Source organism: Lysinibacillus sp. NPDC086135 (genome assembly GCF_044746345.1).
Lineage (GTDB): Bacteria > Bacillota > Bacilli > Bacillales_A > Planococcaceae > Lysinibacillus.
In genome coordinates this window covers 168,019-216,091 of sequence record NZ_JBIVCA010000006.1, presented here as the reverse complement: position 1 = coordinate 216,091, position 48,073 = coordinate 168,019, and the positions used below count along the sequence as shown (strand labels likewise).

General features: G+C 36.9%; 46 protein-coding genes and 2 pseudogenes (1 of these 48 cut by a window edge). 28 read left to right on the top strand and 20 right to left on the bottom strand.

Annotated elements, in window-relative coordinates; genetic code table 11:
• Positions 1 to 408 precede the first annotated feature (408 nt).
• Complete coding sequence (locus tag ACIPKN_RS10840; RefSeq protein ID WP_400935907.1) at positions 409 to 492, top strand: putative holin-like toxin; 84 nt, start codon at positions 409 to 411, stop codon at positions 490 to 492.
• A 222-nt stretch (positions 493 to 714) separates the two neighbouring features.
• Here the strand turns inward: ACIPKN_RS10840 and ACIPKN_RS10835 are convergent, their stop codons facing one another.
• Positions 715 to 1,308, bottom strand: coding sequence for a nitroreductase family protein (locus tag ACIPKN_RS10835; protein ID WP_400935904.1), 594 nt, complete (start codon positions 1,306 to 1,308; stop codon positions 715 to 717).
• Positions 1,309 to 1,638: 330 nt separating this feature from the next.
• On the bottom strand, positions 1,639 to 2,883 hold the full coding sequence (locus ACIPKN_RS10830) for a ferredoxin reductase family protein (RefSeq protein WP_400935883.1): 1,245 nt from the start codon (positions 2,881 to 2,883) through the stop codon (positions 1,639 to 1,641).
• A 210-nt stretch (positions 2,884 to 3,093) separates the two neighbouring features.
• Here ACIPKN_RS10830 and ACIPKN_RS10825 point away from each other — a divergent pair, with 210 nt between their 5' ends.
• Positions 3,094 to 3,582 carry a metal-dependent hydrolase gene (locus tag ACIPKN_RS10825; RefSeq protein ID WP_142508243.1) on the top strand — a complete coding sequence of 163 codons (489 nt, stop codon included), beginning with the start codon at positions 3,094 to 3,096 and terminating at the stop codon, positions 3,580 to 3,582.
• 57 nt (positions 3,583 to 3,639) lie between these two features.
• Here the strand turns inward: ACIPKN_RS10825 and ACIPKN_RS10820 are convergent, their stop codons facing one another.
• Complete coding sequence (locus tag ACIPKN_RS10820) at positions 3,640 to 4,461, bottom strand: squalene/phytoene synthase family protein (protein WP_400935881.1); 822 nt, start codon at positions 4,459 to 4,461, stop codon at positions 3,640 to 3,642.
• Between the two features lie 758 nt (positions 4,462 to 5,219).
• Here ACIPKN_RS10820 and coaW point away from each other — a divergent pair.
• The 4 genes and pseudogenes from coaW to ACIPKN_RS10800 all read left to right on the top strand — a co-directional run.
• Positions 5,220 to 6,056, top strand: a complete 837-nt coding sequence (coaW, locus tag ACIPKN_RS10815; protein ID WP_400935879.1) for a type II pantothenate kinase — start codon at positions 5,220 to 5,222, stop codon at positions 6,054 to 6,056.
• 457 nt (positions 6,057 to 6,513) lie between these two features.
• The gene (locus tag ACIPKN_RS10810; RefSeq protein ID WP_400935877.1) at positions 6,514 to 6,750 is read left to right on the top strand and encodes a hypothetical protein; all 237 of its coding nucleotides are present in this window, start codon (positions 6,514 to 6,516) and stop codon (positions 6,748 to 6,750) included.
• 22 nt (positions 6,751 to 6,772) lie between these two features.
• Positions 6,773 to 6,916: a hypothetical protein gene (locus ACIPKN_RS10805; protein WP_185903432.1), complete on the top strand. Its 144-nt coding sequence runs from the start codon at positions 6,773 to 6,775 to the stop codon at positions 6,914 to 6,916.
• A gap of 88 nt (positions 6,917 to 7,004) precedes the next feature.
• Positions 7,005 to 7,424: pseudogene (locus ACIPKN_RS10800) on the top strand (DJ-1/PfpI family protein); the annotation flags it as partial.
• 37 nt (positions 7,425 to 7,461) lie between these two features.
• Here ACIPKN_RS10800 and ACIPKN_RS10795 read toward each other — a convergent pair.
• Positions 7,462 to 7,773 carry a DUF3889 domain-containing protein gene (locus ACIPKN_RS10795; RefSeq protein ID WP_400935902.1) on the bottom strand — a complete coding sequence of 104 codons (312 nt, stop codon included), beginning with the start codon at positions 7,771 to 7,773 and terminating at the stop codon, positions 7,462 to 7,464.
• Positions 7,774 to 8,167: 394 nt separating this feature from the next.
• Between ACIPKN_RS10795 and ACIPKN_RS10790 the strand changes: the two genes are divergently transcribed.
• Entirely contained in the window at positions 8,168 to 8,566 is a 399-nt protein-coding gene (locus ACIPKN_RS10790) for a MarR family winged helix-turn-helix transcriptional regulator (RefSeq protein ID WP_400935875.1), read from the top strand.
• The gene (locus tag ACIPKN_RS10785; RefSeq protein ID WP_400935900.1) at positions 8,566 to 9,762 is read left to right on the top strand and encodes an MFS transporter; all 1,197 of its coding nucleotides are present in this window, start codon (positions 8,566 to 8,568) and stop codon (positions 9,760 to 9,762) included. Before ACIPKN_RS10790 ends, ACIPKN_RS10785 begins: the two co-directional genes overlap by 1 nt.
• 214 nt (positions 9,763 to 9,976) lie before the next feature.
• Here the strand turns inward: ACIPKN_RS10785 and ACIPKN_RS10780 are convergent, their stop codons facing one another.
• From ACIPKN_RS10780 to ACIPKN_RS10755, 6 genes are all read right to left on the bottom strand, one after another.
• Entirely contained in the window at positions 9,977 to 10,333 is a 357-nt protein-coding gene (locus tag ACIPKN_RS10780) for a hypothetical protein (RefSeq protein WP_400935873.1), read from the bottom strand.
• A gap of 125 nt (positions 10,334 to 10,458) precedes the next feature.
• Positions 10,459 to 11,592 (bottom strand): hypothetical protein, encoded by a 1,134-nt coding sequence (locus ACIPKN_RS10775; protein ID WP_400935871.1) that lies wholly within the window; start codon positions 11,590 to 11,592, stop codon positions 10,459 to 10,461.
• 136 nt (positions 11,593 to 11,728) lie between these two features.
• Entirely contained in the window at positions 11,729 to 12,043 is a 315-nt protein-coding gene (locus tag ACIPKN_RS10770; RefSeq protein WP_400935869.1) for a hypothetical protein, read from the bottom strand.
• Positions 12,018 to 12,293, bottom strand: a complete 276-nt coding sequence (locus ACIPKN_RS10765) for a hypothetical protein (RefSeq protein ID WP_400935867.1) — start codon at positions 12,291 to 12,293, stop codon at positions 12,018 to 12,020. Before ACIPKN_RS10765 ends, ACIPKN_RS10770 begins: the two co-directional genes overlap by 26 nt.
• Positions 12,294 to 12,579: 286 nt before the next feature.
• A complete protein-coding gene (locus ACIPKN_RS10760; protein ID WP_400935865.1) occupies positions 12,580 to 13,254 on the bottom strand; it encodes a C40 family peptidase in 675 nt (224 codons plus the stop codon).
• 361 nt (positions 13,255 to 13,615) lie between these two features.
• Positions 13,616 to 14,008, bottom strand: coding sequence for a ribonuclease HI family protein (locus tag ACIPKN_RS10755; RefSeq protein ID WP_400935863.1), 393 nt, complete (start codon positions 14,006 to 14,008; stop codon positions 13,616 to 13,618).
• 416 nt (positions 14,009 to 14,424) lie between these two features.
• On the opposite strand from ACIPKN_RS10755, the gene ACIPKN_RS10750 reads away from it, so the two are divergent.
• Positions 14,425 to 14,616, top strand: a complete 192-nt coding sequence (locus tag ACIPKN_RS10750) for a zinc-finger domain-containing protein (RefSeq protein WP_132358910.1) — start codon at positions 14,425 to 14,427, stop codon at positions 14,614 to 14,616.
• 296 nt (positions 14,617 to 14,912) lie between these two features.
• Here ACIPKN_RS10750 and ACIPKN_RS10745 read toward each other — a convergent pair whose 3' ends face one another.
• Together ACIPKN_RS10745 and pepF are read right to left on the bottom strand one after the other, a co-directional pair.
• Complete coding sequence (locus ACIPKN_RS10745; RefSeq protein WP_132358907.1) at positions 14,913 to 15,896, bottom strand: SEC-C domain-containing protein; 984 nt, start codon at positions 15,894 to 15,896, stop codon at positions 14,913 to 14,915.
• Between the two features lie 223 nt (positions 15,897 to 16,119).
• Positions 16,120 to 17,934, bottom strand: coding sequence for an oligoendopeptidase F (gene pepF / locus ACIPKN_RS10740; RefSeq protein ID WP_400935860.1), 1,815 nt, complete (start codon positions 17,932 to 17,934; stop codon positions 16,120 to 16,122).
• A gap of 566 nt (positions 17,935 to 18,500) precedes the next feature.
• Here pepF and ACIPKN_RS10735 point away from each other — a divergent pair.
• The 3 genes from ACIPKN_RS10735 (at position 18,501) to ACIPKN_RS10725 (ending at position 20,234) form a co-directional block, all read left to right on the top strand.
• Positions 18,501 to 18,725 (top strand): hypothetical protein, encoded by a 225-nt coding sequence (locus ACIPKN_RS10735; protein WP_400935858.1) that lies wholly within the window; start codon positions 18,501 to 18,503, stop codon positions 18,723 to 18,725.
• A 500-nt stretch (positions 18,726 to 19,225) separates the two neighbouring features.
• On the top strand, positions 19,226 to 19,666 hold the full coding sequence (locus tag ACIPKN_RS10730; RefSeq protein WP_142508232.1) for a Dps family protein: 441 nt from the start codon (positions 19,226 to 19,228) through the stop codon (positions 19,664 to 19,666).
• A 220-nt stretch (positions 19,667 to 19,886) separates the two neighbouring features.
• On the top strand, positions 19,887 to 20,234 hold the full coding sequence (locus tag ACIPKN_RS10725; protein ID WP_400935855.1) for a general stress protein: 348 nt from the start codon (positions 19,887 to 19,889) through the stop codon (positions 20,232 to 20,234).
• Positions 20,235 to 20,350: 116 nt separating this feature from the next.
• Here the strand turns inward: ACIPKN_RS10725 and ACIPKN_RS10720 are convergent, their stop codons facing one another.
• Positions 20,351 to 21,250, bottom strand: a complete 900-nt coding sequence (locus tag ACIPKN_RS10720; RefSeq protein WP_400935853.1) for a DMT family transporter — start codon at positions 21,248 to 21,250, stop codon at positions 20,351 to 20,353.
• A gap of 134 nt (positions 21,251 to 21,384) precedes the next feature.
• On the opposite strand from ACIPKN_RS10720, the gene ACIPKN_RS10715 reads away from it, so the two are divergent.
• The 3 genes from ACIPKN_RS10715 (at position 21,385) to ACIPKN_RS10705 (ending at position 23,491) form a co-directional block, all read left to right on the top strand.
• Positions 21,385 to 22,260 (top strand): LysR family transcriptional regulator, encoded by an 876-nt coding sequence (locus ACIPKN_RS10715; RefSeq protein WP_400935851.1) that lies wholly within the window; start codon positions 21,385 to 21,387, stop codon positions 22,258 to 22,260.
• A 97-nt stretch (positions 22,261 to 22,357) separates the two neighbouring features.
• The gene (locus ACIPKN_RS10710; RefSeq protein ID WP_400935849.1) at positions 22,358 to 23,032 is read left to right on the top strand and encodes a phosphopantothenoylcysteine decarboxylase domain-containing protein; all 675 of its coding nucleotides are present in this window, start codon (positions 22,358 to 22,360) and stop codon (positions 23,030 to 23,032) included.
• A 303-nt stretch (positions 23,033 to 23,335) separates the two neighbouring features.
• Complete coding sequence (locus ACIPKN_RS10705; protein ID WP_400935847.1) at positions 23,336 to 23,491, top strand: YezD family protein; 156 nt, start codon at positions 23,336 to 23,338, stop codon at positions 23,489 to 23,491.
• Between the two features lie 86 nt (positions 23,492 to 23,577).
• Here the strand turns inward: ACIPKN_RS10705 and ACIPKN_RS10700 are convergent, their stop codons facing one another.
• Together ACIPKN_RS10700 and ACIPKN_RS10695 are read right to left on the bottom strand one after the other, a co-directional pair.
• Positions 23,578 to 24,120: a carbon monoxide dehydrogenase gene (locus tag ACIPKN_RS10700; RefSeq protein ID WP_400935845.1), complete on the bottom strand. Its 543-nt coding sequence runs from the start codon at positions 24,118 to 24,120 to the stop codon at positions 23,578 to 23,580.
• A 135-nt stretch (positions 24,121 to 24,255) separates the two neighbouring features.
• On the bottom strand, positions 24,256 to 24,744 hold the full coding sequence (locus ACIPKN_RS10695) for a flavin reductase family protein (protein ID WP_400935843.1): 489 nt from the start codon (positions 24,742 to 24,744) through the stop codon (positions 24,256 to 24,258).
• Between the two features lie 177 nt (positions 24,745 to 24,921).
• On the opposite strand from ACIPKN_RS10695, the gene ACIPKN_RS10690 reads away from it, so the two are divergent.
• Positions 24,922 to 25,707 (top strand): VOC family protein, encoded by a 786-nt coding sequence (locus ACIPKN_RS10690; RefSeq protein WP_400935841.1) that lies wholly within the window; start codon positions 24,922 to 24,924, stop codon positions 25,705 to 25,707.
• A gap of 79 nt (positions 25,708 to 25,786) precedes the next feature.
• On the opposite strand, the gene ACIPKN_RS10685 is transcribed toward ACIPKN_RS10690, so the two are convergent.
• Positions 25,787 to 25,987, bottom strand: a complete 201-nt coding sequence (locus tag ACIPKN_RS10685) for a cold-shock protein (protein ID WP_132358884.1) — start codon at positions 25,985 to 25,987, stop codon at positions 25,787 to 25,789.
• Between the two features lie 457 nt (positions 25,988 to 26,444).
• Here ACIPKN_RS10685 and ACIPKN_RS10680 point away from each other — a divergent pair, with 457 nt between their 5' ends.
• The 6 genes and pseudogenes from ACIPKN_RS10680 to ACIPKN_RS10655 form a co-directional block, all read left to right on the top strand.
• Complete coding sequence (locus ACIPKN_RS10680) at positions 26,445 to 28,124, top strand: formate--tetrahydrofolate ligase (protein ID WP_142508223.1); 1,680 nt, start codon at positions 26,445 to 26,447, stop codon at positions 28,122 to 28,124.
• A 1,075-nt stretch (positions 28,125 to 29,199) separates the two neighbouring features.
• On the top strand, positions 29,200 to 29,814 hold the full coding sequence (locus ACIPKN_RS10675) for an HD domain-containing protein (RefSeq protein WP_400935838.1): 615 nt from the start codon (positions 29,200 to 29,202) through the stop codon (positions 29,812 to 29,814).
• A 512-nt stretch (positions 29,815 to 30,326) separates the two neighbouring features.
• Positions 30,327 to 30,926, top strand: a complete 600-nt coding sequence (locus ACIPKN_RS10670; RefSeq protein ID WP_400935898.1) for a nitroreductase family protein — start codon at positions 30,327 to 30,329, stop codon at positions 30,924 to 30,926.
• Positions 30,927 to 31,381: 455 nt separating this feature from the next.
• Positions 31,382 to 32,167 (top strand): glucose 1-dehydrogenase, encoded by a 786-nt coding sequence (gene gdh, locus ACIPKN_RS10665; protein WP_400935836.1) that lies wholly within the window; start codon positions 31,382 to 31,384, stop codon positions 32,165 to 32,167.
• Positions 32,168 to 32,454: 287 nt separating this feature from the next.
• Positions 32,455 to 33,900, top strand: a complete 1,446-nt coding sequence (locus ACIPKN_RS10660) for a GMC oxidoreductase (protein ID WP_400935834.1) — start codon at positions 32,455 to 32,457, stop codon at positions 33,898 to 33,900.
• A gap of 33 nt (positions 33,901 to 33,933) precedes the next feature.
• Positions 33,934 to 34,062 (top strand): annotated as a pseudogene (locus ACIPKN_RS10655) (glucose-1-dehydrogenase); the annotation flags it as partial.
• Positions 34,063 to 34,164: 102 nt separating this feature from the next.
• On the opposite strand, the gene ACIPKN_RS10650 reads toward ACIPKN_RS10655, so the two are convergent.
• The gene (locus tag ACIPKN_RS10650; protein WP_400935832.1) at positions 34,165 to 34,500 is read right to left on the bottom strand and encodes a 2Fe-2S iron-sulfur cluster-binding protein; all 336 of its coding nucleotides are present in this window, start codon (positions 34,498 to 34,500) and stop codon (positions 34,165 to 34,167) included.
• A 674-nt stretch (positions 34,501 to 35,174) separates the two neighbouring features.
• Between ACIPKN_RS10650 and ACIPKN_RS10645 the strand changes: the two genes are divergently transcribed.
• From ACIPKN_RS10645 to ACIPKN_RS10625, 5 genes are all read left to right on the top strand, one after another.
• A complete protein-coding gene (locus ACIPKN_RS10645; protein WP_142510824.1) occupies positions 35,175 to 36,596 on the top strand; it encodes an anion permease in 1,422 nt (473 codons plus the stop codon).
• 548 nt (positions 36,597 to 37,144) lie between these two features.
• Positions 37,145 to 39,031: an ABC-F family ATP-binding cassette domain-containing protein gene (locus ACIPKN_RS10640; RefSeq protein WP_400935829.1), complete on the top strand. Its 1,887-nt coding sequence runs from the start codon at positions 37,145 to 37,147 to the stop codon at positions 39,029 to 39,031.
• A 12-nt stretch (positions 39,032 to 39,043) separates the two neighbouring features.
• Positions 39,044 to 40,168: a conserved virulence factor C family protein gene (locus ACIPKN_RS10635; RefSeq protein WP_400935827.1), complete on the top strand. Its 1,125-nt coding sequence runs from the start codon at positions 39,044 to 39,046 to the stop codon at positions 40,166 to 40,168.
• 511 nt (positions 40,169 to 40,679) lie between these two features.
• On the top strand, positions 40,680 to 44,360 hold the full coding sequence (locus tag ACIPKN_RS10630; protein WP_400935825.1) for a S8 family serine peptidase: 3,681 nt from the start codon (positions 40,680 to 40,682) through the stop codon (positions 44,358 to 44,360).
• Positions 44,361 to 44,610: 250 nt separating this feature from the next.
• Complete coding sequence (locus tag ACIPKN_RS10625) at positions 44,611 to 44,988, top strand: periplasmic substrate-binding domain-containing protein (RefSeq protein WP_400935823.1); 378 nt, start codon at positions 44,611 to 44,613, stop codon at positions 44,986 to 44,988.
• Positions 44,989 to 45,313: 325 nt separating this feature from the next.
• Here ACIPKN_RS10625 and ACIPKN_RS10620 read toward each other — a convergent pair whose 3' ends face one another.
• Positions 45,314 to 45,766 carry a MarR family winged helix-turn-helix transcriptional regulator gene (locus tag ACIPKN_RS10620; protein ID WP_142510828.1) on the bottom strand — a complete coding sequence of 151 codons (453 nt, stop codon included), beginning with the start codon at positions 45,764 to 45,766 and terminating at the stop codon, positions 45,314 to 45,316.
• 321 nt (positions 45,767 to 46,087) lie between these two features.
• Here ACIPKN_RS10620 and ACIPKN_RS10615 point away from each other — a divergent pair, with 321 nt between their 5' ends.
• On the top strand, positions 46,088 to 46,519 hold the full coding sequence (locus ACIPKN_RS10615) for a GNAT family N-acetyltransferase (protein ID WP_400935821.1): 432 nt from the start codon (positions 46,088 to 46,090) through the stop codon (positions 46,517 to 46,519).
• Positions 46,520 to 46,586: 67 nt separating this feature from the next.
• Here the strand turns inward: ACIPKN_RS10615 and ACIPKN_RS10610 are convergent, their stop codons facing one another.
• Positions 46,587 to 47,351, bottom strand: a complete 765-nt coding sequence (locus ACIPKN_RS10610; RefSeq protein ID WP_400935819.1) for an aminoglycoside 6-adenylyltransferase — start codon at positions 47,349 to 47,351, stop codon at positions 46,587 to 46,589.
• 239 nt (positions 47,352 to 47,590) lie between these two features.
• A protein-coding gene (locus ACIPKN_RS10605) for a carbohydrate kinase family protein (protein ID WP_400935817.1) crosses the window boundary here: on the bottom strand, positions 47,591 to 48,073 show its end. The gene runs 492 nt beyond the window's last position; the window shows 483 of its 975 coding nt (coding positions 493-975); its start codon lies off the right edge, out of view — the gene reads right to left on this strand; its stop codon occupies positions 47,591 to 47,593.

Genomic DNA, 48,073 nt, shown 5'->3' with positions numbered 1-48,073 from the left:
TCCTCGGTATAAGTAATCGCCTTATCACTAATAGCTTGGACATTAGGATTACAGTTTAGTTGTTCTTGCTCTTTTTTAGTAAATACTCTTTTCGTCATTTCATTCCGCTCCGACATCTTTTTTCTCATTATAAACAAAAGTACCCTATAGGATAGACTTTTTTCAAAGTGTCTATCTTATAGGGTACAGTTTATTTGAGGATAGCTTTTTCTTATTACCTCTTTTCAAGAATGGGATACGATAATAAAAAAATCATCCTCCAAGGTTATTAAAAGAGGATGGCTTTTAAGGGAATCGGCAGTAGAGTTTTTTAAATTACGTATTAGATATTTAAAAGTATATAATAAAAAATGCAGTTGATTTTATAGGGTTTATTACTTGTTATATACACTTTACTTAAGATAACCAATGACAGTATTTGAAGCATTCAGTTTGATTGTGCAGTGTAGCCTTTTGCTAATTGCTGTACTGACACTGGTTCTCTCAAAATAAAAAGAAATAGCCACCCTGCCGGCTAAGTAAGGTGGCTATTGCTATAACTTTAACTTGGTCAGCCGCTATGGTTGCGGCATGATTGTTGCATTGACTGGATGTTGACGCATCCAGTCTTTTTTATTCTATATTTAGTGTATCATATTTATTCGAAAAAGAACATTTTTCTTCATTCAGCGAGCACATCAAACCAAGCGTAATTGATACAGTCTTTCTCTTGGATTAAATGAATTTTGCGATGTCATTTAGCGCTAAACGAGATGAGCCGTAAGCTGGCGCTGCTGCTTTTCCGATAGCGATTAAGACAATTGGCACTAGATTATCTGTTAATGTAAAGCGCTTCGCAAAAGCCTCTTTATTGAAGCCACCCATTGTAACCGTATCATAGCCCATATCTTTTGCTAAAAGCATGATTTGCATAGAAATTAAGCCTGCATCAAATGTAGCTATATTTTTTAGAACTTCTGTAGGAAGGTTTGAATAAATCTTTAATGAATTTTCAATCATCATGTTTTTTGTTGCTTCATCCATATAGCCAAGCTCGAAGTTTTTTGTATAGATTTCTTCAACATTATTGTACATTGCAGTATCGCCTAATACCGCAATGATGGCAGACGCAGTTTCTACTTGCTCCTGGTTATTTGCAATTAAACGTAGTTCCTTTTTTACTTCCTCATCTTGGATCACTAAAAAGCGCCAAGGTTGTAAATTACTTGATGATGGAGCGGTTGTTGCCTTCACAAGTAATTCCTCTAAATCTGATTGAGGAATTTTATAATTAGCTTCATATTTACGAACAGATTTACGATCATGCATTACTTTATTTAAATAACTTATTGTAGTCAAGGTAAAAAATCTCCTTTATTTTTGATGAGATTTTACTATACGATATACTTTTTGAAATTCCAAGTAAATTGCTCGAATTTGATTAACTTCTTTCAGCGGGTGTCCAAACAGCTGCGCTACGCTTTCGGTACAAAAGTCATCCCCTGAAATAGAGGAACTCAGTCTAAGAACACCACGTCCTGTGGTAATTTATCAAAAACATGTGCCGCTGACGCTTCGCTTTCGCGCAAAAAAACATGCGTTGGCCTAAAGCCTCCGCGGATTTCGGACGCGATGATGCCGGGGCATAATTGATAATTATTACTTAAATTTAAATGTCTCGAAGTCAACGTTTATATCTTTATTGCGGGATTTCAATTGCTTGGCAAAATGTTTTAGCATTTTTTCAGGGCCACACATAAAAATACTTGTATGCGGTGGCACTGAAAAATTTTCAAATGAAAGCCTGTCCATTTGGGTAGTATCAATAAAGTTCACTTTGAATTGTTGATTAGTTATTGCATACTCCTGTAAAAAATCTTTATAGATAGCATTGTTTTGACCATGATAAGTGTAAAATAACTCAATATCACGATCCAAGGGTTGTGATTGCAAATAAGATAAAAATGGAGTAATACCTATACCGCCAGCTATCCAAACTTGTTGTTGTGTTCCATTTTCAAAGTTTAAATGACCATAAGGACCATCAAGTGTGATTGGTGTATTCAGTTGAACAGAATCATATACTACTTTTGTGAAATCACCAACCGCCTTTATAGTGACAAATAATTTTTTTCCATCGCCACCTGAAATTGAAAAGGGATGAGGCGCCTTTTCTATGCCATCTTGCAAAATTTTGATAAAAATAAATTGTCCATGACGAAATGGGATGCTTCTTTCAAGAGTTAACTCTAGTTCAATAACATTGGAGCCCATTTTCTTGATTCCCGTAATGTTGCCTTCATATTTAAAAAACATATCCTGATACATTGTCAACATATATAATGCTGACATAAATCCAATAGTTGTAGTTATCGCTGTAAAAATTCCTAAAGGTGTAGGCTGCAATAAATCGTATCTGCTTGAAAAATAGGCATGATAAATTCCAAATGTATAAGGGATAAGCATTAACCGATGAAAGATTCGCCAGTGCTCATATTTTAGAAATTTAGCAAAAAGCGCAATGACAATTAACGCTATGAAACCATATTGCCCAAGTGATCCTAGTTCTTTCGCAAATTCGCTGAGTGAAGTTCTTTGTACTTTATCCCAGTGGGGGACTAAACCTTGTAATTGACCATGAATAACTACTAATACTAGTGAAAGAATGGCTAAAGATTTATGATAAAAATAAACATTTTCTAGACCATGGAACCAACGCTCAAAAATTTTCATTCTTGTTGCTAACAAAAAAACAAGAAAGAAGCCTGTAATGGCCATGCCTCCAATGATGTGGCTGAGCCTGTTAACTGACTGGATAGGTTCTATAGGTGTAGCGAAAGACCACAGTAAAGCACTACTACTCATTATTAGTATGATAAACAAAATTCCTTTGATAGATTTCATAAATAACCTCCAATATTCATTTTTATCTCTAAATATCCTATATATACAATTAGAACCTGAAATGTTTCTGATATTTTTAATTTGATATGAAAGTTAATTGTGCCAATAAAAAAAGGGATTATACGTTCGGAATATATGTTCCCTTTTGCGCTGGAGTGTGTTAAATTAAGAAGGGTAAAAATATAGAGATATAAGGAGCAGAAGTAAATAATGCAAGGGAATACACATATTATCGGGGGCATCACTGCAAGCCTTGCTTTTGCACAAATTTCTAATGATAATCCACTTGTTTTAGTAGGAGCGGGCGTTATCGGTGCATTACTTCCAGATATTTGCCATGGAGGCAGCAAAATCGGGAGGAAGTTTCCCGTCATTTCAAAGATTGTCAATACTTTGTTTGGACATCGTTCATTTACACATAGTTTGCTTTTTTTATTTCTAGTAGGGATGTTACTACATACATTTATACCTTACGAATCCATTTCACTAGGTATTTTATTAGGGATGGCAAGTCATGTTTTCCTTGATATGGGAACTAAGAAGGGTGTTAAGCTGTTCTTCCCAGTATCCATTTCAGTACGTCTACCTATTACTATAAAAACGGGTAGTAAAGCTGAAAAGGTAGTATTTATGTTGTTAACGATGCTTTCAGTATTTTTTAGTTATGAAATGATTGTTAATCTAGTTCAGTCCGTATAACTAAAAAAGCCCCAGTACGAGAGTTTCTCATACTGAGGCTTTTTTATGGTGAAAGTTTTAGTCAACCTGTACCTCTTCGACTGTTTGTTCTACTTCTGCTCGTGACATTTTTTCACGACCTTCTTGCATTGCCTTCAATGTTTTATGGGCTAATGCAAGTGGTAGACGACAGAATAATAATACAGTACGTTTATTAATATCTTTCATATAAAGATCCGCTTTCGCGAGATTTTCCTCCGCATATGCAAATAATTCTTCACGAGTCCAGCCATCAGGAACGAAACTTACTCCGCGCTCGTCCATATCCTCATGCTGATTGCGTAAAATATTGACTGCTTGGAGACCACGGCCATAGCCAATTGCTAAATCGCGATCTGTTTGAATGTCAGCACCCCACGCCCAAAGCTCGGACAGCATTGTCCCAACAAGCCCTGCAACGTAGTATGTATAATCATCTAAATCCTCTCGCGTATGCACCTGCCAGTTTGCTTTTGCCCATTTTGCCATCCCAAACGCCATTTCACTTGTTGAAGCTTGGACAATTTTACGTGAGCCTTCAGGACAAAACGTTAGCCAATCTGCTAAACGAAGAGATACTTCAGGTAGCTGATCTACATATGGCGCTAATAATGCTTCATAGGCTTCAGCATTAAATGATTCCTTTAATAACTCACTTGTTGCATTAAGTAAATCGAATTTTACGTCATTAGAAAGGTTTTCATGATCCTCAATTTCATCTATAGCACGCATTGCTAAATACGCGGCTGCCACAGACAATTTTAAATCATTTTTTAAAAAAGTAATCGGTATATAAAAAGTGCGACTAGTTTCCTTTAAAACTTGCATCGCTTCTTTATAAAGTTTTTTTTGATCTTTCACTTGTATTCCTCCGTTCAAATGGTAACACATCTATAGTATATCGTATCGTAAAAGTGATGAAAGATAAAACAGATTGTTCAATTTATAATCAACTATTTTCAAATGGTATAGATTAAGACAAAGTGGGGATAAATAACGAATAACGAGATTGCAATTTTTATAGGTAGGCACGGCAATGGCAAAATTGATTTCGAGAAGCGAACTAGTGATTGTTGGAGGATATCAGCTAATCCCCCTAGGAGTCGCCATCAACTAGTTCATATGACATACATTTTAACAAAATGACATTTTTAGTTTTATCGGAATACTTTCAGGAATTAGCGCTCAACGTTGCTAGAATCGATAATGCATCGAGTGTCATTGCATTTTCAGTTCTTTTGTGTTTTTATAGTAGAATAATGTTAAAGTTATAAAAATGCGACGAAAATCGTGTGATTAATAGAAAAAAATTGATATTTTTCATCTTTTTTTCATGAAAGTTTGCTAAGTTATTGCACATTTATTTCAACAGCGTTAAAGTTTAGGAAGGACAGAGATACAACTTCACTTTTCGAGTAATTGTAGCAGTTGATTTGCTTTCGGTACTGAAATACAATACATCGGATTTTGGCACAATAACTCCTTGCAAAATCCGTGACATTTGTGGAGGCATGAACGTTATTCAACTGGCTTCTAATCGCCTCTTGAATACAAGCAAAATCTAGTATATATCTCACCATCTGAAATAGAGATTGTACGTAAAGTCAAAGGAGAATGGTATGCCAAAGGCTATAGGTATTGATGCAGGCGGAACATTGACAAAAGTTGCTTATTTAGATGAGCATAATGAGCTCGTTTTAATAACTTTCCCGTCAAATGATTTGCTAGCAGTGCAAAATTGGATTATTAATCATCCAGATATTGAGGATATTGGTGTTACGGGAGGGCGTACAGAACAATTACTGGATGTCATCAAAACAATGAAATCGATTCATTATATAGTAGAGTTTGAAGCCACATTGAAGGGCGTTCGATTTTTATTGCATAAAGAGGGCTACTTCTTCGAGAGAAGTATGATTACTAATATTGGTACTGGTACTTCAATTCATTATATGGAAGATAATACGCATGTTCGTGTTGGTGGTACAGGCGTTGGTGGTGGAACATTGATTGGATTGTCAGCGCTTACAACTGGCATCACGGATTATAATGAAATAAGAGAACTGGCCTCTAAGGGTAATCGAGAAGAAATTGATTTACTAGTAAAGGATATTTATCAAGGGATGGACACACCTATTGATGGGCAACTGACAGCTAGTAATTTTGGGAAAGTTGGTATTACGGAATCTATCAAACATCCAACAGAAGATATTATTGCAACTGTACAAGGACTAGTAGGTGAGGTTATTACCACACTTAGTATTCAATATGCTGAAGAAAAAAATGCTCAACATATCGTTTATATTGGTTCAACTTTAAGTAATAATGATCATCTTACACGTGTTATTGCCAATTACACTCGTACGAAAAAGCATACACCAGTCTTTATTAATGACCACGGTTTTTCAGGTGCAGTTGGTGCATTATTAAATATAACTGAATATAGGATTGTCTAAATACAATGTGCATTACTAATTAAAGTTAGTGATGTACATTTTTTTTATTTTTATTCAGTAGAAAAGTTCTACCTATAAGACGGATGAAAATTAAAGCGACGGAAAGAAGAGTTAAAAGAATACATATTTGGTTCATTTTTCCAAACACCTACTGAAATAAAGACGGCCCATCTTATCTGTGCGAAAGCGAAGCGACAGAAACAACAACACACGACTGAGTGACCAATATCATGCCGCTAACGCTACGCTTTCGCGTAAAAAACATCTGTTGCCCAAAGCCTCCGGCGGATGTCACGAATTTGAAAGGAAGGAATTGTGCGGGCACAATTCAACATCCGGACGCAATTATGCTAAGGCGAAATTGATTGGACTGGAAACCTTTTAGTAATGCCTGCAGTTATCCCCAAAGCATAAAACCTTTTATCCTGAGCACATTACATGTAGGAGGTGAATATCCGTGGCCAATAGAAACACCAATAGAAACAACAAAAACAACAATAAAACAATGAATGTTAGAACGCATAATCCTTTTGATACCTACAAAAAAATAGACCTCGATAACTCAAATAGTAATAACAATAACCCGAATGACAATCTCAATGAAGAATTCGCTGCAGAATTTGATGCGAAAGCCAAAAATAAAGATAATAAAACGAACCATAAGAAAAATCAGCAGTCCAACAAAAATAAATAACCGAAATATGGGGGCTTAAATAATGGCAAAGAAGAATAAAACGAGCTTCAAAAAGAAAAAGAAAGAAGATACACATAAAAGAAATGATCGTGAAGAATATTCAGCAGAATTTAATCAAGTAATTCATAACAATCCTCAACAACCAAAACAATCCAGTAAAAGATAATGAAAACTGCTCCTTAAGGTTGAGAATACTTAAGGAGCACTTATTTTTTGCTGTTTTGGCTACTTTATACCAAAGAAATAGGAAAGGTTTGCACGATTTTGTCGATGGTGTCGATACATACATCGAGCGTACAGCATATGGCATAGAAGCACACGCATCCTTTGCAGAAGTTGATCCAGCACAATTTGACGGACTCATCATTCCTGGTGGACGAGCGCCAGAATACATTCGTTTAAATGAACATGTTCCGGCACTAGTGAGCCATTTCTTTGAAAAAAATAAACCAATCGCTGCAGTATGTCACGCAGCTCAAATATTCGGGACCATTCCAGAAATATTGAAAGGACGTGAACTAACAGCCTATATTGCCTGCAAGCCCGAAGTTCAAGTAGCAGGTGCAACGTATATCGATTCTAATCTTCATACAGACGATAATTTAATTAGTGGTCATGCATGGCCAGATTTACCTGGCTTAATGCGAGAATTTATTCAACAGCTAGAAAGCTAACAGAATGAGGATGCCTGAAAGAAGGCGTCCTCTTATTTTATGGAGTGGTTTCTTGGAATTCAATTTTCACTACTTTCTTTGTATTGGTTTCATATTTGATTCGAACATGTACACCGAATTCCTTATCACTTTGTTTTAGCAAAAGTTTAAATTTTTCAATAGTGGCATTCTCAACAACCTCGCTTCCCTCATACAAATAATCGAGGATTTTTGCTTGAGGGTATTTTGCATGTGTCTCTTTTATCGCTACTTTTCCCCATTGAGCATGGGCTGGAATTCCCTGTTGAGCATAAGTAATCGTTGGAGTGATGAATACAGTAAACAATACAAGAAAAATGCCAAGTTTCACACAAAATTTTCGCAAGTTCATCAAGTACAGTCTGTAATTTTTTTACGGATGGTGCTGCAATCGTTACATCATAGCCAGCCTCAAGACAACGGTAATAAGGATAAAAAATTTCTAAAGCTTCAACTGCGTCTCCTGCAAGTATTAATACCTTTTTCTCCATGCTTCCATCTCCTTTTATTTGTAATCTATTAGCTTAATTCGACACTTTCAAAAAATTCCCTTCTAATAGTAGTGCGTCGGAGAAAATCGCTGATAAAATGCAAGCTAATCACTGATGGACAAATACGTAAGTCGCTATGGTTATACGCCATCAAAACTTCAAACACTTTACAGCGAAAAAAATGAAGCGTATAGTATTTATTTAGCTAGGTAAATAAATAAGGAGGTCGCTAACATGAATCCTATTTTTCATGCTTTATTCCAAAAAAGTCGTTATTTAACGAATTGTTTAAATGAAGTACTGAAACAGCACAACTTGTATAGCTCACAATGGGCTATTTTATATTGCTTACATAATCATGGGCCAATGACATTAACACAAATTTGGAAGTATTTAAATGTTGAAGCACCGAGTATAACTAGAGCAATTACTCGACTTGAGGCTTTAGGTTGGGTGCTTAGAATGGATGGTGAAGATAAACGTGAAAAAATCGTTACTTTATCACCATATGCAGAGGAACATTTGCCTGCTATCACTGAAACCATCTTGGCTTTTGAGGAAGAAATGGTAGGGGCATTGACTGTTGAGGAACAACAGCAATTTATAATTTTATTGGAAAAAATGGAAGGTTGATAGACGTGCAGCAAGAGGGAAATACAAAAATATGGACGAAACGGTTTATTAGTCTTTTTTTAACAAATATCTCGGTATTTTTTGTTTTTTATGGATTGGTAACGACTTTGCCGTTATATGCGATTGGTGAGTTGCATCAGACAGACAAGGAAGCGGGATTGTTAATATCAGGATTTTTATTATCAGCCATTATAGTTCGTCCTTTTTCGGGTAAATTATTAGATGTTTTTGGGAAGAAAAAGCTTTTAGTTATATCAATAGTAGGCTATTTTTTATGTACAGTTTTATATTTATTTATTCATCCTTTTGGACTTTTACTAGGATTACGTTTTATTCAAGGGATATTCTTTAGTGTTATTACAACAGCAGCTGGCTCTTTAGCCGCAGATATAGTGCCAGCCAATCGAAAAGGTGCAGGGCTAGGGTATTTCGCAATGTCTACTAACTTAGCAGTAGTTATTGGACCATTTATCGGTTTGCTGCTTATTCAATATAGTAGCTTCAATGTACTATTTATTGTGATGAGTATTTGTATATTAGCAGGGGGCATCCTAGCTGTAACGATAAATACGGATGATTTATCTAAGCCAGAACATCAGGGTAAATTGACATTTAAATTTGATGATTTATTTGAATGTCGTGCGCTTCCAGTTGCGGCGATTGCTAGTTTAGTAGCTTTTTCATATTCGAGTGTTTTATCGTTTTTATCAGTCTACGCTCAGCAAAAAGATTTAATGGCTGTAGCGAGTCTATTTTATGCAGTTTTTGCAGCAGCAATGCTTATTACACGTCCATATACAGGCAAACTTTATGATACGAAAGGGCCGCAGTTCGTTATTATACCTGGTATTATACTCTTTGCTATCGGTCTTGTTATGCTCGCATTTGTCTCAGGACCAGCATTATTTTTATTGGCAGCCATTTTTATTGGATTTGGCTATGGGGCAGTAACTACAAGCTTACAAGCATTAGCTATACAGTCTACATCACATACACGCAGTGGTTATGCAACAGCAACGTTCTTTACGATGTTTGACATTGGTATTGCGCTTGGCTCTTATATTTTAGGAATGGTGGCCGTGCGAGTAGGCTATTCTTCTGTATATCTAACTGGAGCAGGCTCGCTAGTTGTAGTCTTTATCATTTATTTAATACGGTTAGCAAAAATAAAATCGAAAAAAGTAGCACATGTATAAAGAAAAAACAGTTGGGGCATCCTAACGGGTTCCGTTTTGGGAGAGAAAATTGCTAATAGCAATATAAATTATATGCTTATTAGCATAGAGTTTGACGAGAAATTAGCAATATAAATAGCAAACAAAAACGCTCAGAATTTACTCTGGGCGTTTTTGGATGTAGAATTAACTATCTTCATTCAAATAAAGTCAAAGAGGGGCTTGTTACTTCTATCTACTTTATTTTGATGATGTCTAACCATTTGGTAGAAGAAAGCAAATCAATTGTGTGATTTCCTTTTGTGTATGAAACAGAAGTCCCTTCTCTTTCACCTTTTTTCCAACCATTTGCTTTAAGAGCAATTTCGTAATCAAATGGTATTCCATTTTCTTCAGAAGCCCTCGACCAATCATAACTTTTTGATTTGTTACTTTCTTGAACTAATTCTGCATTTTTAGGAATTGGGAAACCGTATAAATCTTCTGACGGCTCATAAAGTGACAATGCAGTGAAATAGTAACCAATACCAACTCCTATTAAAAGTACCATTATTGCAATTGTCCATCCAACTTTTTTCTTTATTACACTCACTCCCTTTAATTTTTTTGTACTTCTTAGTAAGTTTTAAAAATGCAATTTTTCTTAATTCTATAATAATTTCAACATAAATTTTCCATTTGCCTTTAAATAAAATTAGTTCGCTAATATCCAGCGAACTATCTTAGGTAAAGAATATCTTTTAAAGTAAATTGTTTTTCTACTAATCCTAATCGCTGAGCAGGAGTACGCTCTTCTCCGTCAAGATCTTTAGTCGCTTCACAGAAGTTATAAAAGGTGCGAAGGATGGTCAGAGCATATTGTGCATACTTAGGATTGAAGTTGGCATAGATGTAGCTCTTTCCATCGCCTCTTGCCGTCACAAGCGGTCTTTCTAAAATGGACAGTCTTCTGCGGATTTGTTGCATAAAATTATTAGTCGCATAGTCGCTAACATTTAAAACGAGGTTTGCGATTTCCTCTGGTTCTAACGAAGATAAATCCGTTTTGCAGTCAACATAGAAGAAACCTTTGTCCCTTGTCGGGATTGGATTTTCAATAGGGGCTTCTGCCCACTTATGATAGTTTTGGGAACCAATCATCACTTCCTCGTGAAACTGCTTGGTATTAAACACATAAATTAAGTACAAATATCCTAATTGCCAGATGGAGCGGGTGTCGTGCATCATTGCGTTCCCCCACCGCATTAAATCAGCTCTACCTTCTTTATATTCCTGATTGCATTGCTTCAATGATTTTTCCCTATCCTCCATACAGATAAAGTGATGTGCTTCTGCCAAGCGAAGTTCCCTTGCAAACACACGAGAATAAACGGTCATCAAAGAATTGACCTTGTCGGTGACAAAACGCCATTCCGATGCCTTAATCATTTGTTTAATCATCCAAAGGTGAGCGAATGTTGTATAGGTGGAATTAACGTGTAATCCATCAATATAATTTTCCCTTCGTTCAAATTCCTGCACCGCTTGTTTATATTCCCAGTCTGTTTGTGTATCGTTTTTTGATGGCGGCTGCGGATTAAAGGAGTGTTTCCTAAATCGTCCGTGTTTTCTGCTAAACTCATTCAAGTGGTCTTCTTTCAACAAAACAGTATCCAGTTTGATGTCATTAATATCAATGTTCCAATCATAAGCAACATCCGAACGGAACACATATTTTGAATGAACATCTGCGGTCACAACAATTTGTGTTGGAAATTGTGAATCTTCCACATCATCAAATCCTTTTCCGCCTTGACCTTTCTTTCGGGCATTATTAAGATTGTAAGTCATTTTATCCGTGTTCAGCCACATCACAGGGAATTCCATTCTTTCGAATGCTGTTTTTTCGTGCCGTTCTAAAAACAGACCAGTTTGATACAGGAGAGGTCGTGCATCCCCAAGTCATTCCTTTAATAACCCCAATCGGGTCATCATTACAAATGATAGCCTAATTTTCGCCTTTACCCCTTCCACTGAGTCGATAACGGCATGGATTACCTTTTACGCTCGTGAATTTTTCTTGGGGAAGACCGCGCCATTTACAAAACGGGTTTCCGCAAAAATTATACTGAATTTTATGTTCTTTCTCATTCAGGAAGAAAGATACAGGACGATACAAAAGGTCATTGTATCGTTTGGAAAATTTGCTTGGGTCTAATAAATCATATTGTTTTACTCGGTCAGCTATTTCCGAAGTTGTCACTGGAGTTTGAACAACAACTACATCTTCATCCTTTTCAACTAATCGTTTTAGTCGAGCCAACCATTAAACCTCCCAACTCTTCTAATCCAAGTTGTTTGAGCAACCGCTTATTATTTCGCTTTTTCATCACCCAATTAACAAAGTCTTTGTCGGTTAGGATGTTCTTTAGGAATTCATCAACAACTTCACTTTCGGTGTATTCGCTGTACTCCGAAAACGCCGCTACGATGTTCCTTGTCTGTTCTGAAACAATCCAGTCAACCCGCTCAGAATTTAGGTTTTTGGGCTTTATATAATTGAATTTCCTCATTTAACCATCTCATTTCCTTTCTACAAAATATCAAGCCTTTTAACATATCATTTAGCATATTCTTTCACACATCAATTTTACTGTGGACAACAGCTATTATCCACGCAAAAATTAGGGTGTTAATAGTATAGTTATTTCCAATGTTAATTTAACTTAAACGCTGGTATGACAATAAAAAAGCAGACCAAATCGCAATGCGAATTAGTCTGCTAATTGATACCCTAATTATAATGTTTCTCTCCCTTATCGGAACCCGTTAGGGGCATCCCAACTGTTTTTTTATTCACTATATACGACCATATCCAGCAAAGTGTGTTTTCCAATAAGAGCTATTTATGTTAGCAACAGAAACACCACCGTCACTTGCACTAATCATTTGACTATTTCCAATATAAATGCCTACATGAGAAATACCAGCTTTATATGTATTAGCGAAGAATACTAAATCACCTACTTGAGGTGAACTTACTTTTTTAGCTGAACTGTAAAAACCTGCTGCAGACTTACGAGCTGTCGAAATACCAGCATTATTATATACATAAGTGACGTAGCCTGAGCAATCAAAACCTGTACTCGGCTTACTTCCACCAAATGTATATTTTACGCCCAATTGTTTTTTAGCAACTTGCACTAGGTTAGTTGTTGGTTTAGGTGTAACTGTAACTGTTGGTTTAGATGCAGCTGTTGGCTTAGGTGTAGGTGTTGATATTGTTGCTGATGTGAGTGGGGTATTGAGGTTTAACTTTTGTCCAACGCGAATTGTCGTAGAAGATAAGTTATTCCATTTCATCAATGTTTGATAAGTAACACCGTACTGATTGGCAATCTTCCATAAAGAATCACCAGATTTTACTGTATAAGTTGCTGCTGATGCTGTGTCAATTGTTGAAAAAAGTACAGATGAACTTAAAGCCAATGTAGCTAATTTCAATCCCCATCTATACTTTTTATTCTTTTTCATAATATGTATCCTCCTGAAAACTTTAAAAGCTTAATATATATATGATATTACCATTGTAATATTACAATGGTATGTCAATAAAATAACATTAAAGAGACAAATTATACTGATAATAATTGGGAAATATATTGATTTATGGCTCATCATCAAAAATTAGGGGTGATATTTATATATATATGCCACGTATGTAAGTTAATTGGATGAGGACTTGGCGATCCCTATGCGATTGCTTATGAGCATGGCATATATTTTGTTTATATATGAAAAATGATAAAAATGAAATATTGGGGGATATTAATTATCTAAATGAAGTGAAGGGAGGAGACCGACTCTTGATAAGGCAAGGGACAGTCCCCGTAGTTTAATTTTTTTCTTTTTGAATCGCTTTACGTGCAAGTGCATCTGCTGCTTTATTTTGCGTATCTGAAACCCATTTGATGAAAAATAAATCGAAGCTATTTGCAAGTGTAAGTGCCTGCTCAAGATAAGGTTTAAATTCCTCATTTTTCACATATTCTTTTTCCATAGAGGCCACAACAATTTTTGAATCGGAGCGCACTGAGACTAGGTTTGAACCAAGCTTTCGTGCTTCCTCAAGACCGCGTACTAAGGCAGTAAACTCGGCAATGTGGTTATTGGTTTGCCCTATATACTCACTGATTTGTATATGATGGCCTTCTCCTTTAATAAATATCCCAATACCACTGGGGCCAGGATTTCCTGCACTAGCAGCATCAATATATACTTCTAACATAAAATCCCTACTTTTTGATTTAGATTATACATTAATTGTACATCAATAGTGCTTTTTCACAATATTTAAGTAGATGATGATCGATTATGCCTTGGCATAATTCCGTGGCATCCGCCGGAGGCTTTAACGTCTTTCAGCGAGGCTTAGAAACCTGCTGAAAAGAAAGTAGCTCAAATCCGCTTTTATCTCACTACCTAAAGAGATGGGAAAAATCTGTACCTGTCGCTATGCTTTCGGTACAAAAGACATTTGTAACTGCCGTTTCACTTACGTTACAAAAAGCATTTGTGCCTGTCGATACAAAAGAGCTTTGCAGAAAGATGTTAAATGGATAAACAAAATAGTTGCTTGTTCAAAATGTTCACTTCATAATAGTAGGAAGCGAAATTTGGACGTGAAAGGAGCGAGAGTTCAATTTGGATAAAGTGACGGTTATGAAAGATATTGATGAACTACATGATACGTATTGTGCTGATTGCTTAGTGATAAAGCAATTACGAAAAGATCGTGGTAAACCTGGAGCTCACCGCTTCTGTATAGAGGCGTGCACTGTAGGAGAGCGACTACAATTTCTTGGAGAAGAGCTCTTGAAGGTGTATAGTAAATAATGTTTTTAAACCAGTACAGAAATGTCTTACAACTATAAAAGTAATCATAGGAACTAAACAGACTATGTTTAAATAAAATAAAGCTTATTTCATTTTTGCTCAATAAATAATCATATTTACTAATTTCGATGCATAAATAACAATATGTTCGGAAATAATAGTATTGGTTGGTTACCATAGAGAAAGCTACTTTGGTGTTGGCTCATTGCCGATAATAAAAGTAGCTTTTTTCTATGGTAACTAAAATGCGCCACACACTCTAAAATTCCTTAGAATGTGTGGCGCTATTTTAAGCATTATTTAGTTGCAGCATAGCTACTTAAGTCTTGGTAGTATTTTGTGAGAGAGGAAGCTGAAATATCGAACGTCGCCGCAATTTCTTTTACAGTCAGTGATAACGGCTCGAATAGCTCTTTTTCTTGACCATATCGAATCGCGCCGGCAGCAATAGCAGCCTCTTTGCGCGCAGATGGTTGTCCTTCAATTAAATAGTCCTCTAAAAGCTCTAACAAAGGAGCTGTTTCACGCTCATTTTGCTCAAGGAAATCTTTAACCTGTGTGATTACATTGCTCTCAAAGTTCGTGAACTCCTCGCCTTTATAACCGTTTGACACAAGTAATTCCCAGAAGGATAAATGCTCTTCTTTTAGGAATGCTCCAGCCTTCTTCTCAGAAGCATCAAAAGTTTTCTTAAATTGCTCAAATACTTTAGCATGATCTTCTGGGAAGAAGATAAGCGTTGATACAGCTAAATAATGCTCTGATTTTTTTGTACCATCTGGTAAGATGAATGCAAAGACATGCATACCTTCAGGGATTGGTTTGTCATTTTCACGACGAATATGAATCTCTTCATTTGTTAACACATGTGTAGCCTTGAAATATTTTTCTTCTACAACTGACACGGAACCAATAAATAGACGAGGTTGTGACCAGCCTTCTAACACTTTTACCGTAGAAGGTCTTACCGTTTTTTTCTTTGTTTTCTTTAAGTAACCTTTCCAAATTGATGGTTCTTGATGGAAGAAGAAGTCGTCTAACGCGATCGCCTCGATCAGCTCTCTTTGTAGTACGCTCTCTAATTTAGGCTGCCATGTACCTACATGCTCTATATAGGCGCGAACATCTTTACGTTCTGGATATTCTAAGTAAAATGTTTGTAGTACACGCTCTAATTCTTCGATTGCTACAGCTTCTACGGTAACCTGTTGTTTACCTTCACAACATTTTTTATATTTTTTGCCGCTACCGCATGGGCATGGATCATTACGTTTTACCATAATTAGAAACACTTCCTTTGAAAATTGTTAGTAGAATTTTGCTAAATAAATTGCATACAATTAATAATAACGGTACATTTGTATGAAGAAAAATGATTGTCTATTTAGAAATATCAAAAAACATAGAGGGACGGCCTGATTCTAGTATATGTATGTATTTTCCTGCTTAGAACTAAAAAAACCATCTACGCTTTAAAAATAGCATAGATGGTTCTTGCTTTGTTTAGCCTGTGACAGCTTCCATTTCTATCGTTAATCTTTCGAGCTCATCAATAAGGTGACCAATATAAGCAATCGTATCTCGAAGCGGCTGATCTGTTGTAACATCGACACCCGCCATTTGAGCTAGCTCTACAGGTGATTTCGTACCTCCAGCTTGAAGGACTGCTAACCATTCATCTACAGCCGTCTTACCTTCTTTTAAGATACGCTTAGATACTTGTGTGGAAATTGTTAAGCCAGCGCTATATGTGTATGGATATAGGCCCATATAATAGTGTGGTTGACGCATCCAAGTAAGCTCTGCTCCCTCCGTAATATCGACGGTGTCACCCCAGAAATCTTCTAATACGGTGCGTTTTAAGTGATTTAAAACAGTAGCATTCACAGCTTCTCCAGCATCGATTAATTCATATACTTTTCGTTGATAAGCTGCCTCTAGTAAGTGTGTGACGAAGTTATGATAATACGTTTTGGACACAATATTTGAAATTACCCAACGTTTGAAGCGAAGATCGTCGTTATGGGTTAATAAATAATTAGCTAGCAGCATTTCATTCATTGTTGATGGTGCCTCGATAAAGTATAACGACGGACGACAGTTAAAATAAGATTGATGGGTATGTGCATTCACAAAATGACCTGCATGCCCAAGCTCATGAATTAAAGTGAATACCTCATTCATACGTTCATTCCAAGACATTAAAATATACGGATGACTACCATATGGACTTGAACAGAATGCCCCAGTCGATTTTCCTTTGTTAGGTGCATAATCAATCCAGCGTTCGTTAAAGGCCTTTTCGAGCATCTCTTTATAACCTTCACCCATAACATCTAATGCTTTTTCAACATATTCTTTTGCTTCAGCCATTGTTAATTTCGGATCATAGTCTGGGTCAAGGGCAATCTTTAGATCGGCAAATGTCATTTTTTCAATGCCGTTTGCTTGTTGAATAAGCTTTGCGTAACGGCGCATATGTGGAGCAAGCTCTTTCGTAATCAGGTCTATTTGACGATTATAAAGCGTACGATCAACATCTTGATCAAATAATAAATAGTCAATGACAGAATCAAAACCTCGTAAATCAGCCATCGTTTTTTCCTGTTGAATGTGTGTGTTATAAATTTTTGCAGTTGTGTGCTGATAATCGCGCAACTTATTCGAAAATGCTTGGAAAGCTGCACGGCGAACATTTGTATCAGCGTCAAACTCCCAATCATTCTCGTATAATACAAAACTAAGTGGATGTTTTTCGCCATTGGCATCAAACTCTCCAAAATGCATATCTACAAGCTTTGTCGTATTATACGTTTCATATGGTGCTTTAAAAGTAGAGCTAAATGCAGCTAGTGCTTTTTCTACCTCTGGATGTAGCTGATGCGGCTTTTGTTTTAATAATTCCTCTAAATAGACTTTATAATTAGGGCTTAATGTAGCAGCTTCCTCTAAAATAGCCTCATCTAGTGCTAGTAATTCACTGCGTACAAAAGAAATTGTACTACTTATTTTTCCGACTGCCGTACCATATTTTGCAGCACGCATTTGAGCTTCGTTATCTGTATGGTCAGCTCGATTATTTAAACTTGCATAAGTACCAATAGGAACTATGCTTTCATATAGTGCTTCATAAGCTTTTAAAACATCAATTACCTTTTGAGCATCCGTAATTGTACCTTGATACGTGCTTTCGAAATTTATTGCATCTTCCACAAGCTGTGCTAAAACACGTTCAAAATCCGCGTCATTTTTAAGTAAATCTGTTAAATCCCATGTTTGTTCTACTGGCACATCTTTTCGTAATGGTAATACCTTCATTAATTAACACCCCTTTTTAGTAAGTGATTCCATTATAGCGAAACTATTTCGGAAAGTGAAATAATTATAGAGAATAGTTTCAATGTTCTTAAAAATGTATGTTCGTAATAGCTATAATGTATTTAAGGTAAGGGGGATGTAGTTATCATGCAGCTAGTTTAGGAGAAATCAGATGTGTATAAGCTTAGTCAAGTGAATGAAGATAATCTATGGAAGAAGTTAATTGGGATTTGTTTGAAGATTTTTTGTTGTTCTTTTTGCCAGAATTACATGCAGAAGTGAATTTTTCAACTTCTTTCAGTGGGTGTCCAAACACCCCTGAAAGCCTCCGGCGGATGTCACGGAATCGGAAAGGAGTTCTTTGTGCAAGCACAAAGCCGATTCCGGACGCAATTATGCCGAGGCATAATTGATAGTAAGTTGAGTTTTTACAGCAAGAGCTTTTCAAAGAAATTATTGAGCATCGTCAAGGGCGCAAGGTAGCTGATCAAATTGCGAAAGTTCATTTAAAGAGTGGGGGTGAGCAATGGATCCTTGTCCATACAGAGATACAAGCGGTAGATGAAGTGCACTTTGCGAAGCGAATGTTTGAGTATTTTTATCGTATCAATGATCGTTATGGTAAGAAGATTGTGGCAAGTGCAATTTTTACAGACACGAGTACCAAAAGCACGAATCAGTTTCATGAAAAATATTATGGTACAGAAATAACTTATACATTTAACAAGTTTGTCGTGTCAGATTTTGATAAAGAAGATAATCAACGAAGCTGTTTAGTAAAGCTTTACTAGCATTAATTTATTTAAATCAAGCAAAAAACGAAATGAGCTATCGTAGTGCTTACAAAAGAGCATTATTAAGAGAAGTTTCGTTATTAAGTAAAGTTGAACGCACAGAGATACGTGCGCTTTTTTCCTACGTTGATTATTTATTAAAGCTACCAAAATCTATGTCTGAGCAGAAAGGGAGGAAGATATTTTGCATCTAAATAAAAAAGATTTACCGCCGACATTTGCTGGAGTTTTGGAATTAGAAAGGCAGGAAGGAATTGAGCAAGGAATCGAACAAAAATGACAATCTCTTATTCGGTTTGTTGTGATGTTTAAACGTCCAATTGATGGTATCCATCTATTTTTTAGGACAGGCTATGTAGCGGAAAATGTTTTGGTTTTGTATTTTTTATCTACAGATGACCTTAGAATTTTTTCCAATGAGAAAAATGTGTGTATAGCTAGCATACGTTGCAACGCATACTAATGACTAGAATAACTGGCACATTGGAGGAGAAATAATGTCACAAAACTTAAACAAACAATTAAATAAACTTGTCGCTACATGGTCTGTACTTTATACGAAATTGCACAATTATCATTGGTATGTGACGGGGAAAGCTTTCTTTACACTACATGCAAAATTTGAAGAATTATATAATGAAACAACGTTAAATCTAGATGAAATTGCAGAACGTATTCTTTCGAAAGATGGAAAACCAGTTGCTACGTTAAAAGAACATCTTGAGCTATCCTTTATAGAGGAAGCGGCAGGGAATGAGACGACAGAGGAAATGGTAGCAACAATCATTGCGGATTTCCAAAAACTTATGAAGGCTTTGAATTCAACGATGGAGCTTGCGGCAGAAGAAGGAGACGATCGAACAGAGGATATACTAAATGCTATGTATCAGTCCTTAGAAAAGCATACATGGATGTTGAAGGCATTCCTTGAGCATTGAAAACCAAGTAATTGATAGGCAAAGGGGACTTTAATGTACTTCCATTGCCTATTTTTTTAATGTTTCATAAAAGTATTAGACCTTTGTTTCAAAAGGTGAACATGGATCACAGAGATATTACAAATATTAAAGTTCGTTAAAAGAATGGGTAAAATGGATTTATTTCTTGAATAGGAAGGTAAGATACTTAGTAAGCCATACAAATTAGGAGGAATTGAGCATGATAAATGAGCAAAACCCACAAATTGAAGTGGCCCATACAAGGGAAGAAATGCTCCATATTTTAGAAAGTATGCGTTTAGAAGCATGTCAAATAGAGGATATTTACGTTATTGCAAAGGATCCAAGCAAATTTGAGGGTGTAAAATGGGATGCTAATGTTAAAACACATGAGGTAGGGAATTGGGTTGATCAAATTAAGTCTTGGTTTACCGGTGAATCGGCTGTAAAAGAAGGATTTAAGCGATTTGATCTTACGGAAGGTCAAACAGCTTACTATGCTCATCTCGTTGAACAGGGTGTCATCGTATTATTTGCTGAGCATTTAGCTGAACCCATGACGACATAATGTATACTATGATGATAATTGCTATTTGTCTTGATTCACATTTAACAAGGAGAGTTTAAATGCTAGAACTAACTATAAAATAAAAAACAGAGTGAGTGCACATGCACCACTCTGAATTAATTTATAGCTTTTTCATGTTCATGTTTTTTAATAAAGCGTAAAACATGGAGATGCTCTAATTGGGCAACAAGATTACCAATTAGAATAAAGCTACCACCTATAACTATTTTTACTGTTATTCCTTCACCAATAAACAGTATGGCAAACATCGCTGCGAAAATTGGCTCTAAGGAAAATATTAGTCCTGTATGTGTAGCAGAGGTAAACTGTTGTGCAACAGTTTGACCTACGAAGCAAAATGCACTACAAATGACACCAAGTCCTATAATAGCAACCCAAGAAGTCGTTGTATTTGGAAGTGTTGGTGTTTCGAAAATAAATGTTAATACAAGTGCATAAAGTCCAGCAAAACCGAGCTGGTAAATGCCATAAGAAATTGAATCAACGCTCCGTGTAAATGAGCTGTTTAATAGTAAGTAAAACGAATAACATAGTGCAGCAATGGCTATTAGAATATCTCCCTTTTGAAAGGTAAATGAGCCATGTGCCGTTAAAATTGTAATCCCAATCATTGTGCAAATAATTGCAAAGCTAACTGCTCTTGAAGGTAATTTCTTTTCAATAAAACTGCTGAAAATAGGTACTAAGATAACTGTTAGACTTAAAATAAAACCAGCATTTGATACCGATGTTGTTGCTAGTCCGAATAAGCTTAGAACGAACACAATGAATAATAGAAACCCTTGTATAGCTGCATATTTTAGTGTTTTAACATCGACTTTAATCATGCGTTTATAAAAGATAATACCAGCTACGAAAAATGCGATGATACAACGCAATGCCACCACATTATAAACAGCCAATGTTTCAAGCCCCATTACCATAAAAGTATAAGATAAGCCCCAAAACATTGTCACAATAACCATTAATAAATTTGCTTTTCCTTGGATACTCATTATGCTCACCTACAATCTGTGTACTAAAACAGTTTTTATTCTAAAATTTACTATAAATCTTGTGTTGTGATTAGTAAAACGAATGTTTATAATGGTTGGTATTAAAAAAATTCATGTATATAGAGGACAAGGCGATGAGTTTAGTCAAATATGAGATTTTGAATAAAGTGGCTGAGGTAGCTAGCTTTACAAAAGCAGCAGATGCATTGGGATTAACCCAATCTGCTGTAAGTCATGCTGTTTCAAGCTTAGAAAAGGAGTTCGGCTTTGCACTCATTCACAGAAGTCGAGCAGGTGTCACGTTAACGAGTGAAGGTAATACAATGCTGAGGGCAATGAGACATGTGCTCGATGCACAAGAACTATTACAGCAAGAAGCCGCACACATACTTGGCGTTACTCGAGGAAAAGTAAGAATTGGTGTAATTTCAAGTATTTCTTCAAACTGGATGCCGGAAATTGTTCGTATTATGGACAATCAATTTCCTGGTATACAAGTCGAATTGCGTGAGGGAGATTATTATGAAATTGAACAATGGCTATTGAGTGGAGAGGTTGATGCGGGATTTTTAAATGGTCAAAAGTCTAAGCAGTATCAGTTTACCGAACTTCAGCAGGATCCATTGCTGTGTATTGTCTCCGATAAAAGTCTACTTTATAATAAAGCCGAAATTGATATTGTTGAACTAGAAAACATGCCATTTATCATGACTTCATATAAAGGGACAAATGATGTAAAAGTGCTGTTAGAGCAATATCACGTGAAGCCAAATATTCGTTTTGAACTATCGGAAGAGGTAGGGATCATTTCAATGATTGCTCACCAGCTTGGAATTAGTATTTTACCGAAATTAGTGACGTATAACTTACCTCCTACGATAAAAGCTATACCTTTAAAACAAGGTGGCTATCGCACAATTGGAATTGCGATGAAACATCATGCTTCACCAGTGACCAAGAAATTTGCTGAGATATTAAGTTCCTGGTTAAAAGAGCAAAATATGAAATAGTATTAATTTAACGCCAACCTTATAAAAACAACATTGAAGCATAACATAGCATTACGATAAAATAGTAATTGTATATTTTCTAGAAAAAGGTGAGTGTATGGGGACATTACGAGGTAAGACCGTACTCATTACAAGTGGGGGAACACTTGAAAAATGGGATCGTGTGCGTGGGCATACGAATTTATCGAAAGGGTCGATGGGCTGTTATTTAGCTGAAGCGGCATTAGAGGCTGGGGCGAACGTATTGTATATGCACGGTTATTTTGCACAGCTTCCGGCGAACAAAGATAAAATGTGTACCATTCGATTTGAAGGTATTGAAGATTTAGGCGAGAAAGTTCGACATGCTGTTCAGGAAGAACAAGTGGATATCGTTATTATGGCAGCTGCAGGTTCTGATTGGCTCATTGACAAAGTGTATGACCAATCTGGGAATTTAATGGAGGAAGCAGGTAAAATGCCATCTGATGAGCCACCTATCATTCACTTTAAAAAGGCGCCTAAAGTATTAGGTCAAATAAAAGGGTGGCAGTCTAAAGTAACTTTAGTAGGCTTTAAACTCGAGGCAACAGATGACGAGGAATTTTTACTATCCCGTGCACGTCTACGGATGGAATCCGCCAACGCTCAGTTTATGGTAGCGAATAGCTCACAATCTTTATATGGTGGAGATGAGCCACACTGGATTGTACCGGCTAAAGGCGAACCGATGAAGGTTATGGGCAAGCAAAAGACAGCGAAAGCACTAATGGATTGCCTACAAAATAATTAATAAAAAAACTGTGTAGAGGTAAATAAATCTGCACAGTTTTTGTTTTGGTGTTTTTTCCATGAGGACGATGCTGGTGCTTATTGATTTTTTAATTCCTTAGTAAACAAATAAGATTTATAATATTTATATTGACAACGGGTTTTCAGAATTATAGAATTATTCCAAAGAAACGAAATACCTACAACTTGGCCTAAAAAGAAGCTTTGATAATAATATAGTAGGTCAAATCCAAAGAGCTATTTAGGAAGTGGGCTATGATTGATGTTTTGGCCTCAAAATATGTTAAAAGAAGGGGTGTATCGGATGACTCAACAGGCAAAGGTAGATGACAATAAACTAGAGGCAATTGCAAAGGCAATTCAAAATTTGGAATTTGGAGAAGTACACATTACGATTCAAGATGGTGTCATTGTGCAAATTAACAGACTTGAAAAGCAAAGATTTCCGCAGAAAAAATAAACAGTATGGAGGATATTTCTATTGTTTAGGTTGGCCATTTTATGTTTAGGAACTGTTGAGCTCACTATCCATAGCAACAGCATAGGTTATTTTAAAGAGTTAGCTATTTTAACTAATGTATGAGGTGTATCAGTGTTAGTTACCTCTTTATAAATACCTGGTAAATATTGCAAATTGTTTTTTTCAAAGACAAAAAAGTTAAATAGTTGGTCTTCAAAATAAATTGCTTTTGTATCATCTTGAAGAGTATATTCTTTACCTTTAAAGTTCAATTTGTCTTTGAAGTTTATTTTATTCTCTATTGATCGAATCTCAATTTTATAAATATTTTCTTTTATTTCTTTATTAACAAACATAATACTTAATGCATCATTCACGTTATATTTTTTATCTTCGTAAAATTTCCCAAATTGATGTGTGAAGGAAATCGGTGGCATAAGTTGAGGTAACTTTACCTTGCACTTACAATGATATTCAAATTTCTTAACGGACTTTTCCACGGATATATATCCACCTTCAGCGAATTTTTCTTCAAATGAAGGAGGGGGGGTGTGAAAATTTGCAGTTACCCATTCATTAGCCGAAAATAAAAAAATAATAGGTATCATGTAAAGGGATTTTTTTAACATTTGTACTTCACCTCATCAATTATTATTTCATCAATCAAACTTATTATTTCGATAAAGAGCGGAAAAATACGTCAAAAAAACAGGGTGATCACGACGAGTCATCCTGTTTTTTGCGTATAAATTTCTTGCAATAGCCTATTCATAAAAACTATTTGGGATTTCACCAATATGCCTGCGATGATATAGTAAGGGTTCCTTCTGTGGATTTTCAATTTCTAGGACCTGCCCGATAAATATCGTATGATCTCCAGCATCGATTTGCTGAGATGTTTTGCATTGTAAAATGGCCGCAGTATCATGTAAAACTGGTAGACCTAAAGCAGAGATTGACCATTTAGCCTGGGCGAAACGATCTGGGATTTTACTTGAAAATAGCGTACATAAGTGTTCTTGATTGCTCGATAAAATATTGACAGCAAACTTTTGAGTCGCTGTAAAATATGGATGTAGCTGTGATTTTTTATCGAGCGACCATAAAATAAGGAGTGGGTCTATGGAAACTGACGCAAAGGAATTGACAGTTAAGCCAATAGGTTCACCTACGTCATTACAAGCAGTGACAACGGTAACACCTGTTGGATAATTACCTAATGCTAGTTTAAAAGCAGCTACTTTGTCTATCATTCTAATCACCTCTTCATTGATTTACGAAAATAAAAAATCTTTTTAATGAACTACTAGCATCGAAATCCTTTTGTTGAAATATAGCAACTTCTAATAATTATAATATTCTAAATTTTATTCTAAACCAACAAAACTAACAGGTAAAGTATATAATAGAGAAAAAAAGGGGGTTCAGTCATGACTTTATATTTTGACCATCTAGTTCATCAAGTTCAATCACCAAAAAATACAAAGGTTTTTTTAAATAAACGTAATATCCATACAGTTAACGGTGGTCAACATACAATGTGGGGGACATACAATACGTTAAGCTATTTTGGATTAAACTATATTGAGCAAATAGCGATTTATGATCGTAATTTATTTGAAAATGCAGTGAAATTACCTTATTCCCTACATTATACGTTTAAACGTGCTAACGAGCGCTATGGTTTTTCAAGAATTGCATTACGTACAAAAAATATTGAAGAAGAGGCACAACGTTTACGTGCACTTGGATTTGAAGTATATGGGCCTGATGCTTGTAGTCGTACAAGACCAGATGGCTCTGTAGTAGAATGGAAGCTATTGCATTTTGGAAAGCCAGAGCAGGCAATTGATTTTCCATTTTTGATTGAGTGGACTGATACAGATGAGGAACGTGTGGCACAATTAAAAGCAAATGGAGCCATTGATACGAATCAAACAATATCGATGGAATCTGTCCAATTTTATGTGGAAGATGTGCAAGCAACAGTGAATTTATGGAAGGAAGTATTACAACTACCAGAGCCTGACCAACAAGAGCAGTTTATCTCCTTACATCTACCAAATATTCGACTGGATTTTTATGACGAAGCGGCTGCAGCGGCTATGACACTAGGTCATTTAAATGAAGGGGCGTTTGGGGTTACACTTATGGATACTAATAGAACGAAGGAAACGCTAGTTTTTCCCGGAGCTTTTTATTGGATCAATCGCTGAAGTTATAATGTTATAAAGCAGCGCTAATTTCAGCATTTGAAAAAAGGAGCCGTTCATCCATCGAACAGCTCCTTTGAGTTTATACTTTCACAACATTTGACGCCTGTGGCCCTCGATTGCCTTCGACCACTTCAAATGATACCTTTTGACCTTCTTCAAGTGTACGGAAGCCTTCCTCTTGGATTCCCGTAAAATGTACAAATACATCTTCTCCATCATCACATTCAATAAAGCCATAACCTTTTTCATTATTGAACCACTTTACGATTCCCTGTTGCATAAGCATTCGCCTCCCATGCGCTTGAATGTAGAATAAAATCAATTAAGTCGTGACATAAATTGTGAAAATGTGAAAAAATGCATTTTCATTTAGAACATACATGAATTGTGCAATGTTGTCAATCGATTGTCGAAATACTTGAATAACTTACTATGATTTTATTCACAATAAAGTCTATAATGGAATTAACTTCTTTCAGCAAATTCCTGCTGAAAGGAGTTAAGACCTCCGGCGGATGTCACAGAATCGGAAAGGAAGTCTTAGAGGATGTTAGCCTAAAATCATCGCATCCATGCGATAAAGGCTAACTGACCTGCATCGGTAAAAACGCCACGCCCTGTGGCATTACCGAAATGACCGACATCGTGTCGGCCCTCATGCAGGCCTAAGCACAAAGCCGATTCCGGACGCAATTATGCCGAGGCATAATTGACCGACATAGAAAGTAGGATGCCAAATGACAACGAAAAAACAACCTTTGACAGATCTAGAAATCGCTAATCAAGCGGTTATGCAACCTATTACTGAAATAGCGAAAGCAGCAGGTATTCCAGAGGATTCACTTGAACAATATGGTCGCTACAAAGCAAAAATTGATCCATTAAAAATTACAGCACATGGTGAGGAGGCAAAGGTTGTATTGGTAACAGCTATTAGTCCAACTCCAGCGGGTGAAGGGAAATCAACTGTAACGGTTGGGCTTGCTGATGCACTTCACCAATTAAATAAAAATGTTGTTGTTGCTTTACGTGAGCCATCACTTGGCCCTGTAATGGGTGTAAAAGGTGGAGCAACAGGTGGTGGATATGCACAGGTTGTGCCGATGGAAGATATTAACTTGCATTTCACTGGTGACCTTCATGCGATAACGACTGCGAATAATGCATTATCAGCCTTTATTGATAATCATATCCATCAAGGAAATGCTTTAAACATTGATCCTCGCCGTATAATCTGGAAGCGTGTAATGGATTTAAATGATCGCGCCCTTCGTAAAGTTGTTGTTGGTCTAGGTGGTCCTGTTCAAGGGATGCCACGTGAGGATGGCTTTGACATTACTGTTGCATCAGAAATTATGGCAGTTTTCTGTTTAGCTACAAGTATTGAAGATTTACGGGAACGTTTATCAAGTATCGTCATCGGTTATACATTTGATCGTGAGCCTGTATTCGTGCGTGATCTTCAAGTAGAAGGGGCCTTAACATTGTTATTAAAAGATGCCTTCAAACCAAACTTAGTGCAAACGCTTGAAGGGACACCTGCCATTATTCACGGTGGACCATTTGCCAACATCGCACATGGCTGTAACTCGATTATGGCGACACAAACAGCTCGTAAGCTTGCAGATATCGTTGTGACTGAAGCGGGCTTTGGTTCAGATTTAGGTGCTGAAAAATTTATGAATATTAAAGCGCGTAAAGGGGGCTTTAAGCCAAGTGCAGTTGTAATCGTAGCTACAATTCGTGCATTAAAAATGCATGGCGGTGTAGCGAAAACGGAACTAGTTGGCGAAAATGTAGAGGCACTTTTACAAGGAATTGAAAATTTAGCCAAGCACGTTGAGACGATTCGTACATTTGGCGTTGAGCCGATTATCGCTTTAAATCGTTTTATTACGGACACAGAGGCTGAGTTAGAAGCAGTCCTGAATTGGTGTCAAGAAAATCATGTTCGTATCGCGCGTACAAATGTCTGGGAGGAAGGCGGAAAAGGTGGTCTAGGTTTAGCTGAACAAGTGCTAGCTGTTCTTGATGAAGAAAACAATTTCTCACCTTTATATGATGTAACAGAATCTATTGAGGAAAAAGTACGTACAATTGTGCAAAAAGTTTATGGTGGGAAAGATGTGCAATTTACCGACCAAGCGAAAAAACAAATTGCCCAAATTGAAAAATTCGGATGGGATTCTCTACCGATTTGTATGGCGAAAACGCAATATTCATTATCAGACCAACCAAGTCTTTTAGGACGTCCAGAAGGCTTTACAATCACTATTCGCGAAGTCATTCCAAAACTTGGTGCAGGCTTCCTTGTATGCTTAACTGGGGATATTATGACAATGCCAGGTTTACCAAAAGCACCAGCCGCTTTGCGTATGAATGTTGATAATGAAGGACATGCGGTAGGGTTGTTCTAGAGTGAAAGAAGTACAAAAGAATATATAAATACAAAAGCTGCTCCTTTAAATTATAAAGGGCAGCTTTTTCAGTTACATCCGCTAAAAACTATGCCAAAGAATAATAATGATTTTATTCATAAAATAACAGATTTATCTGTGGAGCGTATCGAAGAAAGCAAAGAGGCAAATTCAAAATCGTGAAGATAAATAACAAAAAGGTTAATAAGGCTCGTCATGACCCTAAAATCTCCCGTGTTCAGAATTTCTTCCTTAGGAATGTCTTAGAAGGGGAATACAGGATAATAAGTAGCAAGGAAAAAAGGGAGAGAGGAGATCTATGTCTTTAAAATGGAATTGAAGAAACAATAAAAGCTGCCATCATCTACAATAAATAAGATGGGCAGCTTTTATTGTTTCTTCAGCGGGTTGGTATTACATAACATAACTATCGTTCCTACTTCCTTCTAATACTTCATTTACGGCTTCAATAAAATTCAGAAAAATCGTTGCCTAAAAAAGAATTCTCTAGTCTTGTTAGCACAACTCTGATGATTTGACTTTTCGCAAAATGTTGGCAAGAAACTGGTATGATATTTGCCATGGGAGGAGTTACGTTCACACATATTCAAGATAATGAATAGAAGAAGGTAACGTCGATTAATGATAAAAATATCACACGCTTGCTACATATGCTCCAAGCTTTCTCGGTCGTGAAAATAAGATAATTATTTGTTCACTTATCTCGTCATGTACATTCACTATGCGGGTTAAAACAAAGAATTTCTAAGGGAAAGTGTTCACTTTTATTTGTTTAGATGATTGGTTTTCACGATACGCACGTCATCTTTCAACGCAGTATTCAATTGTAAAGCCCGCTGAAGTTGTTTAATCTGTCAAAACATAGTTCTTGTACATCACTGAAATAGTAAACTTACAGAACAAAAATAGATGTTCTGTACATTTATCATACAATATTCTGTAAAATCAGTCAATTGAAAAAACTTCCCAATTTTTTTAAAGCCTAGAGGTTACTTAATTACCAACTATTCTAAGTGATACCGTATAATAAAGGATGAAGGGACTGAACTAAAATATGAACAATTTAATGGACAAAGTACGAGGGATTTACGAGCAATTTGATGCTAGTCATGATTTTCAACATATTGAACGTGTTCATCAAAATGCGTTAACGATATTACAAACAGAACCAGAAGCCGATGCAGAGGTCGTGAAAATTGCTGTACTGTTGCATGATGTTAGTGATAAAAAGTATACCGATAATAAGGAGCAAGAGAATAAGCTAATTGCCGAGCTGTCATTAAGCGAGAAGAAGAAGCAACATATTCGAGATTGCATAGCACAAGTATCGTTTAATGGTGGCAATGAGCTAGAAATAACTTCTCTGGAAGCAAAAATAGTACGAGATGCAGATCGTTTAGATGCGATTGGAGCAATCGGTATTGCGCGCACATTTGCTTATGGTGGAGCTAAGGGTCGAAAGCTTTACGATAAGGAAGAGGATGCACGTAATGATATGACAGAGGAGGAGTATCGCAATAAAAATACATCCTCAGTTACCCATTTTTATGAGAAGTTATTATTGCTAAAGGATTTAATGATTACCGAGAAGGGTAAGCAAATGGCTCAAGAGCGCCATCAATTTATGCTACAGTTTTTAGAGCAATTACAAAATGAAATAGGTGAGTAATACCTCACGCTCCTAAAAAAATCCGTTGTCTATTTCAATAGATAACGGATTTTTTGGGGGCTAATATGTTGATTCATTTACTTGGGAAGGAGAAAAAATAAAAAACATGTAAGTATATTTTTTTACTTGCGATATATTCAAATGTGAAAATTAGGTTACCTATACTACATAAAAAGCCGATGCATCATCACAGCCTCTACCTCGAAAAATTGTAAGCGGGATAACGTTGTGATTTGGGGGTTTTTATTTAAGGAATTTTGAATACTCTTCCGTTTGTTTGGATAACATATTATTATCATAATATTATAATTAGTTTGATTTAAAATAGAAAAAGTAGCGAATAAAATCGAAAGGATTAAAGGAATTACGAATGGCAGTGTTCATTGTGGACGGGTGTTCTTGTGTAATTAGGCGAGATCCTAGAAAATAAAACAGCCATTAAAAATCTTTAAACGACAGATGAAATATGGATAAAAATAATGTTAGTAAATTAGGAGGAAGAGAAGAAAATGATGACAAACGATTTTTACACTACACTTAAAGAAAGACGTACTTACTATGGAATTAATAAAGAGGTAAAAATATCGGATGAAAAAATTAAAGAAATTGTAGAATTTGCTGTGAAATATACCCCGTCAGCATTCAACTCTCAAACTGCACGTATTGTTGTATTATCAGGTGAGGCACATAATAAACTGTGGGACATTACGACTGAAGTATTAAGAAAAGTCGTTGGAGATAGAGATTTTTCTGGCACTCAACAAAAAATGGATTCCTTTAAAGCAGGTTATGGCACAGTTTTATTCTTAGAAGATGAGGCTGTAGTTAAATCGCTTCAAGAGCAATTTGCTGCATATGCTGAGAACTTTCCAATTTGGTCAAATCAAGCATCAGGTATGCACCAATTAGTTGTGTGGGCAGCATTGGAAGCAGAGGGATTAGGAGCTTCTTTACAACATTATAATCCATTAATTGATGATGAAGTGAAAAAAGAATGGAATATCCCTGAAAATTGGAAGCTCATTGCGCAAATGCCCTTTGGCAATCCAACGGTAACACCAGGCGAAAAAGAATTCCAACCACTTGAAGATCGAGTGAAATTTTACAAATAATTATCTGCTATGTCATTTTTTAAACAGTGAGAAAATACTATTTATAGCCAGTTGACGGTATTGAACCAGTGACTGGTTATTGTTTAATTCGTTTTATCTAGATTTCTAAGCGTTGTTAAAAATGGGGAAATTATCTCGGAAACGGGCAGTGCGCTGCAAATTTGCATTTTCCTAACGGTACCTTTATAGCATCTTATTAAGAATCCATTTTGAACGAATGTTCACATGGATTCTTCTTTATTTTAAAGTAACGTTTTTTATATCAATGGTATAAAAGTTTTGCTTCGTTCCATATTACTATTATGTTTTAAGCAAGTGGAAATCCAATATGGGCCGAGTTTTTTTATCATAGTGAGAAAAAAACAAAAACGACAACTTATAGCAATTGAGATTATTTTTTTGTCGCTGCTGGGTTTATGGTAGGAATGGCGAAAGTATAAGGAGGAGGTCTTTAGATGTATCCAGATTTAGAGGGAAAAGTTATTGTTATTACAGGTGCTTCAACAGGATTAGGAAAAGCAATGGCATTACGCTTTGGCGAGGAGAAAGCAAAAGTTATCGTAAATTTTCGCTCAAATGAAAAAGAGGCAAATGCTGTTGTTGAAGGAGTGAAAAAAGCAGGAGGGGAAGCGATAGCTGTAAAAGGAGATGTGTCTGTCGAAAGCGATGTTATCAATCTCGTCCAGACGGCTGTAAATAAGTTTGGAACACTCGATGTGATGATTAATAACGCTGGTATAGAAAATCCAGTACCCTCACATGAAATGCCGCTTGAAGATTGGAATAAAGTAATCAATACGAATTTAACAGGTGCATTTTTAGGAAGTAGGGAAGCAATTAAGTACTTCGTCGAACATGATATTAAAGGTACCGTGATCAATATGTCCAGTGTTCACGAAGTTATTCCATGGCCTTTGTTTGTTCACTATGCAGCTAGTAAAGGAGGCATTAAACTGATGACACAAACATTAGCATTAGAATATGCCCCAAAAGGAATTCGTGTCAATAATATCGGACCTGGTGCGATCAATACGCCTATTAATGCTGAGAAATTTGCCGATCCTGAAAAACGTGCAGATGTTGAAAGTATGGTTCCAATGGGTTATATCGGAAAACCAGAGGAGATTGCAGCAACAGCAGCATGGCTTGCTTCATCCCAAGCTAGTTACGTAACAGGAATCACTCTGTTTGCTGATGGTGGAATGACTTTATATCCTTCTTTCCAAGCAGGTCGTGGGTAAGTAACAGCAACGAAAATATAATTAATTCCCGCATTCAGTACAGTTAAATTCATGGATTGCATTTGCTGATTTAATTAAAAAATAGCCTAAATAAAAACTGGCATTGGAACCTATCAGACATTTTCCCCTTTCCAATGCCTTTATTTATTTTCTAGGAAAAAGAGAAAAAAATAATAAGGAGCATCACTTACTTTGAAACTGGTCTTTGTTCTTGAATGAATGGTGATATCAAATTAGCGAAAGTCATAAACTTAAATGTCAAAGACTAACACGAAAGGACGTGTATTATGTGGGTTTATCCAAATAATTGGATCCCGACTAAATCGCTGGAGGATATGGCCAATACGAACTATGATGTTCTAATCGTCGGAAGTGGTGCAGGTGGTGGGGCAACGCTTTACCGTTTATGCGAAATGTGGAAGCATCAAGGGGCTAAGCGAATCGGTATTTTAGAGAAAGGGACGAAACTATTTCATTCACATGCGCTGAATATTCCCACCATGAATGTCGATCGAATGCGCGATCAGCTATGGCCTGACAATTCTACTCCTGTAGGAGAAAGTTTACCAGAATTTTCAGGTGCAAGATTAACATTTGCACTGGGTGGCAGGACATTGTTTTGGAATGCTGCCTGTCCGAGACCTGCTCAGTTTCATCTTCAGAATTGGCCTGTGCATCCAGATGAATTAGATGTATATTTCAGAATGGCAGAGCGTGTCTTGAATTGTACAACATCCTATGCAGATGGTTCTTCAATGCAAAGGATTCTTATGAATCGGCTTCACGCTGGTGGTATTCTAGAAGCCACGAATATGCCTCTTGCCATTGATATGAGAGGACCACGCATGGGGGAAATTTACTCTAACGCATGGTTTAGTTCAATCAAATTTCTTGCGTATGCCTTCAATGATAGACCATTTGATCTTGCGTTAAATGCTTATACGACGCGAGTATTGGTTCAAAACGGAAGAACTGTTGGGGTAAGTGTTGCATCAACACAAGACAAAAAAACTTACACTATTCGGGCCAAAAATGTGGTTGTTTCTGCAAGTACATTAGAGACACCTCGAATTTTGCTAAATTCCGGTATTGATGGTCCAGCTATAGGGCGTTATTTAACTAATCATTCATTTGTATTAGGTACGGGAAAAATAAGTCGCAAGCAGTTCTCAGAGAATATCGGTAATTTAGCAATTTTGAAACGTGAAACAAGGCAATTTCCTTATCAAATACAAATACTAGGTCCTAATCAATATTTTTCTTACCAACAGTTTGAAGATAAGGTACTTCCTGACCAAATTAGTGTTGTCTATGCAACTTTCGGTTTGGTAGAGCCTCGAAGAGAGAACAGGGTTTTCTTAGATCCTAACCAACGAGACGAATATGGTGTTCCACTAGGGCAAGTTAATTTTTCTTATAGTGAAAGGGATAAGGTTGTTATTAATCAAATGCGTGAGGGAATCATTCAATCTGCTACTGCGATGGGAGTTACATTAGATGGTGAGCCTACCTTAATGCCACCAGGAAGTGACGTTCATGAATCCTGTACATGTCGGATGGGTACCGACCCATCTACTTCGGCAACAAATTCCTATGGAGAAATTCATGGTGTTTCAGGTCTGTATGTAGCAGACAACAGTGTAATACCTTTTCTTGCTGCAGCAAACCCGACAAACTCAACGGTTGCGCTTGCGATACGAATGGCAGATAATATCATTCGAAGAAATCCATAACAGGGTAGCGATAACTGGAAAAAATGTAAATGGAAACCAGGGGAAATTGCAGCTGTAGCAACATGGCTTGCTTCATCCCAAGCTAGTTATGGAACAGGGATCATTCTATTTGTTCATGGTGGAATGACTTTAAACCTTTCTTTCCAAGCAGGTTGTGGATAAGTAACGGCGACGAAAATATTAGATAAATAAAAACAGGCATTGGAAGCTAACGGGCATCGCGACCACTTCCATGCCTTTTGAATTATATTAATCGATACTTGGTTAATCTGCTGGTCTTGGACCTCTATCGCCCTGTGTATTTTCCAGTGTTAAAATAGGCCGAACAGTAATGTCTCCTATTACACGAATTTGACAAGATAGCCTTAAACAGTCTTCATATAAATGCTCATCAATATTTTTTATAGCGAAGGCGTGTTTTTCTATTTTTGAAATGTCCTTATATTCACCAGCTAATACCTCCACTCTACAAGTTGTACATTTTGCTATTCCGCCACACTGATGCAAAATGTTTATATTATTATCTTCAAGAGCTAATACTAATTTTTTTCCTTCCTCTACTTCAAAGGTTTTCCCTCCAAATATGGTGACAAATGGCATCTATGAATACTCCTTTTATAATTTCCTGATTGATAAATATTATCAGTTTGTATTAATCCAGCAATTCTTATACTAAGAAATCAGCTTGAAAAATTTTACATAACGAGGACCTAAACGATGTTTAAACATTTGGGTTTCTTTGCCTAGCGATGGAAATACTCTTTCAAAGTACAGCACTTTTACTAAGCTTGCATATTTCTGGGAGAACCTCAAAATAATCTTTTGAGAAATAGTCATTCCTATCACCAAGAGCTTACGAGGGATAATTGAGCTTTGTAGAAGATTACATTGTATTCTAATGACAGGCCGTGAGATGAATTAACTTTTTTTACTGTATGAAATGAAAGAGGATTGATTCTCGACATATAAGTTGATATAAACACGGTGTGTATCTTTTTAATGGATTGTGCACATGCTAACTTTAATGAATTGATAAAAAAAGTAACTTTTTCCCAATAATATTAACAAAAAGGGAAATATTTCTGAAGCGAGATCATTTTTTTCTTAGTAATGAGTTAAAAATCTTTCCATTCATTACATAAAGCATATATAATTACTTATGTTTTTCGATAAAGGGGATCTTAAATTAGGTCTATTTTTCATTCAATTAGTAGATCGTGGGAGAAATCTCCTTTTAAATACATTGGGGTAACAGTCAAAGGAGTTTTAACATCATGAAAGAAGCAAAAAGCGCAGTCAAATGGATTCCTTTCTTCATATCCCTTGCTGTTGGTGTGGCTATCTGGTTTTGTCCAGTACCTTCAGGAGTAGATGAAAAAGCGTGGCACTTGTTCGCTATTTTTGTTGCGACCATTATAGGTTTTATAACGAAACCGTTGCCAATGGGAGCAATATCATTTATTGCTATGGCTATGATTGCCATAACAAATACATTAACAATTGAAGAGACATTAAGCGGTTTTGGTAATTCAACGATTTGGCTAATTGTTATTGCCTTCTTTATTTCTCGTGGATTTATAAAAACGGGACTAGGGGAACGAATTGCCTATGTATTTGTTCGTCTTTTTGGGAAAAAAACCTTGAGTCTGTCTTACTCTTTACTAGCGAGTGATCTAATATTGGCACCGGCTATTCCTAGTAATACAGCTCGTGCAGGTGGTGTTATATTCCCAATTATCCAGTCATTATCTCATACTTTCGGATCTAAACCAGAAGACGGGACAGAGCGTAAGATGGGGGCCTTTCTTTTAAAGGTAGGCTTTCAAGGGAATTTAATAACATCAGCTATGTTTATGACAGCCATGGCAGCGAATCCTTTAATTGTTAAGCTAGCAAGTGATTCAGCTGGAGTAACTATTACTTGGTTTGGTTGGGCAATGGCTATGATTGTCCCTGGATTGACGGCTTTAATCGTTGTCCCTTATGTTATTTATAAAATCTATCCACCTCAAATCAAAGAAACACCAGAGGCAGCAGCGATCGCTAAAAAGAAGCTGGATGAATTTGGACCACTGAAAAGTTCTGAAAAACGAATGATCGTTGTATTTGTTGCTGTGTTGTCGTTATGGATTGGTGGAGATTACTTAGGCATTAGTGCTACAACGGCAGCTCTTATAGGTCTTTCCTTGCTGTTATTGTTAGATGTATTAACATGGGCAGATATTAAAAAGGAAGAAGGAGCATGGGATACACTAATTTGGTTTGCAACGCTATTTATGATGGCATCTTTTATGAACAAACTAGGGCTGATTCCATGGTTTAGTAATGAAGTGGGTGGACTTGTATCTGGGTATAGTTGGATATGGGCTGTTGTCATATTAGCTTTAGTCTATTTCTATTCTCATTATTTCTTTGCGAGTTCCACTGCACATATTAGTGCGATGTATGCAGCATTTTTATCTGTTATGTTGCAAGCGGGAGCACCTGCTATGTTGGCAGCTATATTATTAGCGGCATTTAGTAATTTATTTGGCGCCACTACTCATTATGGTTCTGGTCCAGCACCGGTCTTCTTTGGTGCAGGTTATATTGACCAAAAGAAATGGTGGACAGTTGGATTTGTAGTTTCCTTAGTTACCATCCTGATTTTTGTTATAGTAGGAGGACTATGGTGGAAGCTTCTTGGTTATTGGTGAAATAATTAGCTTCTGTATCCGGATAGAAAATATTTCTATCCGGATATTTTTTTTTGGATTTAAAAAGTTTTTTACATCGTTTTTTTTACATACTCTCTCTCTTCTTCAATTTGCAATTCATGAGAGAGCGTTTTTTGTTCATCACCAAAAGTTGTGGATGACTTTTGTTAAAACGTCTACTATGTGAATAAGTTGATTGGAGTGGAGGCTGGGCGACTCCTTGGGGATTAGCAATAGAGGAACGAAGGCTAAAAGCATCACATCCTGTGATAACGCCTTCGTGACCAACATCGTGTTGGCCCGAGACCCTGGAGCGAGCATCGCGAGTGAAGCGGCTCATCGGACGCCCCCTGGAAAGCGCCCAGCCGGAACGGAGATCAAACCACACGTTTTGATGAGGATCCGTTTTTTAGATAGGTCAGAAGAGTTTGTTGTCCTTTGTTTACCTGTCATTTGGTGTTATGATAAAAATGGATATCAATAATAAACTACATATAAAAGTAGTATGGACACTAAACAACACCTAATGAAAGAGATGGACAAGTGTAATGAGTCATTTAATAGTACAAAATTTAACGAAAACAGTGGGCGATAAAACGCTCTTTCAAAATATTGAATTTACGATTTATGAAGGGGAGCGAGCTGGGCTAATTGGTATTAATGGTACTGGTAAATCCACTTTGCTTTCTATGTTAGCTGGTGAAATCGAAGCGGATTCAATGGAAGTTGACCGCCCAAATAAATATCGTGTTGCCCATTTACCACAGGAGCCTACTTTTCAAAGTGGAGAAACTGTGTTACAAGCAGTGTTTGCAGGGGATTCACCTATTTTAAAACTGAATCGTGAATATGAGGAAACCGTTGCTGCACTTGCATTAAATCCGACTTCAGAAAGTTTACAAAAAACGCTATTTAGCTTGCAGCATCGTATGGATGAGGAGCAGGCCTGGGATGTCAATGCACTTGCTAAGACGGCGCTTACGAAGCTTGGCATTGAACTGTTTGATAAAGAGGTTTTAACACTGTCAGGCGGTCAGCAAAAGCGTGTTGCTTTAGCTAAAGTATTAATTGAGCCGGCAGATTTATATTTATTGGACGAGCCTACCAACCATTTAGATGTGCAGTCTACAGAGTGGCTGCAGGAAATGGTGTTACGATTAAAGGGAGCAGTTATATTTATTACCCATGATCGTTACTTCTTAGATGAGCTGTCTACTCATATTTACGAGCTAGCTGATCAAACATTATACCGACATACTGGGAATTATGGGGATTATCTAGAAGCACGTGCTATTCGTGAGGAAATGAAAGCAGCCTCCGCACAAAAAGACCGCAACCGCTATCGCTCAGAATTAAAATGGATTCGTCGTGGAGCGAAAGCGCGTTCTACGAAGCAAAAGGCACGTATCCAGCGCTTCGAGCAGTTAGAGGATAACTTAGAGCGTAAATCGGAGGATATTTCTCTTGACATGGGCCTAGCAACAACTCGTCTTGGCCGGAAAGTTTTAGAGGCTGAAAATATTTCAAAGGCTTTTGGCCATCAAAAAATTCTCGAAAACTTTTCATTTTTACTGCAACAGGGCGATCGTATTGGCATTATCGGAGCAAATGGTGTAGGAAAATCAACATTAATGAACATGTTATCAGGAGAGCTTACACCTGATGTTGGTGAAATTCTAGTTGGTTCGACAGTGAAGTTAGCGCATTTCAAACAAACTTTACCAAAAATGAATGAAAATGAACGCATGATTGAATATATCCGCGAAGCTTCCAATGATATCACAGATGCGGAGGGTGTACGTTATTCGGCTGCACAAATGCTGGAACGTTTCTTATTCCCACTTCATGCACACGGTACACCTATCGGTAAACTATCGGGTGGTGAGCGTAAACGTCTGCATTTATTACGATTATTAATGGAGCAACCAAACGTACTGTTACTGGATGAGCCTACAAATGATTTGGATATTGAAACATTAGGTGTACTCGAGGATTTCATTGAGCATTTCCCTGGAGTAGTTATTACCATATCCCACGATCGCTTTTTCTTAGACCGAATTGCAAAAAAGCTATGGATTTTAGATGGTCTTGGGCATGTTAATGAGAAGCTTGATATTTACAGTGAATATTTACAAAAGCGTGAACAGGAAGCCGCTGTAAAGGTAGAGTCGCCAAAAGTCGAAAAAACTAAGACCGAAAAGCCTAAATCGGACAAGAAAAAGTTATCCTTTAAAGAGCAGAAAGAATGGGAAACAATTGCTGATGAAATAGAAAAGACAGAGACAGCGATTATGAAGACAGAAGAAGGTATCGCCAACGCTGGTGCTGATTTTACAAAGCTACAGGAATTAACGGCGAAGCTAGATGAGCTAAATGCACAATATGAACACCTTATTGAAAGATGGTCATATTTAGATGAAATCGTAAATGGATAAGGAGCGATAGACATGAAGATTATGACAATTGAACCGACACCAAGCCCTAATTCTATGAAGATTGTCGTTGATACAGAGTTACCTTTTGGCAAAAGCTATAATTTTACAAAAGATGATAAAGATGAAGCAACTGGTGAAGTAGCAGCGATTTTAGCAATCGAAGGTGTTAAAGGTGTTTATCATGTAGCAGATTTCTTCGCTGTTGAGCGTAACGCAAAGTATGCATGGGAAGGTATTTTAGCAAGCATTCGCCAAGCGTTAGGTGAAGACGTACAGGAAGAAAACAAAGAACAAGTAGCCAATGAATTTTATGGTGAAGTGTACGTTCATGTGCAATTTTATAAGCAAGTACCACTGCAAGTAAAGGTATTTGATAATCAACGTGAGTACCGTGTAAGCTGTGGTGAGCGCTTTGTGGAAGCTTTCAATAAAATTCTTGAGACAGCAGTTGATGAAAATTATATTTTCCAACGTAAATGGATCGACTATGGCGTACGTTATGGAGAGCTTGAGGAAATTGCGGAAGCAGTAAAACAAGAAATCGATGTGACATATTCTGAGGAACGTTTAGCGGAGATTGTTGCAACGATTAATGATTCAGAGAAAACTATTAAGAAGCCAGCTAAACTAAAAATTACAATTGAACAGTTTAAGCAACCAGAATGGGAAAAACGTTTCCAATTGCTTGACCAAATGGCAGATCCAGAGCTAGATGATTTACCGCTTTTAGATTTGGCGTTACAAGATGAGCAAATGTCTATCCGTCGACTGGCAACCGTTTATTTAGGAATGATTGAAGATGTGGTAGTCGTGCCATATTTGGAAAAGGCATTACAGGACAAAAGTGCAGCGGTCCGTCGAACTGCAGGAGATTGTATGAGTGACCTCGGCTTTGTGGAATTTGAAGACGTGATGCAACAAGCATTACAGGATAAAAATAAACTTGTTCGTTGGCGTGCAGCTATGTACTTATATGAGGTCGGCACTGATAATTCATTAGCAGCATTAAAGGCTGCTGCAGAAGATAAAGAGTTTGAAGTGAAGCTACAAGTAAAAATGGCGATTGCCCGCATCGAACAGGGTGAGGAAGCAAAAGGTTCTGTTTGGAAGCAAATGACAGAGTCTCGCCAGCAATAAAGAGAAATTTTAATAGTGACCCGATAATGTGGATAAAAGAAATAAACCAGCTCTCTGTTATGAATGCAGTTCAACAGAGACGCTGGTTTTTTTATTACCCTAAATTTCACTTTTCCAGCTGGCAAAATGACGAAAAGGAAGTCGCTTGCATGACTACATTTCTTTAGTAAGTTCCAATTTGTCTTAAATCTTCAAATGTCGTAGCACAATGTTTTTAAAACTAGGTTGTTTTCTCAAAGTTGGTTACTTCTGGTTTGGCTATCTTCTTCTTCTTCGACTAAAGCAAAAAATTAATAAATTACGGTAAGTCGTTTTTTCGTTTGAAAGTTCTACTTTTTTATTAAATTACTAGGAAGATAGATTTAATCTATATTTGATAAACTAATACTAATTATCAATATTTCTGAATATTCAAATATCGATATATTCGGATTAGTTCTCTTGTGATAAATTGGAAATATCACACTAAACTGAAAAGTGTGACAATTAAAGGAAGAGGAGGAAATGAGATTTGAAAAAGTTTAAGTTTACGAAGTTCTTAAGTAGTATTCTAGCTTTCTTTATGGTGCTTTCTCTATTGGTTCCATTGTCGAGTGCTAGTGCTGAAGAATCGAAACTATTCAAGCAGGATAGTCAAAGTGAAAGTATCATTCAACTAAAGGCGGCTATCGCTGAACAGCTAAGCTTGTCTAAAGATGGACCAACTCTTCACGAAAGCTTACAAAATGTATCAGGCAATCAAGATGTTGCAGTCATCGTTCATTTATCTGAAAAGCCTGTGGCACTAGAGCAAGGAATGAGCCAAGTCAAAGGCCAAAAATTCTCTAATGCCCGAGAAAATGAAGTTCGTTCAAATGTAAAAGCACAACAAGCAGAAGTTAAAAAAGAGTTAGCTACTAAAAAAGTACAGATGACTCAAGGATACACATTTGATACTGTCTTAAACGGTTTTGCGGCAACTGTGAAAGCAAATGATCTCCCGAAATTGCTTACAGTAGAAGGAATTACATTAATCGAACCTGATGCAATTGTTTACGCATCAGAAGATAAGTCGATGAAATCATCGGAACTTAATAAGGAAGATCAATTAGAAGCTCGAATGAATACAAGTAATTCTTTCCTTGGCATCGAACAGCTTTGGAAGGAAGGAATTGAAGGACAAGGAATAAAAGTAGCAGTATTAGATACTGGTATTGATGCAGAGCACCCCGAGTTTGTTGGAGTTTACAAAGGTGGAAAAAACTTCATTCCGAACTCAGCAACTTACACGAAGCCTCGGGCAGATGACGATGCGTCGGAAACATTGCCTTCGGAGCGTCCAGTCGGAACACCTGAATTTAATGAAAAAGGAAGCTCGTTCTATACTTCTCACGGTACACATGTTGCTGGAACAATTGCAGCAATCGGAGCTAACGAATTCGATATTAAAGGAATTGCTCCAAAAGTAGACCTTTATGCTTACCGTGTTCTTGGGGCATACGGAAGTGGAGCTACATCTGGTATTGTAAAAGCAATTGAAACTGCTGTAAAAGAAAAAATGGACGTTATCAACCTTTCACTTGGCGGGGGAGCTAACTCTGAAACGGATGCAGGCTCATTTGCTATTAATAATGCAATGATGGCTGGAACAATCGGAGTAATTGCAACAGGGAACGAAGGTCCAAATCGCGGAACAATGGGCACGCCTGCAACAGCACGTTTAGGAATTGCTGTTGGTAACACAACAAATCCTGAAACAATGTATAACGGGGAAGTAAATGTTACAGTTGGCAACTACAATTTAACAAAACAGCTTCCGTTAATGGGAACGACTTTTGGGAAAAATTTAGCAACACAGCTTCAAGGAGAATTTGACCTAGTTGCTGTTCCTGGAAACGGGGAAGTAAAAGACTTCGAAGGAATTAATGTAAAAGGTAAAGTGGCATTGATTTCCCGTGGCAGTATCGCATTCGTTGATAAAATTGCGAATGCAAAGGCCAATGGAGCAGTCGCAACAATTATTCATAACGTTGCTGGTGGAACGAATGCACCGAACATTTCAGGCACATTCCTTGGTGATGCATTTGATTTTCTGCCAACATTTGATATGTCACAAACGGATGGCGCTGCAATTCGCGCTGCATTAGCAGGCAGAACTGGAAAAGTAAGCTTTAGTAAATTTGCTTCCACAAAGACACTGGGAGATGATGTAAACTCTTCAAGTTCACGTGGACCATCTACACCAAATTTTGATATTAAACCAGATGTAAGTGCACCTGGAACAAACATTATGTCAACGATTCCGATGTATAAAAAAGATTTCCCTGCTGCAGATTATAGGGAAGCATATACTCGTAAAACAGGAACCTCTATGGCAACACCGCATATTACAGGTATTGTTGCATTAGTTAAACAAGCAAATCCTGATTGGAACGCGTTCGATGTAAAAGTGGCGCTTTCTAATACAGCAAAGGTTATAGATAAAACAAAATACGATGTGTTTTCTCAAGGTGCAGGACGTGTAGATGCTTATGCAGCAGCTCATCCGGAAATTCTTGCCTATGCACTTGATAGCGCAATTTTAGATGGAACTGGTGCAGTTTCAGAAAACTTGAAAGGTACAGTTACTTTCGGTCCCCAATCCCTTAAAGACCGGGATATTTCTGTAACGAAACAAGTTTTAGTAAAAGATATTAAAGGGAACGGCGGCAATTATAATGTATCAATTGATGTGACAAAAACATTTGGTGATGCAACTGTTACAGTCGATCAGCCAACATTTAATCTAGTTGGTGAGCAAGTATTAAATATTACATTAACTGCTTCACAAGCTACGGCACCAAAAGGCTCTGAAATACTAGGGTATATTTACATCAGCAGTGGAGCTACAGAAATTTCATTGCCATTCGCAGCTGACTTTGGCGGCGCGGCAGTAACTGAACTTAAAGATTTTAAAATTACAGAAACAGATCTATCCTTTAACGGAGATGGAGTGAAAGACTCAGCTGTACTGTCATTCACATTAACTGGAGATGTAACAACTAACTATATTGAGCTTTGGGATATTATGAATCCGGAAGGTGGAGAATACGGAGACGGCTACATTGGTTATCTACATGCTGGTACTGCGCTAGGAAAAGGCTCTTATACGCTGAATATTGGTGGGCAATATAAACCATGGGGAACAGCACCTGCCACAACGATTCCAGATGGTCTGTATACAATTGACTTCACCGGTCTTGCAGCATCAGGAGTAGTTTCCGATTATGTTGGATCAATTATCGTGAAAACGACTAAACCAGAAATTACTGGTTCAGTTGCTGAAGGTGTCGCTACAGGACAGATAAAAGATAAGTACATCGACTACAATGAAGAGCTATATTTATACGGTTTAAATTACAATTTAAATGATAAATTAAAAGCTTCCTATATTTCGACGGTAAAAGGCGAAGTACAAGCGCCAGTTGCTTTTGAATTAAATCAAGACGGTAGCTTCACATTCCCGGTAACAGCAGAAACAAATGCTGTATCAGTAATCATTAAAGACGCTGCCGGGAATGTTGGTGAAGCGAAGATATATGAAAATGAAGTAGTAGAACCAGTAATAGCACTTTCTGTAAATCCAACTAAGCTAGACTTAACAGCTGGAGAAACTGCTCAACTTACGGTAACAGAAACGTCAACGCCTGCAAAAGGTGATACAACAGAGGAAGACGTAACTTCAAAAGCTACTTATGTTGTTGGAAATGAAAATGTAGCAACAATAGTAAATGGATTAGTAACTGCAGTAGGTGAAGGCACGACTACAATTACTGTTTCATACGGTGATAATGAAGTACCTATAAATGTTACAGTTAAAGCATCTGTTGTAAAAGAGCCAATAGTAACACTAGAAATTGACCAAGTTCAGGTTGAAACTAGAATAGGTAAAGAAGTTCCAGTTAAGATTACTGAAGTAACTACTTTTGATGGTAAAACAACAGAAAAAGATGTTACAAAGCTTGCAACCTATGAAGTAGAGAATGATAAAATAGCTACTGTGAAAGCAGGGGCTGTAAAAGGAAAAGGTCAAGGTAATACGACGATTAGGGTAAAGTATGGTGAGCACACACTAACATTTGATGTGTTGGTTGTAAAGCCAGGGAATGGTAACGGCAACGGTAAAGGCAATGGTAATAAAAATAATAATGAGGTTACCGAGGATGAGTTATAATTAATTTCAGTTCAAGCAACAAGAGAAATTGCACAGCGCAATTTCTCTTGGTATTTATTATAAAGAAATAACTGTGACATATTCTTTCTGATTTTCTTGCCATTAATCAGTTCACAGCGATGGGGGACTATCAAAAGAAAGGCTTGGAAAATAAGTATAAGCGAGATGTGGAAAAAGCAAAAGCGTTAATAGCAGAAGCAGGCTATCCTAATGGCTTTAAAACAAAAATTACCTGTCTTCACATAATGATATGTATTCAAATATCGCGCAAATCGTAGCGGCTAATTTAAAGGAAATCGGTATTGATGTGGAAATTGAAGTAGTAGAGTGGGGCATTTGGCTAGACCGAGTTTACTTTGGTCGCGACTATCAAATGACAACAATCGATTTAACAGGCCGTGCCTCTGCCTATGATATTTTAAATGATTACATTTCAACAAATGAAAGTGAAAACTTCTTCAAATTTAAAAATGCTGAATACGACAAAATTGTGGAAAATGTTTTAAAGGAAAGAGATCAGGCAACACAAATTGACTATTATCATCGTGCACAGGAAATTTTAGCTGAGCAGGCAGCAGCGGTTTACATCGCAGATTACCAGGTGGAGCCATTACAATACTTGTATTAGGTTTGTATATGCTTAGTAATGCGTTACGCGATTTTATGGATCCACGTTCAAAAGCGTAAAATATCAGGTGCTGTTTTTTTTCAATAAATCGTAAGCCTATTGAGACGATGTGGGGCCTGCAAAAAATCAGCACCTAAAATATTTTCTAGTCGTTCAATTCGTTCTAAATAAACACCAGAGCATAAAGGTCGTTACCATTCTTTTGATCAATCAACAGTATATTGGTGAAAAGATGGGAGCACAATTTGACATTTATGGATTGCTAAAAAGGTATTCTTCGCAAAGGAAGGCGATCCCAAATGCTCAGAAGCGCATGGAATCGCCTTTAATAATTTCGTGTATGACCTTTCTTTACATATTCCCAATCGGTTTCAATATTTTGACGAATACGTATTAATAAGTCATGAATACTGTCAATTTCTTTAGGAGAAAAACCATTTAATGCTCTAGCATTCGAGTAGTCTTCTTCTCGCTTTAACAATGAATAAATCTTGAGACTTTTCTCTGTCGGGAAAAGCTGTTTGTTTTTCTTATTGCCCATTTCATTACGCTTTTCTATAAAACCTTTTGTCTCCAACTTTTGAATTGCTCGGGAGGCTGTTGTGCGATCTACCTTCAATAGTTCAGCTACCTTTTCCTGAATAATACCAGGGTTTTCGCAGATGCGAGTGACATACAAATATTGTCCCTTTGTTAAATCAAGTTCTTTAAACTCTATATTACTGATGGAATCAAGTGCCCGCGCAATCGCACCGATATCTCGCAAAATTTCCTTCATTTATTGCCTCCGAAAAAATTTATTGTATTTGCAATAAAAAATGCTCTATACTATATATTATCATCCATGCAAGGAAATTTCACTTCATATCTACAGGTGAAGGTTCTGCAAAGCGTCTTTAGCGGCGGAAGAAAAAGTTTAAGCGGCGCAATAGCCGGATTTAGCGGCGGAAGAAGAAGTATAGCGGCGCAATAGCCAAATTTAGCGGCGGAAAAAGCAGTTTTAGCGGCGAAGTAGACGGCTTAACTGGCGGAGGAAAACAAAGTTCTACCAACGGAGAGTACGTCCCTAACAGCAAAAAAAACGGGGAGAAATATAAAGATGAACACGAAAAAAATTACAGATGAACAAGATTTACAAACAGCATTTGCCATTCGTCAAAAAATTTTTATAGAGGAGCAACAGGTGCCTGAGGAAGAAGAATTTGATGAATTCGACACACTAGATGCAGCATGTGATCATATTCTTGTGTACTATAACGAACAACCTGTTGGCACTGGCAGACTTCGAGTTGTAGATGGCTATGGCAAACTAGAGCGTATATGTATATTAATAGAATTCCGCAAATTCGGTTTAGGAAAAGTGATTATCCAAAGTTTAGAGGAAATAGCACTTGAAAAAGGTTTAACAAAATATAAATTAAACGCACAATCTTATGCAAAGGGCTTTTATGAAAAATTAGGCTATAAGCGTGAAGGTGAAGAATTTATGGATTGTGGCATCCCACATATTTTAATGAAAAAAACAATTTAATAGGGTGTAGTGGTATTTATTTTTCATTTTAAAAAATAGCAAACCAATGTTAGTTTGCTATTTTGTTTTAGTGTAATAGCGCTTTTATTTTTTTCCATAATGGCTTAATTTTTTCTTTATTCGGCACATTTTCAAAAATCCAATCTGATTCATTGCTGAAGGCGTTCACTAATTTCTTTACTGCCACCTCATGAGTTACAAGGCTCAAACAATTCATGATATCAACTATTTCATGTAATGGGTCAGTGGGTAATGAATTAGGTAACGTTTTAAGTCCAAGTAAAGCTCGCTCAGGACAATATTTATGCAGTAGTACTTTGGCGAAGTGTTCTAAACTATTCCGCAGTAAATGAACACTCCAAATCTCATTTCCACGTTGGGCACTCCAATAATATTGATACAAATACCAGACAGTATCATCTACAGCATCTTGAAATTCGAGTGGAGTTAATGACAAAGTAGTATTCTTTTGTTTAGCTGTAAGGATTCCATTTGGATCAAATAATATTTTAATGGCATCTTTTTCACTTATTTCTGAGAGCGTTACTGTAAATAAATCGATATGAATCATATCTTCATATACGACTAATAGCTGAGGGGCAATAATATAGATATCATCAACGAAACATGTTTTCTTATAAGCTTCAATATGTTGGACGCGATTGGGCAAAAAAGCTTCGACATTTTCTTCATTCACAACGCAATAAATATCGATATCTGAAAATTCATCATGCTCCTCTCTAGCCATCGATCCTCTTAAAAATACAGCTTCAATATATTGATCATTCTTTAGACTTTCAAGTAAAACTTCAACAACATGATCTAATTTCAAGTGTATCCTCTCCTTCAAATAAAACAGGCTACCCAAGTTATTTTTTTGAGTAGCCTGTTTTTTGCTAGATTTCCTTAACAACAGTGCCTGAGAAGCTATCGTGGGGAAGAAGATGTCCATTATGTTATTCGATTTTTTTTGGACTTTTCAAGTAATCTAATATGCTAATTGAGTCGGTTAGTCATTTATTTTCATAATTTAAGAGGAAGTCTGCCTAGTCCCATTTTCACCCCAAATGTTCAAAATAGCATATTGTCTTTAAATAGTAATTCACGCTTAGTAAGGTAAGATGCAATGGCACCATGTTTTTCGGTCGAAGCTCCTGCATATCGATTTGCAAAAGTAAGAAGGTGAATAGCCTGCTCTTTACAAAATTCGACTAGATTGATCGCTGTAATCTGCTTGCTAAGAAAAATAGCTAACAATGCTCCTATAAAGGCATCGCCTGCTCCAGTAGTATCAATCGCATGAACGTTGTCAGTTGGCACCTTTACATGAAGCTTTTTAGTATAAAGACTTGCACCTTCTGCGCCACGAGTAATTATGAGTACTTGTACTTTCCCTTGAAATAATGAATGGACTGCTGTTTCTTCATCCTCAATCGCTGTTAAAAATACAAGTTCCTCCTCGGACAATTTAACGATATGGGCCATTGGTAAAAATTCCAAAATGGTTTGACGACATGCCTTCTCATCATTCCATAGTGGCAAACGAACATTGGG

What these genes read in the sequence shown, in the direction of transcription:
- ACIPKN_RS10840 (WP_400935907.1), top strand. Translation starts at nt 409, where the DNA reads ATGACAGTATTTGAAGCATTCAGTTTGATTGTGCAGTGTAGCCTTTTG.
- ACIPKN_RS10835 (WP_400935904.1), bottom strand. Translation starts at nt 1,308, where the DNA reads ATGCATGATCGTAAATCTGTTCGTAAATATGAAGCTAATTATAAAATT.
- ACIPKN_RS10830 (WP_400935883.1), bottom strand. Translation starts at nt 2,883, where the DNA reads ATGAAATCTATCAAAGGAATTTTGTTTATCATACTAATAATGAGTAGT.
- ACIPKN_RS10825 (WP_142508243.1), top strand. Translation starts at nt 3,094, where the DNA reads ATGCAAGGGAATACACATATTATCGGGGGCATCACTGCAAGCCTTGCT.
- coaW (WP_400935879.1), top strand. Translation starts at nt 5,220, where the DNA reads ATGCCAAAGGCTATAGGTATTGATGCAGGCGGAACATTGACAAAAGTT.
- ACIPKN_RS10805 (WP_185903432.1), top strand. Translation starts at nt 6,773, where the DNA reads ATGGCAAAGAAGAATAAAACGAGCTTCAAAAAGAAAAAGAAAGAAGAT.
- ACIPKN_RS10790 (WP_400935875.1), top strand. Translation starts at nt 8,168, where the DNA reads ATGAATCCTATTTTTCATGCTTTATTCCAAAAAAGTCGTTATTTAACG.
- ACIPKN_RS10775 (WP_400935871.1), bottom strand. Translation starts at nt 11,592, where the DNA reads ATGTGGCTGAACACGGATAAAATGACTTACAATCTTAATAATGCCCGA.
- ACIPKN_RS10765 (WP_400935867.1), bottom strand. Translation starts at nt 12,293, where the DNA reads ATGAGGAAATTCAATTATATAAAGCCCAAAAACCTAAATTCTGAGCGG.
- ACIPKN_RS10760 (WP_400935865.1), bottom strand. Translation starts at nt 13,254, where the DNA reads ATGAAAAAGAATAAAAAGTATAGATGGGGATTGAAATTAGCTACATTG.
- ACIPKN_RS10755 (WP_400935863.1), bottom strand. Translation starts at nt 14,008, where the DNA reads ATGTTAGAAGTATATATTGATGCTGCTAGTGCAGGAAATCCTGGCCCC.
- ACIPKN_RS10745 (WP_132358907.1), bottom strand. Translation starts at nt 15,896, where the DNA reads ATGGTAAAACGTAATGATCCATGCCCATGCGGTAGCGGCAAAAAATAT.
- pepF (WP_400935860.1), bottom strand. Translation starts at nt 17,934, where the DNA reads ATGAAGGTATTACCATTACGAAAAGATGTGCCAGTAGAACAAACATGG.
- ACIPKN_RS10730 (WP_142508232.1), top strand. Translation starts at nt 19,226, where the DNA reads ATGTCACAAAACTTAAACAAACAATTAAATAAACTTGTCGCTACATGG.
- ACIPKN_RS10725 (WP_400935855.1), top strand. Translation starts at nt 19,887, where the DNA reads ATGATAAATGAGCAAAACCCACAAATTGAAGTGGCCCATACAAGGGAA.
- ACIPKN_RS10720 (WP_400935853.1), bottom strand. Translation starts at nt 21,250, where the DNA reads ATGAGTATCCAAGGAAAAGCAAATTTATTAATGGTTATTGTGACAATG.
- ACIPKN_RS10715 (WP_400935851.1), top strand. Translation starts at nt 21,385, where the DNA reads ATGAGTTTAGTCAAATATGAGATTTTGAATAAAGTGGCTGAGGTAGCT.
- ACIPKN_RS10710 (WP_400935849.1), top strand. Translation starts at nt 22,358, where the DNA reads ATGGGGACATTACGAGGTAAGACCGTACTCATTACAAGTGGGGGAACA.
- ACIPKN_RS10705 (WP_400935847.1), top strand. Translation starts at nt 23,336, where the DNA reads ATGACTCAACAGGCAAAGGTAGATGACAATAAACTAGAGGCAATTGCA.
- ACIPKN_RS10700 (WP_400935845.1), bottom strand. Translation starts at nt 24,120, where the DNA reads ATGTTAAAAAAATCCCTTTACATGATACCTATTATTTTTTTATTTTCG.
- ACIPKN_RS10695 (WP_400935843.1), bottom strand. Translation starts at nt 24,744, where the DNA reads ATGATAGACAAAGTAGCTGCTTTTAAACTAGCATTAGGTAATTATCCA.
- ACIPKN_RS10690 (WP_400935841.1), top strand. Translation starts at nt 24,922, where the DNA reads ATGACTTTATATTTTGACCATCTAGTTCATCAAGTTCAATCACCAAAA.
- ACIPKN_RS10685 (WP_132358884.1), bottom strand. Translation starts at nt 25,987, where the DNA reads ATGCAACAGGGAATCGTAAAGTGGTTCAATAATGAAAAAGGTTATGGC.
- ACIPKN_RS10680 (WP_142508223.1), top strand. Translation starts at nt 26,445, where the DNA reads ATGACAACGAAAAAACAACCTTTGACAGATCTAGAAATCGCTAATCAA.
- ACIPKN_RS10675 (WP_400935838.1), top strand. Translation starts at nt 29,200, where the DNA reads ATGAACAATTTAATGGACAAAGTACGAGGGATTTACGAGCAATTTGAT.
- ACIPKN_RS10670 (WP_400935898.1), top strand. Translation starts at nt 30,327, where the DNA reads ATGACAAACGATTTTTACACTACACTTAAAGAAAGACGTACTTACTAT.
- gdh (WP_400935836.1), top strand. Translation starts at nt 31,382, where the DNA reads ATGTATCCAGATTTAGAGGGAAAAGTTATTGTTATTACAGGTGCTTCA.
- ACIPKN_RS10660 (WP_400935834.1), top strand. Translation starts at nt 32,455, where the DNA reads ATGTGGGTTTATCCAAATAATTGGATCCCGACTAAATCGCTGGAGGAT.
- ACIPKN_RS10650 (WP_400935832.1), bottom strand. Translation starts at nt 34,500, where the DNA reads ATGCCATTTGTCACCATATTTGGAGGGAAAACCTTTGAAGTAGAGGAA.
- ACIPKN_RS10645 (WP_142510824.1), top strand. Translation starts at nt 35,175, where the DNA reads ATGAAAGAAGCAAAAAGCGCAGTCAAATGGATTCCTTTCTTCATATCC.
- ACIPKN_RS10640 (WP_400935829.1), top strand. Translation starts at nt 37,145, where the DNA reads ATGAGTCATTTAATAGTACAAAATTTAACGAAAACAGTGGGCGATAAA.
- ACIPKN_RS10635 (WP_400935827.1), top strand. Translation starts at nt 39,044, where the DNA reads ATGAAGATTATGACAATTGAACCGACACCAAGCCCTAATTCTATGAAG.
- ACIPKN_RS10625 (WP_400935823.1), top strand. Translation starts at nt 44,611, where the DNA reads ATGTATTCAAATATCGCGCAAATCGTAGCGGCTAATTTAAAGGAAATC.
- ACIPKN_RS10620 (WP_142510828.1), bottom strand. Translation starts at nt 45,766, where the DNA reads ATGAAGGAAATTTTGCGAGATATCGGTGCGATTGCGCGGGCACTTGAT.
- ACIPKN_RS10615 (WP_400935821.1), top strand. Translation starts at nt 46,088, where the DNA reads ATGAACACGAAAAAAATTACAGATGAACAAGATTTACAAACAGCATTT.